Source organism: Nitrososphaerota archaeon, assembly GCA_029785825.1.
Classification (GTDB): domain Archaea; phylum Thermoproteota; class Nitrososphaeria; order Nitrososphaerales; family Gagatemarchaeaceae; genus UBA183.
Window position 1 is genome coordinate 227,246 of sequence record JAFLYY010000001.1, and the last position, 57,545, is coordinate 284,790.

The 57,545-nt window shown below is 61.1% G+C and carries 58 protein-coding genes and 3 tRNA genes (2 of these 61 running past the window's edge); 41 read left to right on the forward strand and 20 right to left on the reverse strand.

What is annotated here, in order from left to right; all coding sequences use genetic code 11:
* Window positions 1-284 carry the end of a hypothetical protein gene (locus tag JRN21_01210; protein MDG6987926.1) on the forward strand. It extends 745 nt beyond the left edge of the window, so only the last 284 of its 1,029 coding nucleotides appear in the window; the start codon falls outside the window, past its left edge; it ends in the stop codon at window positions 282-284.
* A gap of 12 nt (window positions 285-296) precedes the next feature.
* On the opposite strand, the gene metG is transcribed toward JRN21_01210, so the two are convergent.
* From metG to JRN21_01240, 6 genes are all read right to left on the reverse strand, one after another.
* A complete protein-coding gene (metG, locus tag JRN21_01215; GenBank protein ID MDG6987927.1) occupies window positions 297-2,000 on the reverse strand; it encodes a methionine--tRNA ligase in 1,704 nt (567 codons plus the stop codon).
* 40 nt (window positions 2,001-2,040) lie between these two features.
* Window positions 2,041-3,264, reverse strand: a complete 1,224-nt coding sequence (locus JRN21_01220; GenBank protein MDG6987928.1) for an adenosylhomocysteinase — start codon at window positions 3,262-3,264, stop codon at window positions 2,041-2,043.
* Window positions 3,261-4,001: an MTAP family purine nucleoside phosphorylase gene (locus JRN21_01225; GenBank protein MDG6987929.1), complete on the reverse strand. Its 741-nt coding sequence runs from the start codon at window positions 3,999-4,001 to the stop codon at window positions 3,261-3,263. The genes JRN21_01220 and JRN21_01225 overlap by 4 nt, the downstream gene beginning before the upstream one ends.
* Window positions 3,994-4,524, reverse strand: coding sequence for an adenine phosphoribosyltransferase (locus tag JRN21_01230; GenBank protein MDG6987930.1), 531 nt, complete (start codon window positions 4,522-4,524; stop codon window positions 3,994-3,996). Before JRN21_01230 ends, JRN21_01225 begins: the two co-directional genes overlap by 8 nt.
* Window positions 4,524-5,330 (reverse strand): S-methyl-5'-thioadenosine phosphorylase, encoded by an 807-nt coding sequence (locus JRN21_01235; GenBank protein ID MDG6987931.1) that lies wholly within the window; start codon window positions 5,328-5,330, stop codon window positions 4,524-4,526. Before JRN21_01235 ends, JRN21_01230 begins: the two co-directional genes overlap by 1 nt.
* 327 nt (window positions 5,331-5,657) lie before the next feature.
* The gene (locus JRN21_01240) at window positions 5,658-6,143 is read right to left on the reverse strand and encodes a DUF393 domain-containing protein (protein ID MDG6987932.1); all 486 of its coding nucleotides are present in this window, start codon (window positions 6,141-6,143) and stop codon (window positions 5,658-5,660) included.
* A gap of 83 nt (window positions 6,144-6,226) precedes the next feature.
* Here JRN21_01240 and JRN21_01245 point away from each other — a divergent pair, with 83 nt between their 5' ends.
* Together JRN21_01245 and JRN21_01250 are read left to right on the forward strand one after the other, a co-directional pair.
* Window positions 6,227-6,643 (forward strand): translation initiation factor IF-2 subunit beta, encoded by a 417-nt coding sequence (locus tag JRN21_01245; protein ID MDG6987933.1) that lies wholly within the window; start codon window positions 6,227-6,229, stop codon window positions 6,641-6,643.
* Between the two features lie 2 nt (window positions 6,644-6,645).
* A complete protein-coding gene (locus JRN21_01250) occupies window positions 6,646-6,957 on the forward strand; it encodes a DUF424 family protein (protein MDG6987934.1) in 312 nt (103 codons plus the stop codon).
* On the opposite strand, the gene dnaJ is transcribed toward JRN21_01250, so the two are convergent.
* The 3 genes from dnaJ to JRN21_01265 are packed head-to-tail and all read right to left on the reverse strand — an operon-like array spanning window position 6,954 to window position 10,415.
* Window positions 6,954-8,024: a molecular chaperone DnaJ gene (gene dnaJ, locus JRN21_01255; protein MDG6987935.1), complete on the reverse strand. Its 1,071-nt coding sequence runs from the start codon at window positions 8,022-8,024 to the stop codon at window positions 6,954-6,956. The genes JRN21_01250 and dnaJ overlap by 4 nt on opposite strands.
* Window positions 8,025-8,035: 11 nt before the next feature.
* Window positions 8,036-9,883: a molecular chaperone DnaK gene (gene dnaK / locus JRN21_01260; protein MDG6987936.1), complete on the reverse strand. Its 1,848-nt coding sequence runs from the start codon at window positions 9,881-9,883 to the stop codon at window positions 8,036-8,038.
* Window positions 9,876-10,415 (reverse strand): nucleotide exchange factor GrpE, encoded by a 540-nt coding sequence (locus JRN21_01265; protein MDG6987937.1) that lies wholly within the window; start codon window positions 10,413-10,415, stop codon window positions 9,876-9,878. Before JRN21_01265 ends, dnaK begins: the two co-directional genes overlap by 8 nt.
* 75 nt (window positions 10,416-10,490) lie before the next feature.
* On the opposite strand from JRN21_01265, the gene JRN21_01270 reads away from it, so the two are divergent.
* The 6 genes from JRN21_01270 (at window position 10,491) to JRN21_01295 (ending at window position 16,011) form a co-directional block, all read left to right on the forward strand.
* A complete protein-coding gene (locus JRN21_01270; protein ID MDG6987938.1) occupies window positions 10,491-11,264 on the forward strand; it encodes a serine protein kinase RIO in 774 nt (257 codons plus the stop codon).
* Entirely contained in the window at window positions 11,261-11,860 is a 600-nt protein-coding gene (locus tag JRN21_01275; protein MDG6987939.1) for an RNA-binding protein, read from the forward strand. Before JRN21_01270 ends, JRN21_01275 begins: the two co-directional genes overlap by 4 nt.
* A 3-nt stretch (window positions 11,861-11,863) precedes the next feature.
* Window positions 11,864-13,633, forward strand: a complete 1,770-nt coding sequence (locus JRN21_01280) for a DNA topoisomerase VI subunit B (protein MDG6987940.1) — start codon at window positions 11,864-11,866, stop codon at window positions 13,631-13,633.
* A complete protein-coding gene (locus JRN21_01285; GenBank protein ID MDG6987941.1) occupies window positions 13,581-14,693 on the forward strand; it encodes a DNA topoisomerase IV subunit A in 1,113 nt (370 codons plus the stop codon). The genes JRN21_01280 and JRN21_01285 overlap by 53 nt, the downstream gene beginning before the upstream one ends.
* A 62-nt stretch (window positions 14,694-14,755) precedes the next feature.
* Complete coding sequence (locus JRN21_01290) at window positions 14,756-14,965, forward strand: hypothetical protein (GenBank protein MDG6987942.1); 210 nt, start codon at window positions 14,756-14,758, stop codon at window positions 14,963-14,965.
* Window positions 14,966-14,970: 5 nt separating this feature from the next.
* Window positions 14,971-16,011, forward strand: a complete 1,041-nt coding sequence (locus JRN21_01295) for a hypothetical protein (GenBank protein MDG6987943.1) — start codon at window positions 14,971-14,973, stop codon at window positions 16,009-16,011.
* A gap of 8 nt (window positions 16,012-16,019) precedes the next feature.
* On the opposite strand, the gene JRN21_01300 is transcribed toward JRN21_01295, so the two are convergent.
* On the reverse strand, window positions 16,020-17,003 hold the full coding sequence (locus JRN21_01300) for an NAD-binding protein (protein MDG6987944.1): 984 nt from the start codon (window positions 17,001-17,003) through the stop codon (window positions 16,020-16,022).
* A gap of 650 nt (window positions 17,004-17,653) precedes the next feature.
* On the opposite strand from JRN21_01300, the gene JRN21_01305 reads away from it, so the two are divergent.
* Window positions 17,654-19,525 (forward strand): heavy metal translocating P-type ATPase, encoded by a 1,872-nt coding sequence (locus tag JRN21_01305; GenBank protein MDG6987945.1) that lies wholly within the window; start codon window positions 17,654-17,656, stop codon window positions 19,523-19,525.
* A 160-nt stretch (window positions 19,526-19,685) separates the two neighbouring features.
* Here JRN21_01305 and JRN21_01310 read toward each other — a convergent pair.
* Window positions 19,686-19,778, reverse strand: a tRNA-Asn gene (locus tag JRN21_01310).
* A 66-nt stretch (window positions 19,779-19,844) separates the two neighbouring features.
* Here JRN21_01310 and JRN21_01315 point away from each other — a divergent pair.
* On the forward strand, window positions 19,845-20,294 hold the full coding sequence (locus JRN21_01315) for a nuclear transport factor 2 family protein (GenBank protein ID MDG6987946.1): 450 nt from the start codon (window positions 19,845-19,847) through the stop codon (window positions 20,292-20,294).
* Window positions 20,295-20,362: 68 nt separating this feature from the next.
* Here JRN21_01315 and JRN21_01320 read toward each other — a convergent pair.
* Window positions 20,363-20,471, reverse strand: a tRNA-Ile gene (locus JRN21_01320).
* Window positions 20,472-20,632: 161 nt separating this feature from the next.
* Between JRN21_01320 and JRN21_01325 the strand changes: the two genes are divergently transcribed.
* From JRN21_01325 to JRN21_01410, 18 genes are all read left to right on the forward strand, one after another.
* A complete protein-coding gene (locus JRN21_01325; GenBank protein ID MDG6987947.1) occupies window positions 20,633-20,851 on the forward strand; it encodes a stress response translation initiation inhibitor YciH in 219 nt (72 codons plus the stop codon).
* 88 nt (window positions 20,852-20,939) lie between these two features.
* On the forward strand, window positions 20,940-22,109 hold the full coding sequence (locus JRN21_01330) for an NADH-quinone oxidoreductase subunit H (GenBank protein ID MDG6987948.1): 1,170 nt from the start codon (window positions 20,940-20,942) through the stop codon (window positions 22,107-22,109).
* A 1-nt stretch (window position 22,110) separates the two neighbouring features.
* Window positions 22,111-22,626 (forward strand): NADH-quinone oxidoreductase subunit I, encoded by a 516-nt coding sequence (locus tag JRN21_01335; GenBank protein MDG6987949.1) that lies wholly within the window; start codon window positions 22,111-22,113, stop codon window positions 22,624-22,626.
* Window positions 22,627-22,642: 16 nt separating this feature from the next.
* Window positions 22,643-23,122 (forward strand): NADH-quinone oxidoreductase subunit J, encoded by a 480-nt coding sequence (locus tag JRN21_01340; protein ID MDG6987950.1) that lies wholly within the window; start codon window positions 22,643-22,645, stop codon window positions 23,120-23,122.
* A gap of 20 nt (window positions 23,123-23,142) precedes the next feature.
* A complete protein-coding gene (gene nuoK / locus JRN21_01345) occupies window positions 23,143-23,436 on the forward strand; it encodes an NADH-quinone oxidoreductase subunit NuoK (GenBank protein ID MDG6987951.1) in 294 nt (97 codons plus the stop codon).
* An 81-nt stretch (window positions 23,437-23,517) separates the two neighbouring features.
* Window positions 23,518-25,026, forward strand: a complete 1,509-nt coding sequence (locus JRN21_01350) for a hypothetical protein (protein MDG6987952.1) — start codon at window positions 23,518-23,520, stop codon at window positions 25,024-25,026.
* A gap of 3 nt (window positions 25,027-25,029) precedes the next feature.
* Complete coding sequence (locus JRN21_01355; GenBank protein MDG6987953.1) at window positions 25,030-27,171, forward strand: NADH-quinone oxidoreductase subunit L; 2,142 nt, start codon at window positions 25,030-25,032, stop codon at window positions 27,169-27,171.
* Window positions 27,168-28,664, forward strand: coding sequence for an NADH-quinone oxidoreductase subunit M (locus JRN21_01360; protein ID MDG6987954.1), 1,497 nt, complete (start codon window positions 27,168-27,170; stop codon window positions 28,662-28,664). Before JRN21_01355 ends, JRN21_01360 begins: the two co-directional genes overlap by 4 nt.
* A gap of 1 nt (window position 28,665) precedes the next feature.
* Window positions 28,666-30,144: an NADH-quinone oxidoreductase subunit N gene (locus tag JRN21_01365; GenBank protein MDG6987955.1), complete on the forward strand. Its 1,479-nt coding sequence runs from the start codon at window positions 28,666-28,668 to the stop codon at window positions 30,142-30,144.
* Window positions 30,145-30,223: 79 nt separating this feature from the next.
* Entirely contained in the window at window positions 30,224-30,811 is a 588-nt protein-coding gene (locus tag JRN21_01370; GenBank protein MDG6987956.1) for a V-type ATP synthase subunit E, read from the forward strand.
* 14 nt (window positions 30,812-30,825) lie between these two features.
* Window positions 30,826-31,890, forward strand: a complete 1,065-nt coding sequence (locus JRN21_01375; GenBank protein ID MDG6987957.1) for a V-type ATPase subunit — start codon at window positions 30,826-30,828, stop codon at window positions 31,888-31,890.
* 46 nt (window positions 31,891-31,936) lie between these two features.
* Window positions 31,937-32,266 carry a hypothetical protein gene (locus JRN21_01380; GenBank protein ID MDG6987958.1) on the forward strand — a complete coding sequence of 110 codons (330 nt, stop codon included), beginning with the start codon at window positions 31,937-31,939 and terminating at the stop codon, window positions 32,264-32,266.
* A 22-nt stretch (window positions 32,267-32,288) separates the two neighbouring features.
* Entirely contained in the window at window positions 32,289-34,076 is a 1,788-nt protein-coding gene (locus tag JRN21_01385) for a V-type ATP synthase subunit A (GenBank protein MDG6987959.1), read from the forward strand.
* Complete coding sequence (locus tag JRN21_01390; GenBank protein MDG6987960.1) at window positions 34,073-35,467, forward strand: V-type ATP synthase subunit B; 1,395 nt, start codon at window positions 34,073-34,075, stop codon at window positions 35,465-35,467. Before JRN21_01385 ends, JRN21_01390 begins: the two co-directional genes overlap by 4 nt.
* Before the next feature lie 18 nt (window positions 35,468-35,485).
* The gene (locus tag JRN21_01395) at window positions 35,486-36,124 is read left to right on the forward strand and encodes a V-type ATP synthase subunit D (protein MDG6987961.1); all 639 of its coding nucleotides are present in this window, start codon (window positions 35,486-35,488) and stop codon (window positions 36,122-36,124) included.
* A 164-nt stretch (window positions 36,125-36,288) separates the two neighbouring features.
* Complete coding sequence (locus JRN21_01400; GenBank protein ID MDG6987962.1) at window positions 36,289-36,642, forward strand: V-type ATP synthase subunit H; 354 nt, start codon at window positions 36,289-36,291, stop codon at window positions 36,640-36,642.
* Window positions 36,643-36,653: 11 nt separating this feature from the next.
* The gene (locus tag JRN21_01405; protein MDG6987963.1) at window positions 36,654-38,591 is read left to right on the forward strand and encodes a V-type ATP synthase subunit I; all 1,938 of its coding nucleotides are present in this window, start codon (window positions 36,654-36,656) and stop codon (window positions 38,589-38,591) included.
* 92 nt (window positions 38,592-38,683) lie between these two features.
* The gene (locus JRN21_01410; GenBank protein ID MDG6987964.1) at window positions 38,684-38,914 is read left to right on the forward strand and encodes an ATPase; all 231 of its coding nucleotides are present in this window, start codon (window positions 38,684-38,686) and stop codon (window positions 38,912-38,914) included.
* A 45-nt stretch (window positions 38,915-38,959) separates the two neighbouring features.
* Here the strand turns inward: JRN21_01410 and JRN21_01415 are convergent, their stop codons facing one another.
* Window positions 38,960-39,826, reverse strand: coding sequence for a polyprenyl synthetase family protein (locus JRN21_01415; GenBank protein MDG6987965.1), 867 nt, complete (start codon window positions 39,824-39,826; stop codon window positions 38,960-38,962).
* 57 nt (window positions 39,827-39,883) lie between these two features.
* On the opposite strand from JRN21_01415, the gene JRN21_01420 reads away from it, so the two are divergent.
* Together JRN21_01420 and JRN21_01425 are read left to right on the forward strand one after the other, a co-directional pair.
* On the forward strand, window positions 39,884-40,582 hold the full coding sequence (locus tag JRN21_01420) for a hypothetical protein (protein MDG6987966.1): 699 nt from the start codon (window positions 39,884-39,886) through the stop codon (window positions 40,580-40,582).
* Window positions 40,583-40,621: 39 nt separating this feature from the next.
* Window positions 40,622-40,712 (forward strand) — tRNA-Glu (locus tag JRN21_01425).
* A 117-nt stretch (window positions 40,713-40,829) separates the two neighbouring features.
* Here JRN21_01425 and JRN21_01430 read toward each other — a convergent pair.
* From JRN21_01430 to JRN21_01455, 6 genes are all read right to left on the reverse strand, one after another.
* Window positions 40,830-41,240 carry a RidA family protein gene (locus tag JRN21_01430; GenBank protein MDG6987967.1) on the reverse strand — a complete coding sequence of 137 codons (411 nt, stop codon included), beginning with the start codon at window positions 41,238-41,240 and terminating at the stop codon, window positions 40,830-40,832.
* A 122-nt stretch (window positions 41,241-41,362) separates the two neighbouring features.
* Window positions 41,363-42,994, reverse strand: a complete 1,632-nt coding sequence (locus tag JRN21_01435) for a cation:proton antiporter (protein MDG6987968.1) — start codon at window positions 42,992-42,994, stop codon at window positions 41,363-41,365.
* Between the two features lie 132 nt (window positions 42,995-43,126).
* A complete protein-coding gene (locus tag JRN21_01440) occupies window positions 43,127-43,537 on the reverse strand; it encodes a DUF1634 domain-containing protein (GenBank protein ID MDG6987969.1) in 411 nt (136 codons plus the stop codon).
* A 7-nt stretch (window positions 43,538-43,544) separates the two neighbouring features.
* Window positions 43,545-44,336, reverse strand: coding sequence for a sulfite exporter TauE/SafE family protein (locus tag JRN21_01445; GenBank protein MDG6987970.1), 792 nt, complete (start codon window positions 44,334-44,336; stop codon window positions 43,545-43,547).
* Between the two features lie 347 nt (window positions 44,337-44,683).
* Complete coding sequence (locus JRN21_01450; protein ID MDG6987971.1) at window positions 44,684-45,742, reverse strand: hypothetical protein; 1,059 nt, start codon at window positions 45,740-45,742, stop codon at window positions 44,684-44,686.
* Window positions 45,743-45,790: 48 nt separating this feature from the next.
* Window positions 45,791-46,072: a hypothetical protein gene (locus JRN21_01455; protein ID MDG6987972.1), complete on the reverse strand. Its 282-nt coding sequence runs from the start codon at window positions 46,070-46,072 to the stop codon at window positions 45,791-45,793.
* Between the two features lie 63 nt (window positions 46,073-46,135).
* Here JRN21_01455 and JRN21_01460 point away from each other — a divergent pair, with 63 nt between their 5' ends.
* The 3 genes from JRN21_01460 (at window position 46,136) to JRN21_01470 (ending at window position 48,559) form a co-directional block, all read left to right on the forward strand.
* A complete protein-coding gene (locus tag JRN21_01460; protein MDG6987973.1) occupies window positions 46,136-47,320 on the forward strand; it encodes a class I tRNA ligase family protein in 1,185 nt (394 codons plus the stop codon).
* Between the two features lie 202 nt (window positions 47,321-47,522).
* Window positions 47,523-48,047 carry a GNAT family N-acetyltransferase gene (locus JRN21_01465; protein MDG6987974.1) on the forward strand — a complete coding sequence of 175 codons (525 nt, stop codon included), beginning with the start codon at window positions 47,523-47,525 and terminating at the stop codon, window positions 48,045-48,047.
* A complete protein-coding gene (locus JRN21_01470; GenBank protein ID MDG6987975.1) occupies window positions 48,044-48,559 on the forward strand; it encodes a hypothetical protein in 516 nt (171 codons plus the stop codon). The genes JRN21_01465 and JRN21_01470 overlap by 4 nt, the downstream gene beginning before the upstream one ends.
* Here JRN21_01470 and JRN21_01475 read toward each other — a convergent pair.
* Window positions 48,556-48,936 (reverse strand): VOC family protein, encoded by a 381-nt coding sequence (locus JRN21_01475; GenBank protein MDG6987976.1) that lies wholly within the window; start codon window positions 48,934-48,936, stop codon window positions 48,556-48,558. The two genes, JRN21_01470 and JRN21_01475, sit on opposite strands and share 4 nt — an antisense overlap.
* 85 nt (window positions 48,937-49,021) lie before the next feature.
* Between JRN21_01475 and JRN21_01480 the strand changes: the two genes are divergently transcribed.
* The 7 genes from JRN21_01480 to JRN21_01510 all read left to right on the forward strand — a co-directional run.
* Complete coding sequence (locus JRN21_01480) at window positions 49,022-49,567, forward strand: NUDIX hydrolase (protein ID MDG6987977.1); 546 nt, start codon at window positions 49,022-49,024, stop codon at window positions 49,565-49,567.
* 192 nt (window positions 49,568-49,759) lie between these two features.
* The gene (locus JRN21_01485; protein MDG6987978.1) at window positions 49,760-51,253 is read left to right on the forward strand and encodes an MFS transporter; all 1,494 of its coding nucleotides are present in this window, start codon (window positions 49,760-49,762) and stop codon (window positions 51,251-51,253) included.
* Between the two features lie 25 nt (window positions 51,254-51,278).
* Window positions 51,279-52,271, forward strand: coding sequence for a membrane dipeptidase (locus JRN21_01490; protein ID MDG6987979.1), 993 nt, complete (start codon window positions 51,279-51,281; stop codon window positions 52,269-52,271).
* Between the two features lie 47 nt (window positions 52,272-52,318).
* Window positions 52,319-53,710 carry a serine hydrolase gene (locus JRN21_01495; protein MDG6987980.1) on the forward strand — a complete coding sequence of 464 codons (1,392 nt, stop codon included), beginning with the start codon at window positions 52,319-52,321 and terminating at the stop codon, window positions 53,708-53,710.
* Window positions 53,711-53,829: 119 nt separating this feature from the next.
* Window positions 53,830-55,503, forward strand: coding sequence for a B12-binding domain-containing radical SAM protein (locus tag JRN21_01500; GenBank protein MDG6987981.1), 1,674 nt, complete (start codon window positions 53,830-53,832; stop codon window positions 55,501-55,503).
* Window positions 55,504-55,604: 101 nt separating this feature from the next.
* Entirely contained in the window at window positions 55,605-56,792 is a 1,188-nt protein-coding gene (locus JRN21_01505) for a hypothetical protein (protein MDG6987982.1), read from the forward strand.
* A 162-nt stretch (window positions 56,793-56,954) separates the two neighbouring features.
* Window positions 56,955-57,545: the 5' portion of an HAD-IA family hydrolase gene (locus JRN21_01510; protein ID MDG6987983.1), read on the forward strand. 111 nt of this gene lie beyond the right edge of the window; only the first 591 of its 702 coding nucleotides appear in the window; the start codon lies at window positions 56,955-56,957; its stop codon lies off the right edge, out of view.

Genomic DNA, 57,545 nt, shown 5'->3' on the forward strand with positions numbered 1-57,545 from the left:
CGGTCGTGAGCCTGAACTCGGATGACTTGCTTTCGGCCCGCGAGGTCGGCCTCGCCGTCGGGAGGCTCGGGTCCATAATGGACAACGAGGCGCTGGACGTCGAATACGGCGTAGACTACACCGGCTCCGCCCAGCTCCAGGTCAGCGTCCTCGCCTCAGGGTTCAAGTCAACAAAGTACGACGCCTACGATCCTCTGGCTGCGGTGCTCGGCACACGGGCGCTGGATGACGAGATGGACACGGCGCTCTCCGAGGGGCTAGAGTCCATCCAGCCCTGCGACTGAACCAGGACCTTCTTAGGCTGTGAAGTAGTCCTTCATCGGCCTGCTCCGGGTCGCGAGGGCCTTCGCCTTCTGGATCTGGTCCTCCTCCAGCCTCTTGAATGGGACTTGGGGAGCTGCCCCGATCTTGAAAGCCCTGCGCGGCTTCCTGGCCCTCCCCAGGCTCCTGTCGTCGGTGCAGAGCAGGTCTAGGATCTTCTTCGCCGAGCCGGGGAGGAACGGCTGTAGCAGAACCCCGATTTCCTCGGCGACCAGGAGGCACGTGTGTATCACCTCCTCGCACTCGCCCCTGTTCTCCTTGACCAGCTTCCACGGCTGTTTCCGCTGGAAGAACTCGTTACCGAGGTCGGCCACTGCGAGCACCCTGGAAAGGGCGTCCCTGAAGTGGACGCTCTCAAGGAGCCCCTCGGCCTCCCCGGCGAGAGTGGAAGCGCGGTGCAACAGCTCCCGCTCTTCCGCGGTCCACCCCCTCCTGGTGACCTCTCCTCCGAAGTTGTTCCAGGCGAAGGTGGTCGTCCGATGGATGAAGTTCCCTATGTTGGCCACGAGCTCGTTGTTGACCCTGCTCTTGAACTCCTCCCACTTGAAGTCGGTGTCTCGAGTCTCCGGTATGATGTGGACCAAGTAGTACCGCCATATGTCCGGGTCCAGCCCTGCCTCGGGGACGCTCTCGCAGAACACCCCGCGGTTCCTGCTCTTCGAGATCTTGTCCCCCTCATAGTTGCAGAACTGCAACCCGACGACGTCGTAGGGGAGGTTGAACCCGCCGTGGGCGAACAGCATCCCGGGCCAGAAGATGGTGTGGAACGGTATGTTGTCCTTCCCGAGGAAGTTGTAGACCTTTGTCCCCTTGTCCAGCCAGAATCCCTTCCATGCATCCTCCTTGCCGGACGCCGCAGCCCACTCCTTTGTCGCCGAGATGTATCCGATGGGGGCGTCGAACCAGACGTAGAACACTTTCCCTTCGAATCCTTTCAGGGGGACGGGGACCCCCCATCGCAGGTCTCGCGTGATGGACCTCTTCTTCAGCCCTTCCTTGAGCCACCCTTCGGCGAGCGCCACGACCTGGCTCCGCCAGGCCTTCCTTGTGGAAATCCACCCTTCGAGCCTCTTCTGGACCTTCCCCAGCTCCAGGAAGAGCTGGCCGCTGTCCTTGAAGACGGGGGTGCTCCCGTCGACCTTGCACCTGGGGTTGACCAGCTGTATGGGGTCTAGGAGGGTCGAGCAGTTTTCGCACTGGTCGCCTCTGGCGAACTGGTAGCCGCATACAGGGCAGGTCCCCTCCACGTATCTGTCAGGGAGGAAGATCTTGTCCTTCTCGCAGTAAGGGAGCCGCTGGACCCCCTCGCTGACGTACCCTTTCCTATAGATGACCCGGAAGAAGTCCTGCGTCGAACTGTGGTGGGTCGGGTTCGAAGTCCTGGAGAAGTTGTCATAGGAGATTCCGAACCACTCATAGATGGACTTGTGGACCTCGTAGAGCTCGTCCGTCAGCTCCTTCGGGGTTATCTTCAGCTCCAGGGCCGAGACTTCTGTGGGGGTTCCGTTCTCGTCCGTCCCCCCGATGAACGCCGTCTCCATCCCCTTCAGCCTGCAGTACCTGGCGAAGATGTCTGCCGGGAGGTGCGAGCCGACGAGGTTCCCGATGTGGGGGACCCCATTCGTGTACGGCAGGGCGCACAGAACAAGCACCCGCCCCTTCTTCGCTCTCCTGACCACGGCTCGTTTCGTCTCCCCGTGTTTCAGTATAAAGATTGGTCTAGATGTTCCAGCTCTTCGCGTATTCCTTCTGCTCGGTCGTCTGCTTCCCGATCGATATCCCCATCGATTTCAGGGCGGCCCTGGCGACCTCGTCCTCGAGCTCAGACGGGACCCCGTACACCTTCCGCTCCATCTTCCCGTGGTCCGAGTGAATCCTGATGGCTGCCATCATCTGGTTCGCGAACGACATCTGCATCACCTCGGGGGGGTGCCCTTCGGCGGCGACCAGGTTCGCAATCCTCCCCTTGGCGACGAGGTAGACCTTCTTCCCCGACGGTAGGGTGACCTCGTCCACGTTCGGTCTCACTGCCTTGACTCCCTTCGCCTTCTCCATCAGGGTCTTGACGTCTATCTCGACGTCGAAGTGCCCTGCGTTGGCCAGGACGGCTCCCTCTTTCATCTCTGCGATTGCGCTGTAGGGAATCACGTGCTTCATCCCGGTCGTGGTGACATACAGCTCTCCCTCCTTCGCAGCCTCCTCTATGCTCGTCACTTCAAAGCCGTCCAGATGGGCCTCCAGGGCCCTGATGGGGTCGACCTCCACCACCGTGACCCTCCCTCCCATGCCATGTGCCCGCATGGCGACCCCTCTTCCGACCCACCCGTACCCGACCACGACCACCTTCTTTCCTGCCAGCAGCAGCGCGGTGGCCCTCATTATCCCATCGATGGTGCTCTGGCCCGTCCCGTATCTGTTATCGAACATGTGTTTCGTCTTCGCGTCGTTCACCGCTATGACGGGATATGACAGCTTCCCCTCGGCTTCGAGGGCCTTCAGCCTTACGACCCCCGTGGTCGTCTCTTCTGAGCCTCCCACGATCCCCTTGGCCTTGGCCACATGGGCTGCCACATGGAGGTCGGCCCCGTCGTCGATTATCTGCTCCGGGCGGGTCCCCAGCACCTCTCTGATGCACCATTCATACTCCTCTGCCGACTCTCCCCTCCAGGCCCACACGTCCGTCCTGGTGGCGAGGTAGGCTGCGATGTCGTCCTGAGTGGACAGTGGGTTGGCCGCGGCCAGCTTCACCTCCGCCCCGCCGTTGAGGAGCGCATCAATCAGCACGGATGTCTCCTTTGTGATGTGGAGGCAGACCCCGATCTTTATCCCCTCGAGCGGCTTCGCCTTCGCATATTTCTCAGCGAGCGCGGCGACGGTCCCCATGTGGGCCTTCGCCCACAGGAAGTTCCTCTCCCCGTCCTTGGCCAGCTTTCCATCGGCTATTTTGGTCGTCTTTGTTCTCCCCTCATCCCCAAAATCGCCTCCTCTATCAACTGTTTGACCCTCTTCCCCGACCGTCTCATCACCTCAAGGACCTCCTCGTGACTCACCTTGGGCTGGATCCCGGCAGCCCAGTTGGTGGCGACCACCACAGACGCGTACTCCATCCCCATCTCGTTGGCCAGGACGACCTCGGGTACCCCTGTCATCCCGACCACGTCCCCGCCGAGCATCCTGTACATCCTGATCTCCGCGGCCGTCTCGAACCTGGGACCTTCAGCGCAGACGTAGACCAGCCCGGGCTTCAGCCCGACCCCGAGCTCCCTTGACGCCGCCAGGAGCTCGCCGTTGAGGCGCTCGCTGTAGGGGTTTGTCATGTCTGTGTGCACGACCCGGCGCTCGTAGAACGTCGTCTGCCTCCTCTTGGTGAAGTCGAGGAACTGTCCGACCAGCCCGAGGCCCCCCACCTTCAGCTGCGGGTCCATGGACCCGACGGCACTGCTTGTTATCACCGACCTCACCCCCAGCTGATTGAGGGCAGCGATGTTGGCCCTGTAATTGATGCCATGGGGAGGATTCTTGTGGGCCGCCCCGTGCCTGGGGATCACGACATAGCCGCCAGGCTCGTACACCATAGCACGCCCGTAATGCGTGTCGACTGCCCGGGCGTTCCGGAGGTCAAAGTGCTGGGTGACCCCCGTCCCTGTGATCACCCCAATCCGCGCCCTTTCCCTAGTCATACTTCGAAATCGAGTGGACCTGGTATCCTGTCAGCTTCTCCCTGCCGTTCAGGAACCCGAGCTCTGTGACGAAGGAGAACCCCACCACCTTCCCTCCGAGCTTCTCTACTAGGGTCCCTGCCGCCTTGGAGGTCCCCCCAGTGGCCAGAAGGTCGTCTACCACCAGCACCCGGTCCCCCTTTTTTATCGAATCCGTATGTATCTCCAACCCCTGCCTGCCGTACTCCAGCTCGTAGCTCACGCTCACTTTCTTGGCTGGGAGCTTGCCCACCTTCCTCGCGGGCACGAATCCGATCCCGAGCCTGTCCGCAAGGGGAGCTCCGACGATGAACCCCCTCGCTTCTATCCCGACTATCTTGTCCAGCTTCTCGCCCTTCCACCGCCGCTCCAGGGCGTCGGCGACCCTTTTCGAGAGCTTCCCGTCCCCCCAGAGGGTGGTCAGGTCCTTGAACCCAATCCCTTTCTTGGGGTAGTCGGGGATGTTCCTGATCGCTTTCTTCACGTCGTCTTCCAGCTTGGCCATCAGGCGCTCAGCCTCGCATGCTCCAGAGCGGACCCACAGTCGCAGCTGCGCTCCTCGGGGACGTGCCTGACTATCTCGACGATCAGTCTCCTGAGGTTCTCGAGGTTCCTGTTGAAGACCTGGATGACCTCGCCGTGGGACACCGGCTTCACGGTCGGGTCACCCTCCAGGCCGGCGTCGTAATCTGTCACCAGCGATATGTTCAGGAAGCACATCTCCTGCTCCCGGGCGAGCACCGCTTCGGGGTACTGGGTCATGTTGATGACGTCCCACCCCTGGCGCGAGAAAAACCTGCTCTCGGACTTCGTCGAGAACCTCGGCCCTTGGATGACTACCACCGTCCCCGTGGGGTGGTACTTGAGCCCCAGCGTTTCAGCAGCCTCCGCCGCGACCTTCCTCATCTCGGGGCAGTAGGGCGACGCGGTACTGACGTGGGTGGTCTCGGGGCCGTCGTAGTAGGTGTCCTTCCTCCCTGTGGTGAAGTTGACGAACTGGTCGCAGAAGACGAGGTCACCGGGGCACACTTCCGCCTTCAGGCTCCCCACCGCGTTCGGCGCGATGACCCTGGTCACGCCCAGCTTCTTGAAGGCGAACACGTTTGCCCTGTAAGGGACCATGTGAGGCGGGAACTCGTGATGCAGCCCGTGTCTCGGGATGAATGCCACCTTCTTCCCCTCTATCTCGGAGAGGGTGACGCCGGCGCTCGGCTTCCCGTATGGGGTCCTGACGGCGACCCCCCTTGACCTCTTCGCGAACCGATAAAACCCCGAACCGCCAAAGACCCCGAACTCAGCCTTCGGCTTCACGGTCGGCCCTCCCCTGTTTCTGATTTAATCTTTTGAACCTGCCAGCTGGCGCAGAGGTCATGCCTGCTTCGACCTGACGCTCGAGAGTCCCCTCCCCTCGGGCCCCTTTTCTGAGGTGGCTTGGGGCCTGCCATGGCCATACGCCTTACCCACGAGGCCGTCCCGGGAGCGTTCCTCCTCCCCGCCAGGGGCTTCTGACCGGCTGGGCTTCGCTTGATCCTCTGGTCGCTTGTCGCCGGTGCCCTGCCTCTTCAGACCCTGGCTCGGACTCATCGCGGAGAGGAGGTTCTCGGAGATGTGGACAGCTGCTGGCGGGCCGGTCGGACTTCACGCTCGCCCCATCACTCTAGTCATAGCCACGGTTCCCCGTCTGGAAAGACGGCGTCGTGCCAACCGGGCACATTTCCGTGGCGGGGGTAACGCCAGGGCCCAGCCGGAACTCCCTGGGCTCGCGCACATCCTCCCCGAGTCGTGCGCCCTGGAGAACACCCCGTATACGAACCTCGCTGCCCGGGTCCCTCCAGGGACCGTAACCATCGCCCATGACGTGAGCCTCCCTGCCGGTAGGACTCGTGTTAAGGCGGGGATTGCTTCCGCGCCGCTCTGGATTTCGCCGCCGGGGGATACCAGGTGGAACGATTGATGGCGCAGCCGGGCCGGGACGCCCTCCAGAACCCCCGTGCGGTCTGCAACGGCCAACGAAACGAAAGAGAGGTTCCTCCCAGCATCGAGGAACCCGACCACGCGCCGGAACCGGGTGCAGGGCCCACAGTCGGCGTCGTAGGCCAATGTGTATCCCCTCATCGGGGGCAAGGAACGCCTCCGGGTAAAAAGGACATCTCGGGACCCTTCGAGGGCCAGAAGACTTGAAATACTGTCCGCAGGCGATTGGCCAGATGCCGGGAACCTACGAGGACCTGCTTTCGAGGGCCAGGGCCGGGCTCGACAAGGACGCCAAGAAATCCGGAGCCCTGAGGCTCGAACTTCCGGAGCCCGACGTCATCTGGGTCGGCAACAAGACAATTTTCCGCAACTACGCGGAGTTCCCGAAGATGCTGAGGCGCGACTCGGGGAGGGTCCTGATGTACCTCGCCAAGGAGCTCGCCACCGCCGCCTCACTGGACGGCGACAGGGCGATATTCATAGGGCGCAAGGACCGCGACTCCTTCTCACAGCTGCTACAGCGCTACGTGAAGGACGCCGTCATCTGCCCAGTCTGCGGGAGCCCAGACACCCACCTGGATAAGGAGAAACGGATGTGGTTCATGGTCTGCGAAGCCTGCGGCGCGCGTTCGGTGGCGAAGGTAGCCTAAGCTTGGGGGAGAAGGGGTTCTCCGTCAGGACGGCGGAGTATAAGGGGACCATCCTAGTCAACATCTGCGACGAGGAGCTGGTCGGGCGGACGGTCAGCGAAGGGAATCTGAAGGTTCACCTGTCCAAAGAGTTCTACTCAGGGGAGGTCGTGAGCGGCGGAGAAGCGCTCAGGCTCATCCGCACCTGTTCCATCGTCAACCTCGCAGGGACCAGGTCGGTCTCCCTCGCCGTGAACAACAGTGTGGGGACCGCCGAGGCCATCAGGGAGATAGAGGAGATACCGTTCCTGATGATCTACAAATTTTCGGGCTAGCCGGATTCCCTGAATTTCTTCAGAAGGTCCTTCTGCCGGTCCGACAGCTTCTTCGGCACTTCCACGGTCACTGTGACGTACTCGTTCCCGATGCCCCTCCCCCAGGCGCCGAACTTCGGGAGCCCCTTCCCCTTGATCTGGAACCGCTCCCCGGGCTGCGTACCGTGGGGGATCTCCAGCGTCACGTCCCCGTAGAGGGTGGGGATGGCAATCTCGGTCCCAAGCGTCGCTTCAACTATCCCTATGCTCTTCTCGACGTATATGTCGCTGTCTTGCCTAACGAAGGTCTCGTGGGGGACAACGTTGATCACCACGTACAGGTCCCCCGGGGGGAGCCCGCTCTCTCCGACGTTCCCTTCCCCCCTAAGCCTGAGAGTGTAGCCGTCTTCGATTCCTCCTGGGACCATCACTCTGATCTTCCTCCTCCTCTCGACCGTCCCCCTTCCCCGGCAGTCCCTGCAGGGGCTGTCAATCAGGTGCCCCCTCCCCCCGCATTTACCGCACGCCATGACGCGCACGAGGCGGGCGAACCCGGCGGACTGGACCTTCTGGACCTGGCCGGTTCCCCCGCAGGTGCCGCACTGGCGCGGCGACGTGCCAGGCTTGGCTCCGCTCCCGTTGCAGGTGGGGCAGACCTCGTCCCTTGGGACCTCCAGCTCCTTCTCCGAGTCGTGCACGATGTCTTCCAGGTTGAGCTGCAGGTGATACGTCAGGTCCTCCCCGCGGGTCGGCCGCCTAGGCCCACCTCCGAAGAACTGCGAGAATATGTCGTCGAACCCGCCGAACCCCCGGAAGAATTCGCCGAAGTTGGCCCCTCGGAAGATGTCTTCCTGGCTGTACCTCTGGTAGACCCCCTCCCTCCCGAACGAGTCATACTGCCTCCGCTTCTCGTCGTCCGAAAGGACGGCGTATGCCTCGGATATCTCCTTGAAGCGCGCCTCGGCTTCGTGGGACTTGTTCCTGTCAGGGTGGAACTGCAGCGCCAGCTTCCTGTATGCGTCCTTAATCTGGTCCTTGGATGCCCCTTTCTGCACCCCGAGTACTTCGTAGTAATCCTTGGCGGCCAAAGAGAGACCCGCTACTTTCCTTCGTCCACTACCTTGTAGTCAGCATCGCCGACCTTGGCACCGTCCCCGGGCGCGCCTGGGGCCGCCTGCTGCTTCTGGGCCTGCTGCTGGTACAGCGCTGCGCCGACCTCCTGGAGGACCTTCTTCAGGGCTTCATTCTTCTCCCTGATCTGGCCCGAGTCCTGCCCCGAGACCGCCTTCCTGAGCTCCGCCACGGCGGCGTCCAGCCTGTCGATGTTCGCCTTGTCGACCTTCCCCTCCAGATCCCTCTTCGTCCTCTCTGCCGTATAGAGGACTGAGTCGGCTTCGTTCCTCAGCTCTGCATCCTCCCTCTTCTTCTTGTCCTGGTCGGCGAACGATTCGGCCTCCTTGATCAGCCTCTCCTTCTCGTCTTTGGAGAGCTTGGTGGACGCAGTGATTGCTATCTTGTTCTCCTTCCCGGTCCCCAGATCCTTCGCCCCCACGGTGAGGATGCCGTTGGCGTCGATGTCGAACGTCACCTCGATTTGGGGGACCCCCCGCGGCGCCGGCGGGATGCCAGCCAGGTTGAACATTCCCAGAGACACGTTGTCTGCGGCCATGCTCCTCTCCCCCTGGACGACATGAATCGTGACGGCGGTCTGGAAGTCTGCAGCCGTCGTGAACGTCTTGCTCCGCTTCGTGGGAATCGTCGCGTTCTTCTCTATCAGGTGTTCGGTGACCCCTCCGAGCATCTCGACCCCGAGCGAGAGCGGGGTCACGTCGAGGAGTAGTATGTCTTTGATCTCCCCCGCCAGCACCGCTCCCTGTATGGCGGCCCCTATGGCAACGGCCTCCATCGGGTCCACCCCCCTCTCGGCTGGCTTCCCGGCAACCCCCTCTACGAAATTCCTTACGAGGGGCATACGGGTCATCCCGCCTATGAGGATCACTTTGTCCACCTGGTCGGGAGTGAGCTTCGCGTCGTCGATCACCCTCCTGATGGTCTGTTCTGTTTTCGCGACTATGGGTCTGGACACCTCTTCCAGCTTCGTCCTGGTGAGGGTGTAGTGGAGATTCTTCGGCCCTGAAGCGTCACTGGCGATGAACGGGAGGTCGATGTCTGTCGCCGTCAGGTTGGAGAGCTGTATCTTCGCCTGCTCCGCCGCCTCCTTCAGCCTCGCCATCGCCGTCTTGTCTGATGTGAGGTCCACCCCTGTCTTCGAACGGAAGTCGTCGAGGAGGACCTGGATTATCGCCTTGTCCACGTCCGTACCGCCTGTCTGGGTGTCTCCTGAAGTGGCTAGGACCTGGAACACCCCCTTCCCGAACTCCATTATCGTGGCGTCATGGGTCCCTCCCCCGAAGCTGAACACGAGGATCTTCATCTCCTTCTCGGCCTTGTCCAGCCCGTAGGCCAGAGATGCCGCCGTCGGCTCGTTGATTATCCTCACGACTTCGAGCCCCGCTATCTCCCCTGCGTCTTTGGTCGACTGACGCTGGTTGTCGTTGAAGTGGGCGGGGACCGTGACCACCACTTTCTTAACCGGATATCCGAGGAACACCTCGGCGTCCTTCTTGATCTTCTGAAGTATGTAGGAGCTGAGCTGCTCAGGGGTGTAGTCCTTCCCGGACAGAGTGACCTTGTAGTCAGTCCCCATCTTCCTCTTGACCTCGAAGACCGTGCCGTCTGGGTTCGTCACGACCTGCCGCCTTGCAGGTTCGCCCACGAGCAGCTGCCCGTCCTTGGTTATCGCCACCACCGAGGGGAACATCTTGCCGGCCGGGGTCGCACCCTCGGCGCTCGGTATCACCACCGGCCTCCCGGCTTCGACAACAGCCGCTGCCGAGTTGGTCGTTCCCAAGTCTATCCCGAGTATCTTCTCTCTGGCGCTACTCACTTGCCTTCGCCTCCTCGGCCGCCGCGGACGCCAATTCAACCTTTACCATGCTCGGCCTCAGCAGCTGCCCCCTGAACGTATAGCCGGGCCTTACCACTTCGACCACCAGGTCCGGCCCGTCCCCCTTCCCTTGGACTCTTTCTACCGCTTCGTGGACCGCAGGGTCGAAGGGCATTCCGACGGCCTCAATGGGTTCCACCCCCACCGACTCCAGCGCGGAGCGCAGGTTCCCTCTCACCATCCTTATCCCCTCTGTCAGCTCATCGTTCTCCGACCCTTCTGCGTGCTTCAGGGCGAGGTCGAGCTCGTCCAGGACGACAATCAGCTTCGACGCCAGCCCTCTGGTCAGCCCCTCACCCGCCTCTCTGACCTCCCTGTCGGCCCTCTTCCGATAGTTCTCCAGGTCCGCCTGGGCGTACTTCAGGCGCGTAAGGAGCTCCTCGCTGCGCTTCCGCTCCTCCGCGAGCAGGGTTTCCAAGGGTTCGGCGTCCCTGGTGGCCCCACGGCTGTTCTGATTGTCACTGGATCCCAACTAAAGCTGACCCTCCGAAGGATTTTTTCGTGCTTCCTCTCATACGTATAAATTTTCCATGGCCAGGGGTCCACCGTGGCCCAGCCGGACGAGTCCAGCAAGATGAGGGAGCGGCTCCTCCGCTTCGAGCGGGAGAGCAGGTACCTGAGGAAGGATTCCGACCAACGAAAGGTAGTCGAGGAGGTCTTCGACAGGTCGACCCTCCTCGCGGTGGAGGATCTGATATCCAGGAAGGACCTGAGGGAGCTCCACGGGGTGGTCCGCGCCGGGAAGGAGGCGAGGGTGTACTTCGGCGAGGACCCTGCCGGTGCCCCGGTCGCCGTCAAGATCTATCTCGTCTCCGCTTCCGACTTTCGGAAGCGACTGGGATACATAGCTGGAGACAGGAGGTTCGGGAAGCTGCCGTCGGGGTCGAGGGAGACCGTCTACCTGTGGACCCGGAAGGAGTTCAAGAACCTGCAGCTCGCCGCGGCCTCTGGGGTGAGGGTCCCACGGCCGGTCGCCTTCCTGAAGAACATCCTCCTGATGGAGTACATAGGGGAGCCTCCGGAACCGGCCCCAACGTTCGCGGAAACCGAGGTCGGGGAGTCTGATTACGAGTGGACCTTCGGGGTGATTGGTACCCTCTGGAAGAAGGCGAAGATGGTACACGCCGACTTCTCGGAGTTCAACGTCTTCAAAACGGCTGACGGGCCCATCCTCTTCGACATGGGCTCGGCGGTCCTCTCGACGCATCCCCAGTCGGGAGAGTTTCTGAGGAGGGATGTGTCGAACATGGTCAGATTCTTTAGGAAGCGCGGGATTGAAGGGAGGAACTCCGATGAGTGGATGGACAAGATCCTGACATGAGCTTCGAGCAGGTGGTGCGGATTCCGGTTGAAAGGGTGGGGGCTGTGATCGGCAAGGAGGGGGCGACCAAAAGGTTCCTCGAAGGGGAGATGAGGGTGGAGCTCGAGGTTGACAGCCGCGAGGGCCTGGTCACGCTGAGGTCCGACTCGGCCCTCGGGACCGACCCGATCTCTGCGACCAGGGTGATAGAGGCGATCGGTAGGGGATTCTCTCCCCAGAAGGCGAGGCGGCTCTTAGATGAGGACATCGCATTGGAGGTCGTCGACCTCAGGGACTACTCTGGGGGGAGCCCCAAGTCGCTGGAGAGGATACGGGGGAGGGTGATAGGGCTCAAGGGGAAGTCGAGAAGGGTCATCGAGGAGCTGACAGGCTGCCAGCTTTCGGTCTACGGCCGGACGGTCGCCATCATCGGAGAGGCTTCACAGGTCCGGCTCGCTTCCCAAGCCGTCGGGTCGTTGGCTACCGGGAGCCAGCACAAGACGGTGTACAACTCCCTCCAGAAAGCACGGACCAAGCGTAAGATGGAGCGGATGTTCCTCTGGGAAGGGACGTCCCCGGAAAACATCGAGGAGAAGTTGGAGAAACTTGGCCATTAGCATATATCCGGTTCTCGTAGATACCAGCGGGGGCGGGCACCGGGCGTCGCTAGAAGTGAAGGAAAAACAATTGTCGATTTTAGCAGAGCCGGTAAGGACGACGGCGGGCAGCCGGAGCACCCCGGCTGTCGAGCATGGAGGCGACGAGAACTGAGCAGCAGAGCTACCTTCGCGGAGATCTCTCCCTCAGAGTTCTTCTACCGTAACCGAGACCTGGCGGGATTCACCAACCCGGCCCGGGCGCTGTACATGGCGATCAGGGAGCTGGTCGAGAACTCGCTCGACTCGGCCGAGATGGCAGGCACCCCACCTGATATCTACGTCAAGATAGTGCCAGAAAACCCCAATCCGGAGCTGCAGGACCCCAAGGCCTACAAGCTGACGGTCATAGACAACGGCACCGGGGTGGCCCCGCAGCACGTACCCAGCGCCTTTGGGAAGGTGTTCTACGGCTCGAAGTACGTCCTCAGGCAGTCTAGGGGGATGTTCGGCCTCGGAGGGACGATGGCCATACTCTACGGCCAGATCACGACCAACCGCCCTGTGACCATAACGACTTCCCCCGACGGGAAGAGGAAGTACGGCTTCCAGATGATGATTGACATCGGTGAGAACAGGCCCACGGTCCTCAAGCGGTTCAACAGCGACGCGAACGGTACGACGGGGACCAGGGTCGACATAGTCCTCGAGGGTGACTACCTCAGGGCCTCCCAGAAGATAGGTGATTACTTCAAGCAGACAGCCCTGGTCGCGAGCTATGCCAACCTCACCTTCGTAGACCCCACGGGCCAGATTACCTTCTACGAAAGGGCCACCACGTCCTTGCCAGTCCCGCCAAAGGAGACTCTCCCTCATCCTTACGGGGTCGACGTCGAGGCGTTCAAGCGCATAGTCAAGATTTCAGAGGAGCACGACATGAAGTCCTTCATGGTCACCCACTTCCACAGGGTGGGAGACAAGATAGCGACGAAGTTCCTCGAGTTCGCCGGGGTCAGCCCCAAGCTCCCGCCCAAGAGGTTGAACACCAACCAGATCGTCGCAGTGGTGGACGCTCTGCAGCGGTTCCCCGACTTCCTACAGCCGGACGCCGCCGTCCTCTCCCCCATCGGAGAGGAGATACTCCTCGCCGGGATCAACAAGGAGCTAGCCCCTGAGTTCTCCACAGTGGTCGCCAGGCCGCCGTCGTCCTACTCGGGTTTTCCCTTCTTGGTAGAGGTGGGGGTAGCCTACGGCGGGAAAGTCCTCCAGCCTGGGGTGAAGCTCTTCAGGTTCGCCAACCGGATACCCCTGCTCTATGACGAGAGCTCGGACGTCAGCTTCGAAGTCCTCAACGAGGAGGTAGACTGGAGGAGATACCACGTCCCGTCAGAGGCGCCGGTGGGGGTGATTACCCACATTGCGAGCACGAGGATCCCCTACAAGACGGTAGGCAAGGAGTACATCGCCGATCGCCCGGAGATACAGAGAGAGATCAGAAACGCCGTGAGAGAGGCGCTGCGCCGCCTGGGGATATTCCTCTCCCGCAAAGGGACGATGGAGGCGGTCCAGAAGAAGATGAACATCTACGGCAAGTACTTGCCGCTCATCGCCCAGTTCTCCACGGAGCTCGCGGGGAAGAGTGACCTTCCCGACTACAAGAAGCTCATCGGAGAGGGAGGGGCAGCCGAAGGGGCCGCTGAAGGAGACGAAGGGGCTGAAGAAACCATGAACGGTGGAGAAGATGTCAACAAAGAAGAGAGCCAAGAGACAATCGACAGGTACGGCGGAAGCTAGGCAGTCCACCGCCCAGGGGCTCCTCCGGGGCCTCGGAGGGAGCGTGTACAACGACCTCTACGACGGGCGCTTTCCGAGCCTCACCCTCGCAAGCAGATCGGTCCGCAACATCGTCTACGACAAGAAACTGCAGCAGTTCGTCCTCGGGGCCACTACGGTGAAGAAGTCGTCCGGGAACATCAAACACATCCGCCCGTTCACCCAGCTGGTCTGGCTTGCCTATTTCGCCAAGAAGCTGGTGGACGAGAAGCGTACCTCCACCCTCAGGGACGTGTTCTACTCGGCCCAGGCGTTCAACGTGGAGTTCCAGGACCAAGCCGAGTCGGACGAGCTGATCACCGACCTCGAAGTGCTCATGGGGATGGCCCGGGAGGGGATGAACATCTATCCGGAGGAGAGGAGCGCTATCTTCGGGAACATGACGATAGAGTACACGGTGCCGGGTTACGAAGGGAAGCGGGCTGACCTCTCGGCAAACCCAGACGGCGTCATGATCGGACCTGCGCTGACGACCGCGGAGTTCAGAGACACGGACGCCGAGGTGGTCCTCGCCATAGAGAAGGGCGGCCTGTTCACCAGGTTCATCGAAGAGCGGGTCCACCAAAGATACAAGGCCATCCTGATCAACACCGCCGGCCAGCCTCCTAGATCCACCCGCTATCTCATACGGAGGCTGAACCAAGAGCTGGGCCTCCCCATCGGGATACTCTGCGACGCGGACCCCTGGGGGGCTCATATCGCGATGGTGATAAAGTCCGGGAGCGCGAACGCCGCGCATCTGCGCGAACTTACCACCCCCAACTCGGTCTGGCTGGGGGTCTACGCCAGCGACATCCAGAAGTACAAGCTCCCCTCAGACAAGCTCACCGAGGTCGACGTAAAGAGGCTCTACGAGCTCAAGGCGGACCCTAGGTACACCGAAAAGATGTGGCACGACGAGCTCGAGACGTTCCTGAAGTACAGGCGGAAGAGCGAGCAGGAGGCCTTCGCCAGGTACGGGCTGAGCTACATAGTCGACACATACCTTCCCGAGAAGCTCGAAATGATGAAGAGCGCCTGAGTGCGGTTCCAATCCCAAACAACTTCTAAATACCCTGAGGGACCGCCCGGCCGAGAAGCAATTTGACCATCGAGGCCCAGCAGTCCAGGGTCGACGCCATGGTGAGGCTTCTGGGGGTAGTGATACTCCTCTTCGGGATCCTGATGATCTACTACACCTATGCCAACTCTGGGGTCGCCAGCATAGCGCCGGAGATAATCACGATCAACTACTCTCTGGGAATCCTGATGACCATAGTCGGAGCCTTCGCCACTCTGGCGAAGTTCAAGTGAGAGGCGTGCCGATAAAAATAGCAGTAGCCGGGGTGGGGAACTGCACCTCCGTCCTAGTTCAGGGGCTGAGGTTCTACTCGGGAACCGACCACAAAGGTCTCTGGCATCCGAACGTGGCAGGGTTCAGGCCCAAGGACATACAGCTGACTGCTGCGTTCGATATCGACTCCAGGAAGGCCGGACTCGAACTCTCCAAAGCCATCTTCGCGCCCCCGAACGTCGCCCGGCGGTACCTCTCGATTCCGAAGGGCAAGGTCATCGTCCACCCCGGCATCTCAAGGGGGGACGTAGCCCCTCACCTTTCCGGGGTAAAGCTCGAGCGGTCCACCTCCGAAGAGGTGTCCAGGCACCTCGAGGAAGCAGGCGCGGACCTCCTGGTCAACGTGGTGTCATCCGGCTCCGACGGCTCTTCGGAGGAGTACGCCCGCGCAGCCCTGCGGGCCGGGTGCGGGTTCATCAACTGCACCCCCAGTCCGGTCCTGAAGAACAACAAGCTTGTCGCCGACTTCCAGAAGGCCAAACTCCCTCTGATAGGAGACGACCTGATGAGCCAGTTCGGGGGGACCGTATTCCACAAGGGGCTCCTCGGGCTGATGGTGAAACGGGGCGTCAAGGTCTCGAAGAGCTACCAGCTGGACGTGGGAGGGGGCTCAGAGACCCTCAACACCATCGACGAAGGGATCAAGTTGGCGAAGAGGGAGGTGAAGACAGCCTCTGTAGCCTCCGAGGTCCCGTACAAGTTCGAGACAATCGCCGGCACCACCGACTTCGTCGATTACATGGGGAACGAAAGGACGAGCTACTTCTGGTTCGAGGGGAGCACCTTCATGGGTTCCGGGACCTCGGTGGACGTCTACCTTCGCTCGTCTGACGGCGCCAACGCGGGTAACGTGCTCTTCGACGTAGTCAGGGCAGCCTACCGCTGCATGAAGATAGGGAGGCTCGGCACAGTGGGGGAGATCTGCGCGTATGGCTTCAAGTCTCCGCCGAAGCCAGCCCATTTCGAAGAAGCTTACACGAAGTTCGCTGCCCTCTATGTAAGGTAGGGACCGGGCTACAGCGCTTCAGCTTCTTCTTCCAGTTCGTGGAGTCCCGCAGGGTCCCCGAACACCAGCAGAGTGTCGTCCACCTGGATGGTGAGGTTCGGGTCGAAGACGTTCTGGATCAGTTCCCCTTTCCTGACCACGCCTATGACATGTGCGAACTTCGTCAGGTCGGGGAGCTTCTTCCCTAGCAGTTTGGAGGATTTGAAGACCGAGAACTGGGCTATCTCCTTGGTCCCGACCCTCTCTGAAAACACTATCCCCACCAGGTCTCTGGTGACGGCAGACAGCGCCAGGAGGTGCCCGACGGAGACTGACGACGGGACCACCACGTCTGCGCCTGCGTCCTTCGCGGTGCCCGTCAGTTGTTCGTCGTGGACGACGGAGATAATCCGGATGTCGGGCCTGAGGCGCCTTGCGCTGAGAGTCGTCAGCATGTTCTCCGGGTCCTTGTCGTGGGCGGCGATGAGAGTCGAGGCGTTCCCGATTCCCGCTTCCTGCAGTGCGGCTATGGGCCTGTTCTCCATCTGCAGCACCGCCATCACCTTCTTCTTGGTCAGCGACTCGTAAATGGCCCGGTCGTGGGAGACCACGACATAGTCGACCCCTATCTCCCCCAGCTTGTCCGCCACGTACCTGCCGAGGTGGGCGTACCCGAACACTATCACATGGCCCTTCATTCTCTTTAGCATGCTCTTTTCGGCCTCCCCTCTGGCGAGGTCACCATTGACCACGGCGTTTACGGTCGCCTGCAAGAGAGAGGCTGCCGCGCCGACGGAGACGACGATCGTCACTATAAGGAGGATGATTTCGTTTGCAGGCATCGAAGGGATGTTCCCGCCATGGGGGACGTAGAGCCCGATGGTGGTGATGGTCGAGACCGATGCGAAGAGGGCGTCGAGGATTGAGAGCCCGGGCTCGTAGTAGTAGAAGACAGCGGTCCCCAGGGCGAACATCCCGACCAATATGACGAGCTGCCTGTACAGCGCCTTCAAGAGATAGGTCGGAGCGTACATCGACTGATAGAACAGGAAGCCGACGGTCCTGGTGTGCCTCTTGCTCTTTCGAACAATGGGGCCGGCTGGTGGGGGTGTCTGCGTAGGTCCGCGGGCGGCGACGCCGTTTTTGAGGTTTCGGGGCCCCTCCGGTTCGACGACTTTGGACAGAGCTTATCCTTGCCTTGGATTCCTTCCCTTCGGCCACCGGTTCTCCGTACGTGATGGTCCTTGAGTAGAGCCCGGGTTGTTCCCTCATGAGCGCATACAGGGAGGGCTGGGGCCAGTCCCTCGACAAGCTGCAGGGAGCGCTTCGCTAGTTCGTCCCTGTTCAGGAGTCGTAGCCTGGCTCACCTACGAAGCTTCGCGGAACCCCCGTTCTTCACTACGATCACGCCGTCGAATGTCTCTGCCCTCCGCAGGCTGCGCCGGTGTTGAGCCCGGAATCGGAGCCTTTTGGGCAAACAAGACTCGTTCCGGGTTAATTCGACGGCGACGGTCGGACCCGAACGGCATACCATGCCAAGGCTCACCCGGATTCTCCATTACGCACGCGCTGTCTTGACGATGGTTGGTGACCCGCTCGGGATTCCAGTTTCGAGAAGCGTCCTACTCCCTTAATTCTGAGACAACTCGGCTGAAGAAGCAGCATGCCAACTGCCCCAGGTTCCTGGACGCGGCCTAGGCTCGCTTGGACGCTCAGGTCCTATCCGCTTCCTGTCATCGCCTTTGCAGGATTGCTCGCAGGAAGCGTGTCTGGCCTGGTGTTGGGTCGATACGATATCGCGAGGTGGATCTGGTACGGGACCTTGATGGTCGGGGGCGTTCCAGTTGTTGCAAAGACGACCCTCGGCATGGCGAAAGGAAAGTTCGCTGCAGACATTGTTGCCATGCTGGCCATCGTGACGGCCATCCTCACCGACGAGGCATTTGCGGGCGTGATCATCGTGCTTATGCAGACGGGGGGCGAGGCAATAGACGACTACGGATTCCGGAGGGCATCTTCCTCCCTGGAGTCTTTGATTGCGAGGGCGCCCAGGCTGGCCAGACGCAAGAGAAACGACACGGTGGAGGAGATCAAGGCGGAGGACGTGAGGATCGGCGATATCCTAGTGGTCCGGCCGGGGGACCTGATTCCCGTTGATGGCTCCGTCCAATCGGCGGCGGCCGAAGTGGACGAGTCCGCTCTGACGGGCGAGCCTCTTCCAAGGGATAAGGGGCCGGGGGATGAGCTTCTCAGTGGGTGCGTGAACGTCGGACCCCCCTTCGAGATGATGGCGAGCAAGGTCAGCGGGGAGAGCCAATACTCGAGGATTGTCGAACTCGTCAGAAGAGCCCAGGGTGAACGACCGCCGATTCAGAGACTCGCAGACAGGTACGCAGTCTGGTTTACTCCCATAACCGCGGCGATAGCGATCTTCAGCCTCCTCCTGACGCGGAGTCTCGACGCCTTCCTCGCCGTACTGGTAGTCGCGACGCCTTGTCCGCTGATACTTGCGACTCCCCTCGCCGTGATTAGCGGAGTCAACAAGGCCGCGAAGGAGGGAATCATCGTGAAGAGTGGTGCGGCCATCGAGCAGATAGGGAGGGGACGCGTGGTAATCTTCGACAAGACTGGCACCCTCACCTACGGGACCCCGGTTATCGACCACATGGTTTCATTCGGCGGAGATGAGGGGGCAATGCTGAAGTTGGCTGCGAGCGTAGAACAATTCTCGAGCCACCCTGTCGCCGTTTCGATGGCGCGGGCGGGAACGGAGAGGTTTGGCGAGCTCCTTGCAGCGAGCAGATTCAGGGAGCACCCGGGACAGGGCGTGGAGGCGGTGGTTGGAGGGAAGGAGGTTGTCGTAGGATCGCAGACGTTCGTCGAGAAGTCCATTGGCAAGACCTTCGATTCTAAGACGAAGAACGTTCTCTTGGAGGCACAACGGAAGGGGAGCCTGGTGACGTTCATGGCCGTCGATGGGCAGCCCGCCGGGATTGTGGTCTTCAGCGACCAACTCAGGCCGGGCGTCCCCGTACTTATCCAGAGGCTCAGAGACTTGGGCGTAGATCAGACGGTGATGTTGACCGGCGACAACGCCGTGAACGCGGGAACGATAGCTAGGGAGGCCGGAATAGAGAAGGTTGCTGCAGATCTGCTTCCCGAACAGAAGGCGAGGGAGGTCAAGAAGCTTACAGAACAGTTCGAGTCTTCCATCATGGTCGGAGACGGAATAAACGACGCCCCAGCTTTGGCCACAGCCACCGTCGGGGTGGCCATGGGGGCCCATGGGACGGGGATCTCTGCCGAGGCGGCCGATGTCGTTCTCCTGGTCGACGACGTGACAAAGGTAGGCGATGGCATCAAGATTGGGCAGAGAATGCTTCAGATCGCAAAGCAGAGCATCTTCTTCGGAATGGGCGGGAGCTTCGTCCTAATGGGAATAGCCAGTTTTGGATACATCCAGCCGGCATACGGTGCCATCTTGCAGGAGTTCCTCGACATAACGGTGATCCTCAACGCCTTGAGGGCGAGGTAGGTCGCGCCGACGTGGCGATATCGCCCAGAAGTCTGCCTGTTGAGCAATTCGATTTGCGGGCACCAATCATGTAGCCCATTTCCGGCGTCGCTTACCGCCCGCGATCAGCTAGAATCGAGCTCTTTCTGGCATACAAAGTACATTCCGAGCTAATCGCGAGCGGCGACGGTCGGACTCGAACCGACGACCAATTGGTTAACAGCCAATTGCTCTACCACGCTGCCCAGCCTCTGGACTTCTGAGCTACGTCGCCGCGTCTCGACGGGCGCGGAAGAGGGCTGAAAAACATTGTTTACCCCGCTGCAAACGGCCAGGCAACATGGAGCGTCGCGCATCCGACGCCGACAAGAAGGACGTGGAGAGCTTCATCCGCTCCTTCTACGAAGCGGGTAAGGACAAGGACCTGACCGCTCTTTCCGGCTTCCATTCTGGGAGGGACTCGTTCACCAAGTTCGACGAGAATCCCCCCTACACCAGGCAGAACTCTGACGAAGCCTTCGTCTACGAGCAGGCCGCCTTTGCCAACATGACGGACTTCCGCTACTCCATGGACGACTTCAGGATAGACCTGTTCGGAGACGCAGCTGTTGCGACGTTCTATCTCACTTACGGGGGGATGTTCGTTAACGACTATTCCTTCGAGGGGTCCCCGGTCAGCGGCCGGGCGAGGGTGACGATGGTACTCATCAGGACCCCGAAGGGATGGAGGATCGCCCACGAGCACCTGAGCAGGTACCCAGACTGGGTCGCGAAGTCGGGTGACAGATAGCCCCCCTAGGTACCGAGATTCGGGCTCCGACGCGAGGGCTCCATGACAGAAGACGGGCTAATCTGATGTGGGCCCGGCCGGATTTGAACTGGCGACCGACCGGTCTCTCAGGTCAAACCGTATGAGCCGGTCGCTCTGACCGAACTTCTCGTTCAGGGAACTCTGAGCTACGGGCCCACTTTCGCGGCTCCCCAACCTGCTGCCTTTAAGCGGCTCGGCTAAGCGTAAATAGCCCTGAAAACAGTCAGGAACCAGTCACAGTGAGTAAGGACCAAGACGAAGGCTTCGAGGACATCCTGGCTGAACTCGACCGCGAAGAGGCTCGCGTGAAGATACGAATGGAGATGAGGCGATTCGGAAAGCCCACCACTGTCATCGAGGGTATCAAGATGAGCGACAGGGACCTTCACGAGCTCAACTCGAAGATGAAGCGGGCCTTGGCCACGGGTGGAACGGTAAAGGACGGCATAATGATACTGCAGGGAGACCATAGGGAGAACGCCGCCAAGATGCTCAAGGAGAACGGGTTCTCCGAGAGCACTATAGAGATAATCTAGACGACCGTCGCTATCCGCGTCTCATATCGGCGAGGCGTCTCAAGCTTTTAAAGGGTAACTCGGGGCGCAGCAAACGGGTGAGGTCACTTTGTCGAAGCCAATTACGAACTTCGAAGACTTCATCAGGCGCATACTGACAATAGTCTTCTGGATCGCCCTCTTCTCCGTTGTGGTCATCCTCCCGATCTACTATCTCCTCGACTCCATCTTCCACTTCCCCGTGGATTTCATCGGCCTGGCCATCGACCCCAGCCTAGCCATACCCTTTACGCTGAACCTCCTCTCCACCGAGCCGTTCCACACCCTGTTCACCCTCGCCGTTTTCCCGGGTTTCAGCTTCGTGGCCGTGTATGGGACTATATTCATGGGGTGGGTCGAAAGGAAGATGACGGCCAAGATCCAGCTCAGGACAGGGCCGATGTACGCGGGGAGGCTCGAAGGGATACTCCAGAACGTGGCAGACTTCTTCAAGCTCGCCTTCAAGGAGATGGTCATCCCGAGCGGCGTCGACAGGGCGGTCTTCGTCGCCGTCCCCTTCGCCCTGATGGCAGTCGCGGGAGCCCTGGTGTCTCTGGTCCCGCTCTCTCCCACCGTCTTCATCGCGGACCCCGCTGTGGGGGCTGTCCTCGTCTTCGCGATCCTGGGCTTCACGCCGCTCATAACCCTCCTGGCCGGATGGGCGAGCAACAGCAAGTACCCGTTCCTGGGAGGGCTTCGGGCGCTCCACCAGCTGGTCGCGTACGAGATCCCTATGATTCTCTCCCTCGTCGGGGCAGTCATCCTGGCAGGTTCCTTGAACCTCATGGACATTGTCAACGCCCAGGCGGGGCTCTGGTACATCGCCCCCGAAATTCTCGCGGCCATAGTGTTCTACGTGGGAGCCCTGGCCGAGCTGGAGAGGATCCCGTTCGACATCCCCGAGGCCGACTCCGAGCTCGTCGCCGGGTGGCAGACGGAGTACACGAGCATGCTCTTTGGGAGCTTCCAGTTGGCTAACTTCACCAGGATGTATGTGATGGCGGGGCTGTTCACGACCTTCTTCCTAGGAGGGTGGCTCGGGCCGGCCCCTGTCCCCCCGCTGGTCTGGTTCATGGTCAAGGTGACCATCGTGGAACTCTTCCTGATGCTCCCGCGCAGCATAATGCCGAGGCTGAGGATCGACATGCTCATCAGGGCAGGATGGGTGAAGCTCCTCGCCCTCTCCTTCGCCAACCTTTTCATCACCATGCTGATCGTGTCTCTGGGAGTGCTTCACTAGGATGGGCACCTGGAGCTACATCAAGGGGGTCGGGCTGGCAACCTGGACCGGCCTGAGGCATCTCTTCCACCCTAGGATGACGCTGAGGTACCCAGAGCAGAAGCTCGACCTCGAGGGGCCAGGGTACCACTACGACGCTAAGCAGGGGGTGGGCCTGGCGGGGTTCAAGGGGAGGCACATCCTAAAGTTCGAGAAGTGCACGGGCTGCCAGCTCTGCGCCATCGCCTGCGATGGGGTAGCGGTGGCTATCGAGATGCAGAAGCTGGAGAAGGGGAAGCCCCAGAACAAGAAGCAGATCTGGCCGGCCGTGGACTACGGCAGGTGCGTCTTCTGCGGCCTGTGCGTAGACGCCTGCCCCTTCGACGCCCTGGACATGACCAACGAATTTGAGCTCGCGGCCTACGACAAGATGGGGCTGAAGTACACCCCGGACATGCTCTCCGTCCCCCCCAAGCTCGAAGGAAGGAGATACAAGGTGAAGTTCGACACGGAGAAAGGAGTGGTAACCTACGGCTGATGCCATCTTCCTGGCCATGGCCGCGGTGACTTTGGCGAGCGCCATCTTCTCCCTCGAGGCGAAGGAGATAGTCTACGGAGCTATCGGGCTGGCCGGGTCACTCTTCGGGGTCGCCGCGCTCTTCTTCCTCCTCGACGCCCCATATGTGGCCGTCTTCCAGATAGCAGTGTACATAGGGGCCGTGGCCGTCCTGATACTCTTCACCGTGATGCTGGTCAGACAGGAGAGGTGGGCGAATGAGGTCAAGGCGACCTCCGGCACAACCGTCGCCGGTGCGATCACAGGAGTCGCCGTGGTCGTCGCGCTCGCCTTCGCCGTGGTGGACGCGAACCTCTCAAGGTTCAACAGCGTCTCCAACACGGCGACTTTCGTCGACATCGGGAAGCTCATCTCTACGGGGTACGCCCCCGTCCTCGAAGTGTTGGCCTTGGTCCTGGCGGCTTCCATAGTCGGAGCCCTCGCCCTATCCAGGGTCGACAGGGAGGGCTCCAGTTGAACACCCTCGCCGACTTCGTCATACTTTCCGCGATGCTCTTCGGCATCGGGGTATACGGCCTCGTGACGAAGAGGAACGCGCTCAGGCTCCTCTTCGCCGTGGAGCTGATGATAAACGCGGCGAACCTGAACTTCGTCGCCTTCAACCAGTATCTCCCCTACGCGCAGCAGGCTAACGCCTTCGGCCAGACGTTCGTCCTCTTCTCCATAGCCCTGGCCGCGGCAGAGGCTGCCGTGTTGCTTTCCATAGTCATAGTGGCCTACAGGCTGCACAACGACATCGACGTCAGCGAGATGAGGACCCTGGAGGGATAGCTGATAGATATGCCCCCTCTCCTTCCGCCTCTCGTACGTAGGACTGGAATGCGTCTGTCGCAGGGCCCGGCAAAGTAGGTATTGGGCATGGAGTATATCCTCCTTCAGACAGTGGCAGTTCCCCTAATCGTTGCCCCATTGGCTTTGCTCCTCGGGAGGAAGCTCGGCAGGAACGTGGGCTGGATAGCCTTCGCCTCGCTGCTGTACACGACGGCGCTTCTGGCTTCTCTCGCATATTCTCTCTTCAACGGCGGCGCGGCCGTGCAGGAGAGCTACACCTGGGCGCCGGTCTCCGGGCTGGTCTTCGGGTTCCTCGGGGACAACCTGAGCGTACCCGTCGCCCTGACCATGAACATCGTGGTAACGGCTACATCGGTCTACTCGATGGGGTACATGAAGCACAGGCTGGAGGCCATGTACGGCGAGGAACGGAAGGGGCAGTACTCTCTCTACTTCCTCAACTTCATGCTCTTGGACGCCGGGCTGATCGGGATCTCCCTGTCCACCAACCTCCTGGAGCTGTACATGTTCCTCGAGCTGATGCTGATCCCTTCCGCCTTCATGATGGCGCTCTTCGGTTATGTCGACAAGGAGCGGGTCGCGATAATGTACTTCATCTGGAACCACCTCGGGGCGTTCATCTTCCTCGCCGGCATAGTCGTGGTCTACACTGCGACGGGGAGCTTCCAGATCTCGGCTCTCTCCTCGATTCCGCTGGGGACTATCGCGTATTGGGCGGTCGGCCTGATCCTCGTCGGCTGGCTCATCAAGATGGCAGTCTTCGGGGTACACATGTGGCTCCCCTACGCCCACGCTGAGCACCCCACGTCTTTCGCTCCGATAATGGCCACCATCGTGGCCGTCGGCAACTACGTCGTGGTCAGGCTGCTTGTCGAGGGGATGCCTGCGGCGTTCCTCCCGTTCTCCTTCCCGCTGATGGTGATCGCGCTGATCACGATGGTCTTCGGAGGGGCTATGACCCTGGTCCAGAACGACGTGAAGTACGTCTATGCCTGGTCCACCATAAGCCAGAACGCCTACTCTCTCCTCGGGATCGGGAGCATCACCCTCCTGGGGGTGTCCGGGGGCGTCTTCTACTTCCTCAACCACATAATCGGCAAGACCATCCTCTTCTGCGTCGCCGGGATCCTGGTGTCTCAGGTGGGGACGAGAGACATCCGGAAGATGGGAGGGCTGGCGTCGAAGATGCCCTTGACCGCGGCGCTAGTCCTGATCGGAACGATGGTGATATCGGCGGTCCCGCCCACTGGAGGGTTCCAGGCCGAGTGGATCCTCTTCGAAGGGGTCTTCGCCAGGGGGACGACTGGAGCCCTCGGATGGAACCTGTTCGTCGCCATCGGCGGGCTGGCCGCCACGATCTTCACCGTGGCTTACACGTTCTGGCCGGTGAGGAAGATATTCTTCGGGCCGCTACCCGCCGAGCTGAATGATGTCAAGGAGGCCCCGCTGATCATGACTCTCCCGATTCTCTTCCTTGCGATACTGGCAATCGTCATAGGCATCTATCCCGACCTCTTCTTCAGGTCGCTCTACCACTTCGCGAGCAGCATCGGACTGGGGGCCCGCTGAGCCATGACCGCCGTACCCGTCCCGTCGTACTTCGTTTGGCTCATCTTCATCCTCCCATACGTGGGGACGTTGGCCGCCCCTCTGACCGGGAAGGGGAAAGTCAGGGACATCGCGGCGGTGTTTTTCCCGTTCCTGTCCGCGATATTCGCTCTCTATCTGCTCATCCCCGTGCTGCAAGGTGACACCATCTCGCTGTTCAACTCGATAATCCCTACGTCCGTTCCATGGATACCTGAACTGGGGATCAACTTCGGGGTCCTCTCTGACCCATTCACCGTCATCATAGCGAACCTGGTCGCATGGATCAGCCTCCTCGTGATGGTCTACAGCGTGGACTACATGAAGGGAGACAGCGGCCTCACCAGGTATTGGTTCTTCATGAGCTTCTTCATCGGCAGCATGCAGCTCATAGTGCTGTCGGACAACCTGCTCGGGCTCTTCATCGGGTGGGAGGGGGTCGGCCTGTGCAGCTACGCCCTCATCGGGTACTATTATCACGACGAGAAAGAGAACTGGGTAGGGACCCCGGGATCGAAGGCCCTCGGGGAGGAGCAGGCCTATCCTCCGTCACATGCGGGGATGAAGGCGTTCTTCATGACCAGGGTGGGAGATCTGGCGATGCTCGCCGGAATACTCATCCTGTTCGTCTTTTCGGGGACCTTCAGCTATCACGCCCTGGCCACCTCCACAGGGTGGGCGGCGTCCCTGGCGGCCGCAGGGCTCCTCGTGCCGGTCGCGCTTCTCATCTTCGGCGGCGCCATAGGGAAGTCTGCCCAGTTCCCGCTCCAGGAGTGGCTTCCGGACGCGATGGCCGGCCCGGCGCCTGTCTCGGCCCTGATACACGCCGCGACCATGGTCAACGCGGGGGTCGTCCTTGTGGCCCGGATAGGCCCGATCTTCTACTTCGCGATGGCCGCCAACCCCGCCCTGATCCAGCCATTCTTCATGGTGGTGGCGTGGATAGGGGCGTTCACAGCGTTCCTGGCTGCCACCCAGGCCATGGTGGGGTTCGAGCTCAAGAAACTCTTGGCGTACTCCACGGTCTCCCAGATAGGATACATGATGCTGGCACTAGGACTTGCCGGCCTCTCCACGAACTTCGCGGAGGGGCTGTCGGCCGGCCTCTTCCAGCTCATGAGTCACGCCGTTTTCAAGGCCGCGCTCTTCCTGATGGCCGGAGTCCTCATACACCTGACGGGGACGAAGTACATCAACGAGATGGGCGGGCTCAAGGATAAGCTGAAGACGACATTCGCCGTCTTCCTGATTGCGGCTGCGGCGCTGTCGGGCATCCCTCCGCTCAGCGGGTTCTGGTCCAAGGACGCCATCCTCGCCACGGCATGGGGGTCGGGGCAGTACGGTCTCTTCCTGGTGGGGGCGGCGACCGCCGGGCTCACCGCCTTCTACGCCTTCAGGATGTTCGGCCTGGTGTTCTATGGGCTCAGGGGGAAGCCAGGACATGAAGCGCCTGGGCACGAGCTCAAGGAGCCGTCCCCGCTGAGCTGGGTCCCCTACTCCGCCCTCGGCGTCGGTACCGTCATCATAGGCATCCTGGGGTTCTTCAACCTGGGCGGCTTCCTGCAGGCTTCCTCGATCACGTACATCTACAGCCTATTCACCGGGGCGCTGTTCGGCGGGCTGAGTCCCGTGTCCCAGTTCAACTTCGTTTCATCCCTGATCACGCTCGGCTTTGTAGTCATAGGCCTGTTCGTCTCGACTCAGCTGTACGTAAGGAGGAAGATAGCGCCGTCGAGCATAGTGAAGGACTCCGGTTTGGCGCACGACGTCCACACCTTCCTCGAGAACAGGTGGTACATCAACGCCGTCTACTACAAGGTCTTCGTAAACGCCCCGCTCAGGGCGTCATACTGGGCCTTCGACAACTTCGAGATAGGCGTGCTCGAAAGGGTCAACAACGGAGCCAGAGCCCTCGCACTCTGGTTCTCGGCCGGAGGGAACTGGTTCGACAGGAACGTGGTTGAAGCGGCCGCAGACGGCTTCGCCAGGGTCGGGCAGGTCCTCTCGCGCACCTTCCGCAGGCTCCAGACCGGGATCCTCGAACAGTACGCGCTGGTCCTCGCGGTCGGTCTCATCATCCTGCTGCTGCTTTTCCTGCTGCTCTCGGGGGTGTACATCGCGATATGATCCCTATCCTCTCCATCGTGTTGTTCCTCCCCATAGTCGCATCGGTCCCGGCCTACCTCCTGCTAAAGAGGAGCAGAGCCTCAGGAATGTGGTTCACTCTGGGGGTGACGGTCGTCGAGCTACTGCTCGCCCTCTACGTCTTCTACTTCGTCTACGCCAACTTCGGGGGCCTTGCGGGGTCCGGGACGGGCCAGTACGCCCTGACCGAGGAGTACAGCTGGGTCAGCGTCGCCTCCTTCGGGGTCAACTACCTGGTCGGGGCCGACGGGCTCAGCTCTCCCCTGGTCTTGGCCACGGCCCTCCTGACCGTGTTCGCCGTCATCGGGTCCAGGAGGCTGATAGACAAGGACGAACCGGTCTACTATGCGCTGATACTCCTGTTCGAGGGGGCGATAGTCGGGGTCTTCCTCTCCCTCAACCTCGTGCTGTTCTACTTCTTCTGGGATCTCGTCATGGTGCCCATGTTCTTCCTCGTAGGGATCTGGGGGGGAGACAGGAAGACATACGCGGCCATGAAGTTCATGATATTCATCTTCACGGGCAGCATGATCCTGCTGCTCGCCCTGATGGCCGCCTACATGGGGGTCTCCCCCACGACCTTCGACATCCCCTCGCTCGCCGGTAAGATTCCCGCCGCCATCCAGTATCTCCCCCTCCTGGCTTCGTTCATCGGTTTCGGGATCAAGCTCCCCGTCTTCCCACTGCACAGCTGGCTCCCGGACGCCTACACCCAGGCGCCCGCGCCTGTAGCCGTCCTTCTCGCGGGGGTCCAGTCGGCCATGGGCGGATACGGGCTCATCAGGATAAGCATCGGTCTCTTTCCAGAGGCTGCCCACCAGTGGGCTTGGGCGTTCATGGCGGTCGGGGCGGTGACGATGTTCTACGGTGCCGGGGTCGCTATCCTGTCAAAGAACCTGAAGTCGATGTTCGCATACACGAGCCTAGCCGGCATGGGGTTCGTCGTGTTCGGCTCCTTCTCGACCATGGCGTCCGGGAGCATCATAGGGATGCAGGGGGCTATCCTCGAGATGTTCGTCCATGCGTTCACGGCCGGGTCCCTCTTCATGCTGGCGGGCTACATCCAGAAGGGGCTCGGGACCACAGACATCTCTCTGATGAACGGACTGCAGCGCCTGATTCCGAGGGGAGGGCTGCTCTTGGTCTTCTCGTGCGTCGGGGCCATGGCGCTTCCTCCGTTCGGGAGCTTCGTCGCCGAGGTCCTGGTGATCGTGGGCGGGATACACGCCACCCCCTACGCCGCGGTCACGATACTCGTCCCTGTGATGATTGGAGGATACATGCTCTGGATGATCAAAAGGGTGGTCCTGTCCCCGCCGCCCACCGGAGCCTCGGGGGTTGACATCCAGGCCCTGGACGCCGGTGTCCTGGCGCTCTATCTTGTCCCTCTCATCGTCATGATGTTCTTCTCGGTCCTGGTCCTCGGGCCGGCCGCCCCGGTCGTGCAACACATCCTCCAGCTGGTGAGCCACTAGAATGGACTACATCCTCGCTGCGGTGGTGGTGCTGGGAGCGGCCGCACTGGGCACGCCGGTACTCCAGACCGTGGAAAGCCGGTTCAGAGCAGGAGCTTACGCCTCGATGGCCGCCCTGGCCCTGGCCATCGTCATGGTGGCGGCGAACACCGTCAACGGGGGGACAGGCATGGTCCCCTACTTTGGGAACCTGCTGGTGTCCGACCTCCTGGGGGACATATTCGCCCTGGTGGTGCTCTCGGTGACCCTGGCGGTGGCGGTGGCATCGCTCTACTCGTCACCGAACGGGCCGAACATCCCATCCTACTACTCTCTTCTGGTCTTCTCCGCTCTGGGGATGGTCCTCCTTTCGTACTCAGCGGACCTCCTCATGCTGTTCGTCGCATGGGAGTTGATGAGCCTTCCGACCTACGTGCTGGCGGGGTTCGACAAGAAGAGGGTCCAGTCGAACGAGGCCGCCGCGAAGTACGCCATACTCGGGGCGCTTTCGTCGGCGATCATACTCTACGCCATCAGCTTGACCTACGGGGTGGCGGGAACCACTCAGATGTCCGGAGTCGTGGCGAGGCTTGCCCTCGAGCCGTTCAATCCCCTCGTTAGCGTCGCTATCCTGCTCTTCGTCGTGGGCTTCGGGTTCAAGATGTCCATAGTCCCGTTCCACATGTGGGTCCCCGACGCCTACGAGGGTTCTCCACCAGCCATTGCCACCCTCTTCGCGACGGCTACCAAGAAAGCAGGTTTCGTGGCCGCCATCAGGGTCGTCCTGGTCATCGCCACCGTCTACGCCCTCGCCCCGAACTCCGTGTTTACCCTGGCGAATGTCCTTGCGGTCCTGGCTGTCATCACGATGACTCTTGGGAACGTCGCTGCACTCACGCAGAAGAGCATGACCCGGCTGCTGGCCTACTCCAGCATCGCCCAGGCCGGGTACATCCTGGTCGGCTTCGCCATCTTCGCCTACAGCCAGCAGACAGGTGCCTTCGCCTACAACGGCCTGCTCGGGCTGACGGGGTCGATCTTCCACATCGTCAACCATGCGATAATGAAGGGGGCCGCTTTCCTTGTGGCGATGGTCGTGCTCATGCAGCTCAAGAGAGGAGACCTCGGCGCGTACAACGGCCTGGCCAAGAGGATGCCTATCGCTGCGTTCACCCTGGCAGTCTCCTTCCTCGCGCTGGCGGGAGTCCCTCCTCTCAACGGCTTCTGGAGCAAGCTCCTGCTCTTCGTCTCGGTCATCAACACCCCCCTGGCCTGGGTGGCGGTCGCGGCGATACTGAACAGCGCCTTCAGCCTCGGATACTACTTCTGGGTCATCAAGCGCATGTATCTGGACCCGGGAGAGAGCACGGAGAGGGTCAAGGAACCTCTCTGGTCCGTGGCTCTGTTCGCGGTCCTGGTCGGCCTGATGATCGGGATAGGCCTATTCCCCCAGCAGTTCATCAGTCTCGCGTCAAGCGCGGCGTCGAGCGTCATCCCGTAGCCAAGGATGCCCCTTTTTCCGTCAGACGCGTTTCATTTGATGAACTCCTAAATAGGTAACCCGAAGCCCTCGTCTGTCCTTGGGCCTCGAAGAAATCGTAGCCAAGATCAGCCAGGACGCGGACGAGCAGGCGGCTAGACTAACGTCGGATGCCAGAGACGAGGCCAAAAAGGCAACAGATTCCGCAAGGGCCCAGGCAGACTCGATTATTTCTGACGCGAAGGCTGAGGCAGAGAGAGAGGCGCGCGCCGAAAGGCTCAGGTCCGTGGCCGCGGCGCGGCTCGCCGCGAAGAGAGAGCTGCTCCAGGCACGGGAGGAAGTCCTCAGTCGCTACGAGGACGTCCTGCGCAAGTCAGTAGACGACTTCATGGAGTCGGATGAGTACCTCGACTTCCTCGCGGGCGTCATAAAGGACGGGGTCTCGAAGATCGGAGAGGGGGCGATAGTCCACGTGACACCAGAAGACAGGAGTCGTCTGAAAGGCAAGAAGCTGCCAGGCGAGATGTCGAAGGACCAGGTCGACTTCAGAGGCGGGGCGCTCGTCATTTCAGTCGACGGCAAGCGGCGAGTAGACAACTCCATCGACTCCCTGCTCCGAGAGAGGAGCGACGCCATCAGGCTGAGGCTGGTCGAGAAGGTCTTTGGGGACGGGAAGAGCACCGCTTAGCAGGTGGGCCGACCGTGGTTGACGCGATGTACGCCTACGCGAACGCGAGAGTGAAGGCAATGCAGTCGGACCTATTCTCCCAGCAGAAGTTCGAGTCGCTGGTCTCGACCAAGGACTTCGGGGAGCTCACTCACGAGCTGAACCTGACCGTCTACAAGGACGACCTGGCGACCCTCGCCGTAAAGTACTCTGGGGCGGACCTCCTCGAGGCAGCCGTCCACAGGCACCTCGTCAGGATTTCGAAGAGCGTTCTGCTTCTCACGCCGGACGACTCGAAGGACGTCGTGTCCCTCATCCTCGGGAGGTGGGACATACGCAACGTCAGCCTGATCATAACCTCGAAGGCGATGGGTTATCCCCTCGGACAGATGACTGACGTCTTCCTCGTCTCCAGCACCGACTTCCCGCTCGGCCCCATGGCCGGGGTCCTTTCGTACTACGAGCTCAAGGAGCTCGCCGAAATGAAGGACGTGGCCGGTGTGGTGACCTGGGCGAGCAAGAGGTACGGAGGGGACTTCGAGGTCTATCTTGAGAAATACAGGACGGACGGGGACATCGGCCCGCTCCTCCTCCAACTCGAGCTCACCTACCTCAGGCGGCTCATCCTTTCCGTCCAGGGGAGGTCCGGGGCGGACGCCAGGGTCGCGGTGGCGCTGAAGTCCTCGATCGACGAGAAGAACATCATTGCAGTGCTGAAGGGGAAGGCGCGCGGCGTGGGAGCCCAAGACATCGTACGATATCTCGTGGAGGGGGGAAATCTCTCTGTGGCGTCCCTGGCAGAGCTGTACAGGGGGGCGAACGTGGAAGAACTGGTCGAGGGGCTCAGGCAGCAGTATGACCTTTCAGAGGCGCTCCCGGCATACAGAGAGAGCGGCTTGGTCGCGCTCGAAAACCTCCTCAGCAGGAGGATAGCCCAGAAGTCGATAGCATCCCTGAGGGTCGCCCCTCCGTCCCTGTCGTCAATCGTAGCGTACATAATGCTCAAGGATCTGGAAATCGACAACCTCGTGAAGGTCATCCGGGGGAAGGAGTACAAGGTCCCTGACAAGGAGATCAGGAGCTCCCTTGTCTATGCATAGGGCGCGCAGCGCGGACTGGCGTGACCCAGCCGGGAGGGAGCCCTAGATGGCTGAGAGGACAGACAAAACGATCGTCGTGGGGGATGACAAGGTCACCTTGGGGTTCAGACTCGCTGGGGTCTCCGAGTGGTACACTGTCGAAGGGGCCGAAGGGGCGAAGAAATTGTCCGAGCTGCTCGGTCGGGACGACGTCGGGATCATCATCGCCAGCAACTCTCTCAGGAAAGCCATGGACTGGAAGCTCCAGAACAGGGTGGAGTCCTCATCCAAGCCGATAGTCGTCTTCGTCCCCAGCAGGGCCGGGGACGAGGAGGGGGCAGAAGAGACCTCGCTCCAGGACCTCATCAGAAGGTCGATAGGGATAAATCTGGAATGAGAAGGGGAGGGAAAACCATCTCTTGGGCATCATAGTAAAGATCTCGGGGCCGGTGGTCGAAGCGGAGCAGATGAGGGACGCCAAGATGTATGACGTCGTCAGGGTCGGCGAGGAAGGGCTCATCGGGGAAGTCATCAGACTCTCCGGACCCAGGGTGGCCATCCAGGTCTACGAAGACACGGCCGGCATCAAGCCGGGAGAAAAGGTCGAGAACACAGGCGCCCCGCTGTCGGCTGAGCTCGGGCCGGGGCTCGCGACGTCAATCTTCGACGGCATCCAGAGGCCTCTCCCGGTCATAAAGGAAAGGGTCGGGGACATCATCAAAAGAGGAGTCTCGGCCGAGGCCCTCGACAAGAAGAAGAAGTGGAAGTTCGTCCCTGTGGCGAAGCGCGGAGACAGGGTCACCGTTGGGGACGTGGTGGGGACGGTCCAGGAGACGGCCTCTACCCTCCACAAGGTGCTTGTCCCCCAGGGGGTGGCCGGGGAGATAGCGGAGATCTCCGACGGGTCGTTTACGGTCGAAGAGCCGGTCTACGCGGTCAAGGGGGCGGACGGGACGAAGCGCCTGCCCATGATGCAGAGGTGGGAGGTCAGGAGACCGAGGCCCTACGCCCAGAAGCTCCAGCCCGAGAAGCCTCTGATCACCGGACAGAGGGTCATCGACGCCTTCTTCCCCATCGCCAGAGGAGGCTCGGCCTGCATACCCGGGCCTTTCGGCAGCGGCAAGACGGTCACCCAGCAGAGCCTGGCGAAATGGTCCGACGCAGACGTAGTCGTTTATGTCGGGTGCGGGGAAAGGGGGAATGAAATGACGGAGGTCCTCACCACGTTCCCCGAACTGGAAGACCCGAGGAACAAGAGGCCCCTGATGGAGAGGACGGTGCTGATAGCGAACACCTCCAACATGCCCGTGGCTGCCAGAGAGGCGAGCATATACACGGGGATAACGATAGCCGAATACTACAGGGACATGGGGTACGCGGTGGCGCTGATGGCCGACAGCACTTCGAGGTGGGCAGAAGCACTCAGGGAGATCAGCGGGAGACTGGAGGAGATGCCCGGCGAGGAAGGATACCCCGCTTATCTCGGGAGGAGGTTGGCCGAGTTCTATGAGAGGGCCGGAAGCGTCATCACTCTCGGCAGAGAGAAGAAGGAAGGGTCCGTAAGCGTGATTGGAGCCGTTTCCCCGCCGGGCGGGGACATATCGGAGCCCGTCTCCCAGAACACCCTCAGGGTCACCCGGGCGTTCTGGGGGCTTGACGCGAGCCTCGCCTCCAGACGGCACTTCCCGTCCATCAACTGGCTGACGAGTTATTCGCTCTACAAGGACGTGCTCGCAGGCTGGTATGCAGCCAATGTCTCCACAGACTTCCTCGAGATGCAGTCGAAGGCGATGCTCATCCTCCAGCAGGAAGCCGAACTCCAGGAGATTGTGCAACTCGTGGGGCCAGACGCCCTTCCAGAAAGGGAACGGGCGGTCCTCGACGCGGCGAGGATGATCAGGGAGGACTTCCTGCAGCAGAGCGCCTTCAGCGAGGTGGACGCGTTCACTTCGATGAAGAAGGAGAGGCTGATGCTCAGGGTCATACTTTCATTCCACGACATGGAGCTGAAGGCAGTGGAGTCCGGGATCCCCCTCGCCAGGGTCCTCTCTCTTGAGGTCAGGGGGAGGATCGGGAGGATGAAAGAAATCCCCGAGGACAGGGCGGAAAGCGAGATATCCAGCCTCCTGGGGGACACGGAGGCCTCCTTCAGGTCGCTTGCACCGGAAGCGCAATCAGATGCGGCGGCAGGGAAGGGAAGTCCATGAGCCAGATAGAGTACACTTCGGTCACGAGGGTCGCCGGGCCGCTCCTCTTTCTAGAGGGGGTCAAGGACGCCGGCTACAACGACCTGGTGGAGATCACGCTCCCTAACGGCGACACGAAGAACGGCCAGGTCCTTGACACGAGCGCCGGACTGGCAGTCGTCCAGATTTTCGGGACAACCACAGGGCTGGACCTTCCGAACACCAGGGTGAAGTTCAAGGGCGAGACGGTCAAGCTCCCTGTCTCCGATGCGATGCTGGGGAGGATCTTCAACGGGCTGGGAGTCCCCAGGGACGGCGGTCCGCGGATTGTCTCCAGCGAACGACCAGACATCTCAGGGGGAGCGATCAACCCTTACTCCAGGGCCGAGCCGTCGGAGTTCATCCAGTCCGGGATATCCTCCATCGACCTCATGAACACGCTTGTGAGAGGACAAAAGCTCCCGATCTTCTCTGGGGCAGGGCTGCCGCACAACGACCTAGTGGCCCAGATCGCCCGCCAGGCGAAGGTCCTCGGCAAAGAGGAGAGCTTCGCAGTGGTCTTCGGGGCCATGGGGATGACGAGCGAAGAGGCAAACTTCTTCATCCGCGACTTCGAGAACACCGGAGCCCTCGAGCGGGCCGTGCTGTTCCTCAACCTGGCGGACGAGCCTTCCATGGAGCGCATCATCACCCCCAGGATGGCCCTCACGACCGCCGAGTATCTCGCCTTCTCTCAGGACATGCACGTCCTGGTGATACTCAGTGACATGACCAACTACTGCGAATCGCTCCGCGAGGTCTCTTCAGCCAGGGAAGAGGTGCCGGGACGAAGGGGGTATCCTGGGTACATGTACACGGACCTCTCATCCATCTACGAGAGGGCGGGGAGGATCAAGGGGAAGAAGGGGTCGATCACCCAGATCCCGATACTCTCCATGCCTGGGGACGACATCACCCACCCGATTGCAGACCTCACAGGGTACATCACTGAAGGGCAGGTGGTCATGAGCCGCGACCTGCACCGCAGAGGGGTGTACCCGCCCATCGACGTCCTCCCGTCACTGTCAAGGCTGATGAACCAGGGGATTGGGAAGGGGAGGACCCGCGAAGACCACAGAGGAGTCGCGGACCAGCTCTATGCCGCCTACGCCCAGGGGAAGGACCTCAGGAGCCTCAGCGCCATAGTCGGAGAGGCCGCCCTCACAGAGACCGACAGGGTCTATCTGAGGCTGGCTGACAAGTTCGAAAAGGAGTTCGTCACTCAGGGGAAGTATGAGGACAGGACCATCGAGGACGACCTCAGGATAGGCTGGGGGATTCTCAGCGCTCTCCCTGAGGGGGACCTGAAGAGGGTCAAGAAGGAGTTCATCGACAGGTACTACAAGGCGCCCGCTGCCGCCAAGACGCCCTGAAAGAGGGAGTAGACAGTCATGTCCGCCCGCGAGTCGGTCAAGCCGACCAGGATGGAGCTCCTCAGACTGAAGTCGAGGATACGCCTGGCCAACAAGGGGCTCAGCCTCCTAAAGCGGAAACGGGCCGCGCTGATCGTCGAATTCTTCAAGATAAACAGGAAAGCGCTAGACCTGAGGAAGAAGCTCAAGCAGACCATGGACAGGAGCTACACCTCGCTCAAGGTGGCCGAGATGTATCACGGGAGGATAACGCTGGAGAGCGTTGCCTACAGGGCAACGAGGATGAAGGGCCTCTCCATAACCACCAGGAACGTCATGGGGGTCAAGATCCCTGAGATCGCAGGGAGGGACGCGCAGTACAAGGTGATGAACGAGCAGTACGCCCTGGTGGGGCTGTCGGTCAAGACGGAGGACGCTATGGCGGGGTTCGCCGAGGCGCTACGGATCAGCCTCGACATCGCGGAGGTCGAGAACACCCTGAGAAAGATACTGGCAGAGGTGGAGAAGACCAAGAGGAGGGTAAACTCCATAGAGAACGTCCTGATACCCCGCCTCCAGGGCCAGGCGAAGTACATCTCCATGAGGTTCGATGAGATGGAGAGGGAGAACTTCGTCACCCTGAAAACGGTGAAGGCGAAGCTGTCCGCGGAAAAATGAAGAGCAGCGGGTCTGACACCCGTCGCGGCTGGCTCGTCAGGAACTTCTGGCTGCTGACGATGCTCGTCAATCTGGTTATCCTCTTCGTCTTTCTCGTCGTCCTGATTATCGTGCTGTCCTGAAGGCCACAACCTATTAATGCCGTCGATGGCGGGCCGGAAAAGATGGCCGGAGCCGCCAAAGACCAGACTCAGCAGGCCGTTCAGCCTGAGCAGGCAGCAGTCCTTGAGCGCGTGAAGAGGGCAGAGGTGGAGGCGAGAGCAAAGCTCGAAGCGGCGGCGTCTCAGTCGGAGAAGATCAAAGCGGAGGCGAAGGAAGAGGCGGACGGGATCGTCGCCGAAGCAACGAAAAAGGCGTCCGCTCTACGCTCTGAACTTCTACGGGCAGGAAGAGCAGAAACTGAAAGGGAGCTGGATTCCATAAGGCACGAGGCTTCCGAAGCGGCCGAAGGGGTCAGGCGCCAGAAGGAGAGAAAGATCCCCACTAAGGAGATACTCGACTCCGTCCTCACCCTGTAGGTAGAAGCGCTTTGCTAACCCCGGTCCCCATGGAGAGGGTAAGGGTCGTCGCCCTCAGAGAAGATCTCTCAGGGATCCTCTCTTCCCTCCATGAGGCGAAGGCGATGCAGCTAGAGCAGGTCGAAAGGAGCCCCGCGGACGGTTTCGGGGAACCGGCCCCTCCGGAGCTCCAACGGAAGGTGGCAGACGAGAGCTTCAGGTTCGAAGGGCTGGTGGCGGCGCTCCCGCCGGTGCCGTTCGAGGGCCAGGTGCAGTTCGACGGAATCGATGACGTCCTGAAGAAAGCGGACGAGCTCAAGATAGACGAAGACGTCAGAAAGTTCAAGACCGAGATTGAGGGCATCGACGTCAGGCTGGCAAGGAACAAGGCATACCTGCAGAGCCTCGAGAGGGTCGCGTCTTTCCGGAGTGACCTGTCCGTCCTCACAGCTTCGGCCCTGATATCCGGGTTCTATGCGGTCCCTCGGGATTCGTACGACGCGTTCCGGGCCGAGCTTACGGCCGCTGCCAAAGACGGCGTTGTGGAGAGCTACTCCATGTCCGACGGAGACGCGATGGCCCTGGTGGCGGTCCCGAGGAAGGCTGAAGAGCAGGTGAAGCCCGTGTTCGAGAAGTACAAGGCGCTCAAGGTGGACCTCCCCTACGACCTCGGGAGCCCGGAGCAGGCCAGGAAGAAGCTCGAGGAGGAGTCCGCCGCCCTCGGCGCGTCCAGGTCCAAGGCCGAAGCGGGCTTGAAGGAGATTTCCAAGAAGCGTTACGGGGATGTCCTTGCAATCCGCGAGGCGCTTGCCATCGAAACCCAGAGGCATGAGGCCATCGGCAAGCTGGCCCAGAGCGACAGGACGGTCCTCTTGGAGGGGTGGGTCCCGAAGCCCCGGCTGGGGCCGCTGGAGGAGAGCCTCCGCGCGTCGGCGTCGGGAAGGGTGGTGTTCCTGAAGGTGCGGGGGCGAGAGGAGGACGCTCCCACCCTAATGGAGAACAGCGGGAGAGTCAAGCCATTCGAGTTCCTGGTCAGGTTCTTCTCCCTCCCTAAGAGCGGCGAGATCGACCCTACGCTGACCTTCTCCATCGTCTTTCCGATCTTCTTCGGCCTGATGGTGGGAGACGTGGGGTACGGGGCCGTGATCTTCATGACAGGGCTCTACTTCATGAGGATAGGGACCGGAAAGAGCAGCGCCAAAGCCATCCCCAAGGCCATCCGCTCTTTCGGGAGGGGGATGATGGGGAAGAGGACCTTGGGGACTGTCGGGAAGATCCTGATGACCGGCGGGGTCTCCGCCATGTTGTTCGGCGTCCTCTTCAACGAATACTTCGGAGCCGCCCTACCCTGGTACGCAGCATTCCTCAACGTCGTCGTCCAGCTCCCCCTGCTCATGGTGATCACCATATTCATCGGGATCGGGCACATCACCCTCGGCTACCTTTTCGGGATCTACCTCGGGTTCAAGACCGGCCACAGGAAGCATGCCATCGGGAAGATAGGATGGCTCGGGTTCATGTGGAGCGGAACGGTGGGGTTCGCCGACTTCTTTGACCGGTCGCTGTTCCCGTCTCCGCTCACTGCGGCCTACGTGTGCATCGCCTCACTTGTCGCCTTCGGGGTCGTAGTGGGGGTGAGCGAGGGGCCGAGGTTCGTGATGGAGATTCCTACCCTGGGGAGCCACGTGATGTCCTACGCGAGGATCCTCGGGGTCTTGCTCGCGTCCGTCCTGCTCGCTTCTATCGTCGACACGAGCCTCGCTTCCAGCGTGGGGAGGGCCCCGATCACGGCTGTGGTCCTGGTCGCCGTCATCACCCTGATGGTCCACCTGCTCAACATAGTCCTCGGCATATTCGAGCCGTCCATCCAAGGGGTGAGGCTCCACTACGTCGAGTTCTACACCAAGTTCTTCGAAGGGAACGGCAAGCAGTTCGCTCCGTTCGCTGTAAGGAAGAGATACACGAAGTAGCGCTGGCGGCCCGCAAATCTGTTCCGTCCAGCGAGTAACAGTTAAAAGTCCCTCACAGCGGAGCGGGAAAAGAATCGGGAATGGCGTTCGTAATGGACCTGCCGACGGCCCTGACGTTCATCGCAGCAGCCATCGCCATGGCGGGTGGCCTCATCGCTACAGGAATCGCGCAGTCCGGCATCGGCGCGGCAGGGATGGGAGTGGTTGCTGAGAAACCCGAAAGGACGGGGACGGTCCTCTTCTTCCTGGTCATCCCTGAGACCCTCTTCATATTCGGGTTCGTCGTCGCCCTGATAATGATGCTGCAGATACTGCACCCGTAGCGAAACTGCTGTCCGGATACCGGTTCGGGGCGCGCTCTTCGCTGTTCAGTACTGCCTGAGAATCGAGAAGTCTGAGAGGTCCTCGAGGAGGACCGTCGCTTCGTTCCTGGGAAGGTGCATCAGCATCCGCTTCGCCTCTTCGGCAAAGGACTGCGCCTGTGCAGTCATTTTCCCGACCACCTCGCTCTCGCTGTGGGTCTTCAAGAGGCCCAGAGAGACCTTGTCCTTAGACCTCCAGTCGAGAAGGTCGTCCTTGAGCTGGTAAGCGACTCCGATGCACCTGCCGTACTCTGCCAGTGCCTGCACCTCCTTCTCTCCTCCTCCGGCGATCAAAGCACCCAGCTTCGAGGAGGTCTCGAAGAGGGCTGCAGTCTTCTCCGTTACTATCCTGATGTACTCGTCCCAGGTCAGCTTGTAGATCTGGGGGTCGATGGTCAGCTCCGAGTACTCTCCCTCTGACATCTGGAGCGCGGCATAGCTCAACTCCTCCGCGACCCTGCTGTCTTCGTACCGGGCGGCTATCGCTAGGATCATGGCGAAGACGAAATCAGCGCTGAGAAGGGAGGCGCTGTACCCGTACTTCAGGTGGAACGGCATCTTGGCCCTCCTGACCTTCTCCTCGTCAATGACGTCGTCATGGATTATCGATTCCGTGTGCAGCAGCTCGACCGCCGTGGCGGCCCCTAGTACCGAGTCGTCTTTACAGCCGAGGGCTTCGGCGGAAAGCATGAGCATGACGGGCCTGACGCGCTTCCCCCCTTCGATCGAGTAGACGAGGGGATCGTGGAACCTCGAGTGGGCGTAGAGCTTGAGCTCTCGCTCAAGGGCCGAGTCCACACGCTTGGCATATGACCGCATACGGGCTTCCAGCGCTTCGAGTGTGACCGCCCCGTCGTCTCCCCCTCTCCCCATGCCGACGTCGAAGGGGTTAGGCTCATTATATAATCGGTTCCCCTAAGCGTTCGAGGGTTGTTTCCATTCAGGGTCCATCAATTGAAGATAGGAATGCTGCACTTCATCCTCCTCCCCAAGCTGAACCGGGCCCAGTCTAACTTTCTAGTGTCCGCATTCGAAAGGAGAGGGTACGCCGTAGAGGGGCGCGGGCGCATCTGTGCGAGGCGACGCAGGGAGAGGGTGCACGTGGAACCAGCCGGCTACTGCTGGTCTGCCACAGACCCGGCCGACCTTATCCTTCCTCTTGTCCAGGACCTCATCTCATTCCCCAAAGAGAGGGTGTCTCCGAAGGAGCTGGAAGGCATGTACCTCCTGGCCGACGGGTCATCTGGACGGGGAGCCGTCAGGTTGTCTCCCAGGCTCGAGACGTACAGCAGGTGGGCGCGGCTTCGCAGGGAAGGCGGGTGCGGGCTGTCACCCGACGAGGGGTTGGTTGCGTCGTCGCTGATGGGCAGTTCCGAGGGTCCCTGTTCCATGGTGACCGACTACTACAGCGACGGAGCGGTCCCGGTCATATGGGGAAGAAGGCGGTACTTCGAGGCTTCTTTGCCTCCGGAGGAGGCGTCAAGAACTCTGCGAAGCGTGGGGGTGAAAGGGGTAAGGAACTCCTACCTGCCGATGGGGGGCTCTCCCTTGCCCAGAAGCATGGAGGTGGCCAGGGGATGGGCCTCGGATATCGCACTGGGCGACTGGTGCTTCTTCACCTCCTCGTAGCGGGAAAGCTCTAATTGGCGAGCCGGCTGGGGCGTCCCAGCCCCGGTAGTATAGTCCGGTCAAAGCTAGGCTGCCGAAAGTATGCTGGCCTTTCGAGTCGGCGACCCGGGTTCGAATCCCGGCCGGGGCATGATTTTTCGGGTTTGGTCTGACGCTTTCGGGGTCAGGATGGCTCGCTGAACAACAACCCTGCCCTCGTATCTCCTTGGGGGCCAGATGAAGTGAAATCTGCAACGGGAAGGCTTCGTCAGGGGAGGACGGCGGTTACGTCCAACTCGATTAGCATGTCTGGTCGTGCTAACCCGTCGACCAAGACCAGAGTGCTCGCGTAGTCAGGTGGAGAAGTCAAGGAATTCGCTTTCACCCAGGACTCTCTGGCCGCCCTGTATCCGTCTAGGTTCTTCCTACCCACTACGTAGGCCACAAGCTTGACGATATGGTTGACGTCGGTCCCTGCTTCCCCGAGCCGGGTGCTGACTTTTTGGAGCGCGACTGTCGTCTGCGTCTCAACATCCTGCCCACACTCACCTGTAGAAGGATCTATGCCTTCAACTCCTGACAGATAGACACTCTTGTTCGCGACGATTCCTTTGGTCCACATCATCTTCTTTCCGCCGTAGGTTATCCCTCCGATGGGCTTCGTCGACGAGCTTTCCAAATGGAGTGTTATCAGGGTGCCGTTACTTGATGTTATTGCCGCGAGTAGGGTTCATCGTGCATGCACCTAGACAAAGTCGCCTCGGTCCAACGCCAAAGCCCGGAGCCGGCGCGGCGGCACCGCTAATGCGCTCCCCCGCTCTCCTGTTCGTCCAAGGACTCGACCAGCCTCCTCAGTATCTCCCTCTCCAGTATCGTCCCCAGCAGTCTCCCGGAGCCGTCGACCACCGCGACGATAGGGACGTTGGTCTCCCTGAAAAGCACCGTAAGGTTGAGGCCGGGTTCGCTTTCTTCCACCTCGACCAGCTCCGCCAGCGGGGCTTCCGACACCTTGCCCGCCATCTCCCGTCTTGAAAGACCGGTGACGTCGCGCATCAGAAGGGTAGCCACAGGCTTCCCTGCCTTGAGGACCACGGCTGCGCGCGCGTCGAAATCAAGGAGCGTCTTGAACGCATGTCTGACCGGCTCGTCGTCACTGACCGCCACCGTCGGCAGGGTCTTGCAGATGTCACCCGCCGTCATCGATTGGAGGTGTAGCTTGACCACCTTCTTCTGAGTGCTCCCCTCGTGGTCAATCGAGACTAGTTCGGCACGGCGCCTGAAGAGGAGAGGCGAGGTCAGGGAGAGGAATACGATCCCTATGGCCGTAGCAGAGTAGAGGAAGCTCCCTATAAGCGCGGTTCCCGCGGTGAAAGCAGAAACGAGCAGCGCCGCGTCCACCCCTCCTTTCACACTCGTCCCGAACGCGTTACGCCATCGGTCCATGTGGAAGAAGCCGGCCGAGGCTGCTCCCACAGCAGCGTCTGAAGCAAGGGCGACTCCGAAAATGCCCAAGCCGACGGCGATAAGAGCTGGCGTGACGTGGATGAAGTAGAGGCCGAGGCCGGCGAAGAACATAGGCTCGAAGAAACCATAGGTGAACGCACGCAGCTTCTCCATCAGGACCGGCCTGGCGGCGAGGAACTTCTGCATCAGCAACCCCAGGAAGAGGGCTACGATCGCCGCGTTGAAGCCTGTGACCTGGCCGACGAACCCCGCAATCAGGAGAATGGAGATGATTATCGCAAAGACGGCTTCGCGGCTCTTCAGGTGGACTTCGACCCACTCCAGAAGCGGGACCATCACATACCTGCCGAATACCACGATTCCGAGAATCGCGGCCACGAGCTCCCCTGCGGTGACGGCCACGGACAGGAAGGTGATGGCTCTGCCGGCGAGGTCGAAGATGAACGAGTATAGGATTACGGCGGCGACCTCTATGACGAGGACCTGGGAGAAGATGGTCGTGCCTTCGTCAGTCCTGGCGAGCCCGGTGTCGGTAAGTAACCTGGACAGCGGTCCCGCGCTGCTCATACCAGCAACGACGCCTACGACCAAGGCCTCGGTCAGCTGCCTGAACAGGAAATAGGATATCACGGTGATTGCCAGGAACCGAACAACGAACTGTGCCAGGGAGACCACGAGCGAAGACTTCTTGGCAAACGCCCCCCTGAGCCTTGCAGCCTCGAACTCCTCGGCCCCGCTCACGAAAAGAAGGAAGTCTATTCCGATTGAAACGAACAGTGCGATGGTCGGGAGCACTTCTACCGCATTGAGGACGCCGGGGCCGAGCAGCATGCCGACCAGGATGGCGCCGACGAAGGGGATGAGACCCGCCCTGCGGAACGCCTCTTCACCGAGCTTTGCGGCGATGAGCAGGATTCCGAGATATGCGAGCGAAGATACGGCCAGTGGAAAACTCGCTAGGATCGCCAATCGAACAGTTCTACTCTGCCCTCACAGCTGCGTTACGGGGTTTTTAACAGGATGTCCTCGTCCCGTGTCAATAGGCACACAGAGGTCAGCCGTTGTCGCAGCCGCGCGCTGACCACCCTGTGCTGGCTTCACTCACGCGTTGAAGATCGGGATGAATGGTGTCACCAGCATGCTGAAGAGGAGGAGGGCGAGCACGACTAGCGTGATCTTGACATATGTCATGTCCTTCTCTGCGGCGAACAGGAGAATGGAGAAGAAAACCCTCGACACCGGGGTCGCGATGAGAACGATCACCCCGAGCTCGATGATGGAGAAGGGATCTAGCCTGGCCACCCCAAGGGCCAGAGAGGAGAAGGACGGGCTGAAATTACTCTGAGTCACTTGGCCTGGGACGTACCTCAGGAAGACCGAAGAATCGCTGAAGCTGTAGCTCGCAATCAGCAGCACGGTCCCGACGACGAGGATTGCGGCTGAGATCAAGACCCCGTATCTCAGGACGCGACTTATCACGTCGTTCATCGCTTCTCGGTCGCTGAGGTTCATCTCCGAATCATACTCCGAGGGCCCTGATTATCATCTCGACCGCAGAGATTGCCAGCACTATTGCGAAAATCTTCCTGACTGTCGGGTTCCTCGCTCTCAACAGGAATCTGGTCCCAATGAAGGCGCCGATGAGGATCCCAATGGCGACGGGTGCGACGATGAAGGGGTTGACGTCACCCCTCGCAAAGTAGATGCCTGCACTCGCCGCCGCGGTGACGCCAATCATGAAGTTGGAGGTGGTCGTCGAGACCTTCATGGGGAGCTTCATCGCCAGGTCCATGGATAGGACCTTGAACGTCCCGCTCCCGATTCCCAGCAGCCCCGAGATGAGCCCGGCCGCGAACATGCCGACGAGGCCGCGCTCGGGTCTGGTGGCATTGTAGTTTATCGTCGACCCGTCTACCTCGGTGTAGGATCCCTGAAGCGATAGGCGCTTGGCGAGACCCACCAGTTCGGGGTTGGTGGGGATGTCCTCGCCAATCTGTCTGATTAGGGGGACTAGCGACACCAGCAGAATGCCCCCGAAAATGAGCTCAAGGAGGAAGGCATTGGTGTATGCCGCGATGGCCGCCCCGATGATCGCCCCCGCTGTCGTCGCCAGCTCTAGGAACATGCCGATACGCAGGTTAGTCATCTTGTCCTTGACATAGGTCGCGGCCGCTCCGCTGGACGTCGCTATGACCGAGACGATGCTGGCCCCAATGGCAAAGTGGATGTCCACCCCAAGTAGTATCGTAAGTATGGGGATGATTATCACGCCACCCCCGAGGCCCACGATCGACCCCAGCGCCCCCGCCATGATTGAGGCGAAGAAGACGATGATGAGAAATTCGAATCCTATCAACGAAAGTGCGTCCGTCTCGGGTGTAAAAACGAGTGGATTTACGCATTCCAAACCCAGGCAGACTCCAAGGGGTATCAGAGTCCGGTCGCCTTCCGGAGATGACAAACTCCCCCCGGCGGCCGCCTGCCGGCCGAAAGCGACCTCGAGCTTCACTCGGTCGTCTGCGGCCATGCGGCAGTCATCAAAGCATGTTCGGCGCTCCTCTGCGCGGGGTGGCAGACAGCCCCGAGCTGCAGAAGCGCGTCGATTTTAGCTGCCGCGCCTGCTGTGTTGGGCTTCCACATGAGGAAGCGCGGGCCGCTCTAGCCTACGAGCCTGCCCCCGGACACGACGGCCTTCCCGTCGACGGCGAGGGTTCCCTTCTTCACCTGGCCCCTGAAGCCGAAGCCGCTCAAGGAGAGCGACCCGGCCACGAACCTGTCCTGCCCCCACCCATATCCTAGCTTCGGGTTGAGCCCGAGGCTGAAGAAGTTGACCTTCCTCCGCCCGGGAGCCGACGACTCGACCAGCTTCTTCACCTTGGCACTCTCGGGCGACTCCCAGGATGCCAGCCTCCCTTTCTCGAACTGGAGCTTGATCTTGGATATCACCCCCAGCTCGGTCAGGGTGTCGGTGAACACGACTGTCCCCTCAGCGCTTTCAGGGTCCACTTCCTTTCCAACGAACCCGGGAGGGACATAAGCCATGTTGGCCCCTGCCTTTCTGTCCTCGTCGTCAACGCTTCCGTCCTCCGTCTGGAGTTCTCCTTTCAGCGAGAAGGTCATCCGCCCTCCCGCCGTGAGCAACTCTGCCTGGGCCCCGTCAGCGAGGGCAGGTGTAATCTTCCCGGCCGACGCCGACAGGCTGCCAAAATCAACTAGCGCCGCCTCGAGTTGGGCACGAACCAGGTCCTCCGCCCTCTTACCGAGGACCCGGGCAAGGTCCTTTCCCACATAGCCAAAAGAAAGCCTGGCTCCCCTGAGCCCCGCCTTCTCGGCGGCCTGGTACCATGAGGAGTTGTAGCGGGTGGACTTCACCCGCTCGCCAGGTTTCAGAGTCTTGGAATATGGCCCCAGCGCCTGACCAGGGATGAAGACATAGGCGTCGGTCGTTGAGAGAAGGCCGTGTTCGTTCCGCCCCATTGCGCCGACCGAGTCGTCCGGGGCCCTCCTGACGCCTTCTACGTAGGCCCTCTCGTCCTCGTAGACCAGAATCGCCGGGCACCCAAGGGCCCGGGCCTCCGCGAGCACCCGTCTGGCGAAGGGGATCCCGTTGTCCCACGACTCGACCGTGACGGAGTCCCCTTTCCTTACATGGAGGGTCTCCTTCAGGACCTTCTGTGCGACCTTCGTGTAGAGAGTCTCGAGTTTGTCTCCAGCCATGCCCTACCGGTCTGAACTCCACTATATACGGCGCGTTCTCGCCCTAGGTCAGTAGATCCAGGCCTGCAGGGGCCTTCTGAGGAGTTCCTTCAACGCCCCCTCCGCCGCCTCCACTCCGTTGACTTCCATTGTCCCTAACTTCCTCCCCGGGAACCCTCCTATTCCCACGGAGTAGGTCATGATGGTATATCTCAGGCCGAACCTGGTCACGAACACCAGGGCCCTCTTCCCCCCGTACCTCCCCACCAGCCTGACCCCGGAGTCCTGATCCAGGACCGTCAGTCTCTTCTTCAGCCCTGCGACTGAGGTCACCCTGTCCTCGTAGAACACGGGATGACGCTCCCCCTCCCTCATTCAAAAACAAATACCCGGGTCTTTGCGGTGGCTGGAGCGTTGAAGGGCACCCCTATGCTCTATGACACCCTGACCGGGCGGAAGAAGCCCCTCCGCCCCCTCGTCCCGCCCAAGGTGCGCATGTTCGTCTGTGGTCCGACGGTCCAGTCGGCGATTCACATGGGGCACGCCAGGACGTTCATCTATTTCGACGCCCTCGCGAAGTATCTGGGTCACCTCGGGTATGATGTCGAATTTCTCATGAACATAACAGACGTCGACGAGAGGGTAACCCGGGCCGCAGCCACGACCAGGGAGGACCCCTTGGCCTACTCGGAGAGGATGATCCGCTCCATGCTCGAAGACGTCAGGAACCTGAACATTACCTCGGTTTCCCGCTTCGAGCCGGTCTCTCGTCACTTCGACGAGGCGATCAGGCAGGTCGGGGTGCTGCTCGAAAAAGGGTTCGCCTACGAAGCAGACGGATGGGTCTACTTCGACACCACCAAGTTCACCCCATGGGGGCGCCTGTCCCACCAGTCCAAGCGCGACCTTTCCCTTCGGCCCCTTGAGCTCTCCCCCAGGAAGAGGAACCTGAACGACTTCGCGCTTTGGCGTCCTGAAGTCCTCGTCGAGGGGCGTTGGAAGAGCCCCTGGGGCCTGGGCTCCCCCGGCTGGCACATACAGGACACCGCCGTGACCGTCCCCATCCTGGGCGACCAGTACGACATCCACGGGGGGGCATACGAGCTGGTCTACCCCCACCACGAAGCAGAGATTGCCCAGGCCGAGTCTCTCACGGGCGCCAAGCCACTGGTCAAGCACTGGATGCACACCAACCTCCTCAAGGCCGACGGGCTGAAAATGTCGAAGTCCCTCGGCAACGCCGTCACTGTAAATGACGCCCTCGGGTCCACTACGGCGGACGAGATGAGGCTCACGTTCCTATCCATCCACTACCGGAGAGAGGCGGACTTCTCGGGGTTGGGCGCTGCTAGGGCGAGGCTCCGGACCATGAAGGCGGCAGCACGGGAGCTCGGCATGGGTGGAGAGGAGGGTGGGGACATGGTCCCCTTCGAGAACGCACTGAACGACGACTTCGACACTCCGCGTGCGGTCGACTGGGCAGAGCGGACGCTCAGGGCTGCCTCCAAGCGCTCCAACACGAAGGACGCGAGAGCAATGGCTGCGCCTGCCATAGAGGGGCTGAGGATCCTGGGGGTGGACCTCCTCGCGAGTCCCTGACCAGGCCGACGCCGAGCTGAACGAGCTCGGCTGGTGGTCGAAGTGGGCGAAGCTCAGGCGGCATGGGGACGGCTACCTGCTGCTTTCCAACGTCCTCAAGGAGCGGTTCTTCAACCGGGCAGGCTCGCTGTCCTGTCAGGGGGTAACGTCCACCACCGCCTGGGCCGAGCCTCTCTTCGCGCGAGTCCGTGCGCCCCCGACCATGCTCGTCTATGACTCGTGTGAGGCCGTCGAGCCCCTCCTCGCTTCGGGGTACAGGCAGTCTGATACCATGACTACGCTTTTTTCGAGGGGGCCGATAGGGCGGAGCGGCGATGGAACTCCCGTCGTCTCAACCGACCCCGGCAGGTGGGTGGCGGGGTACCTCAGTTCCTTCTACGGTACCACGGAACTGGCCGAGGCGCTTTCTCGAATCGTCTCCTCTCTTCTGGACGTGAAGTCTGTGACGCTAATGGAGTCGAGGGTCGGGGGACACACAGCCGGGGTCCTGGCTCTGTTCAGGACGCCAGGGGTGGTCGGCGCCTACTGCGTCGGCACGGTGCCCGAGCAAAGGGGACGGGGAGTCGCGACGGGACTCCTGGAGAAGGCGAAGGAGGTTGCCGACTCCGAAGGGAGGGCGCTCATCTTGCAGACGCTCGCTTCGGACGGCGTGCTAGGGTTCTACGTCGACAGAGGGTTCGAGATTATGTACGCGAAGAGGATGCTGGAGAAAAAAAGGCTCAAATGACCAACGAGCAGCAGGACAATGTCGTGGACCTGGGTGTAGCGATAGAGAGGAGTTCGGCGATAGGCCACCACCCGTTCACGAGCGTCTTCGTGGGGTTCGAAAAGGTGCGCGCGGTCAAGGCTATCTTCGGGAAAGAAACTTCTGAAGTCCTCCGAGCGTTGTCTGTTGAGGTAGCCGAGGGGAGAGGGTACATGAAAATCAACGACCACGCTGGGTCCATAGTTGTGAGTGCGAAATACCTCAGGGAGGGCAAGGAAGTCGACGTCTACCTTGACGTGATACACGAGCTGGTCCACATCCGCCAGCACAGGGAGGGCAAGGAACTCTGGGACAAGAAATTCGAATATGTTGACAGGCCCACCGAGATAGAGGCCTACAAGGCAGCGGTCAAGGAGGCCCGCAGGCTTGGGTTGGACGAGAAACAGGTCGCAGACTATCTCTTGGTAGAGTGGATTCCCCAGGAGGTCTTCGAACGCTTCCTGAAGAACGTCGGAGTGAAGCCTCGGGCCTAGGGTCCGAGAAGCTCGATCCAGACTCCGTCGGGGTCCTTCACATACACTTCTGTCCCCTTCGACTCCCCTGGGGTCACAGCCGGCGTCGCGCCCTTGCTGAGGAGCAGGTCGTACGCCTTCTTCACGTCTTTCACCCTGAACGCCAGGTGGTCCAGCTCTTCTCCGACTGCGTATTCCGTGTAGAACCGGGACCCTTCGGGGTACCAGTTCAGCTCGAGGGTCTGGTCCGAGCCCTTCCCCCTGAGTTGCACCCACTTTCCCCCGTGGGGCATGGTGCCACTACCAGTGACCTTCATCCCGATTGCTTTCATGTAAAACTCCTGCGATCTCCTGAGGTCTCTGACCCTGATTCCGCTATAGTAGAATCTGAAGTCCACCCCAGGCGCAGGGTAAGCGCCTGATAAAAGGTCGAACTCCAAGCCCGGCAAAAAACAAAAAGGAGACGGTCGGGCAGGCTCCCGTATGGCTACCGAGCAACGACGGTTCTGCCGCTTCGCGCGGAGCGTCCCCGAGGCGGGACTCGAACCCATCTATACGACGGAGATTCCCGAGGGCGGGTTCTGCCTTTCCACTTTCCTTGCTATCACCGACGGGGAGGGTCGGGTCTTGATGGGGCTCCTGAACCCGGAGGCAGACTGGGCCCGCATCGGCGCCCTGGACGCCGACCGCGCGAAGATCCACGGCAAAAGGTGGATGCTCCCGTCGTCCCATCTCATGTTGTACGAGTCCCCTCAGGAATCCGCCCAAAGGATCCTGAAGGAGCAGCTCGGGATGGAGCTAGAGCTGTCGGGGCCGACCGCGCTGGCAGAGGTATGGTCCCCCGGGAGGTTCCCTGGCCAAAGGCACTGGGACCTCGAGTTCATTTTCAAGGGAAAAGTCCCGAATGGTACCTCTCCGAGCCACGAGGCCTGGAGGGAGCTGAGGTTCATAGACACGGGGAAGACCCCGAGGGCCGAGATCGCCCGTTCTCACGACGACGTGTTAGTGAACGCCGGCTTCAAGTTCTGAGCCGAGACCCCAGGCGGCCGGCCAGTATTCACCACGCCGATGCACCTCGGATCTCTTTGAGAGGCGCTGGATGTTCCGGCCGCCGGCGCTTGCGCGCCCTTGGCGAGCGCATGCCTGACCTTCGCCCGGGACAGTTTCAAATACAGGGTCGGGAGCGAGGGGCGAAATCTCCCCAGAGGACCTTGTGGTAGCATGGAGTACAAGTGGAAAGCGCTTTCGGTCACGTCGCTGGGCGCCCTAATGGCTGCCGTGGACAGCACCGTCGTGCTCCTTGCCCTCTTCCCGATGGCAGCAGACCTGAAGTCTGACTTCGTGACTATGATTTGGGTGATCGTAGCCTACCTTGTCGTCAACACCGCCCTCGTCCTCAGTCTCGGGAGGCTCGCCGACATGTACGGTAGAAAGCGCCTTTACAACGTGGGGTTCGTGATATTCACTGCCGGGTCTGCCCTCTGCGGCCTGGCCCCGACTGGGCTGACGCTTGTCGCCTTCCGGGTGGTCCAGGGGACCGGGGCCGCCCTCATAACTTCGAACGCCTTCGCCATCCTGTCTGAGGCCTTCCCGCGCAACGAGACTGGTCGGGCGTTCGGCCTGCAGGCGGTCGTCTGGGGCCTGGGGAACGTCCTCGGGATCATCCTCGGAGGCGTCATAATCACTTTCACCTCCTGGAGGTGGATTTTCCTGATCAACGTCCCCATAGGGATCTTCGCCACGGTGTGGGCCTACAGAACCCTCAGGACGGTCAAGCCGCTGGGGCAGCGGGGCTCCTTCGACGTCCCCGCCGCCGCGACCTTCACCGCCGGGCTCCTCTCCCTGCTTGTCGGGATAAGCTGGGGGCTGCTCTACGCCTGGCATGACGCCATAACGATAGGCGCCCTCGTGCTCTCGCCCGCCTTCTTCGCCGCTTTCGTCGCCTGGGAGGTCAAGTACAGCAAAGACCCCATACTGGATCTCGCTTTCTTCAGGAACAGGACCTTCGCGTTTTCGATCTTTGCGGCCTTGTTCCAGTCCCTGGCGTTCTTCAGCGTCAACTTCCTCCTCCTGTTCTATCTCGAAGGGATAGCCGGCCTTCCGGTGCTCACTGCGTCTTATCTAATCATACCATTCGCAGTCGCGGGGGCGATAATCGGTCCCCTGGGAGGAGCGCTCTCAGACAGGTTCGGTTTCCGGCGGATCTCTGCCGTGGGTCTCCTCATCACTGCGGCTTCCCTTTTTCTTTTCAGCCGGCTTGTGGTGAACACCACGCTCCTCCAGATAGGGGTCTTGGAAGCGTTTTCGGGGGTGGGGCTCGCGTTCTTCTGGCCTTCGAACACGTCTGCGATCATGTCTTCGACCCCACCTGACAAGTACGGCGTTGGGTCCGGGGCAATGAACACCTTCAGGAACACGGGGATGATCTTGAGCTTCGCCCTCTCTCTGACGGCTGCGACCGCGGTCATTCCGGCCCGGATAGTCTATCAGCTCTTCATAGGGAACCTCTCGGGGAAGCTTTCCCCCGCCTACGCCAGCTCGTACCTCTCCGGCCAGAGCTTCGCCTTCGAGATATCGGCGTTTCTGGTCCTTGTCGCCCTGGCGTTCGTCCTCCTGAGCGGCGAACGTAGGGGGTGGTCGCACGGGGACGCCGGAAGTAAAGAGTCTGTCCGGACGCCGGCCGACGCGCCCCTCGAAGCCCCTGAGAGCGGTTAAATCCGTTCTCGGGGACGAGACTGGTATGGTCGTAGACCTCCACGAAGACATAGGCTACTATTATCTGATGGGTGGCTCCACGCCGTTCGACCAGAACCTCAGGGGCCGCCAGGCCGACATCCCGAAATACAAGGCAGCCGGGATGAAGGTCGTCCTGGGTTCCATCTTCCCTATGGTCGGGAGCCTGAACAGAAGGAAGATCGACGCCATGCAGAAGATGTATGGATACTGGTCTTCGTCGTCGGCGCTTGTAGCCCCCCGTGACGTAGCCATCGAACTGATCAAGATCTACTACTCGCTTGAAGAGCTCTATCCTGACCACCTCAAGATAGTGAGGACGAAGGAGGATTTGGAGTCCCTGGGGAAGAGGGTGGGGATCGTTCTGCACATCGAAGGATGCGAAGCTCTGGGCGAGCCTGAAGACCTCAGGGTGTTCTTCAACCTGGGAGTCCGTTCCATAGGACTGACCTGGAACTACGACAACAAATTCGCAGCCTCTTGCCTCTCCACCAAGGACTACGGGCTCACCGGCGAAGGCGAAGCTCTCGTCGCGCTGGCAGACAAGCTCGGCGTCATGGTCGACCTTTCGCATGCCTCGCCGAAGACGTCGTCCGACGCGCTGAACGTCGCCGTCCTCTCACCCTTCTTCAGCCACTCCGACTCAGCAGGAGTACAGTCCAACCGGAGAAACATCTCGGACGACCTGGTACGCGAGACTGGAAGGAGGGGCGGAATAGTCGGGCTCACCTTCATCCGGAGCTGCATCGGTCGTCCGTTCACCGCCGCTAGGCTCGCGGATCACGCCAAGCGCTTCGTCAAGGTCGGCGGCCCGGCCGCACCCGCCCTGGGGACCGACTTTCTGGGTATGTCGAGAGCCCCTGAGGGGATGGGCGACATATCAAGGGTGGGGAAGTTCCGGAGAGCCCTGGTCGAAGCGGGGATCCCTACAGGCCAAGCGGAAGCGATCATGCACGCCAATGCCTACAGGTTCATCATAGAACACTCGTCGCACTGGTGAGCTGCGACCGCGGCACATCTTTTAAGCTGAAACCTGCAACTCCTCCCATGGTAGCTTTCGACGCCCAGAGGTTCGACGACCTGGTCTTCGCGAAGATGAGCGAGACCAAGATTCCCAGCGTGTCTGCAGCGGTCATTAATGACGGGGAGCTGGTGCACGCGAGGGGTTTCGGATGGAAGGACGCCACAGGCGCCAGCCCAGCGACCCCGCGGACACTCTACGGCATAGGCTCCGTCACAAAGTCATTCGTCGCCCTCGCTGTCGGCAAGCTCGTCGAATCAGGCAATATGGACTTCCACGACCCGATAACCAAGTTCGTCCCGCTCAAGCAAAGGGCTTGGGAAGGGGTCGAGATCCACCATCTGCTCTCCCACACGAGCGGGATTCCGGGGTTGGGGTCTCTCGAGGTCATCCTATTCAGCGCGTTCAGGGAGTACCACCACTGGCTCCCCATAGCCAGCTTCGACGACATGGCCTCCTTCTTGGACGGCGTTGACGACTGGGCCGTGTCCAGGCCGGGAGTGAAGATGCACTACCTCAACGAGGGGTTCGTCCTCCTGGGCGAGGCGATATCGAGGGCGAGCGGCCGCCGCTGGTTCGACTACCTCCGGTCTGAAATCCTGGCGCCGCTGGAAATGAAGAGGACCTTCCTCGACAAGCTGGACATCTCGGCTGACATCGACGTCGCTACCCCCTACGCCATAAGAGGCGCGAAGTTGACGCCCACCCCAGTCCCCTATGGCAGCGACGCGGCAGGGGGGATCATGAGCTGCGCCGCCGACCTTTCGAACTATGTGACCATGTTAATCAACGGCGGGGAGTTCAAAGGGAAGAGAGTGATCTCCATGGATACCCTCTCAAAGATGGAAGCGCCCTACGCGAAGTGGCCCATCGAAAACTACGGGGGCGACTCCTATGGCTACGGGCTCCTGACGATCCCGGACTTCCACGGACACAAGATCGTCCGTCATGGGGGCTCGGTGGACGTCTACACCTCAGACATGGAGTACGTCCGGGACACAGGGTCAGGAGTCGTGCTGCTGTCGAACGGCACCGGATACAGCATGGGTCTTCTTGGAATGTCCGCGGTATCCCTCCTACTGGGAGTCAACCCAGGCGAGCTGAGGGCAGTCAAGCTGGAAAGACTACTCAAGAAACTGGAGGGCCAATACATGACCTACAAGGGCACGCTCGTCGCCGAAGTGAAGAGGGTCGGGAGCTTTCTCATGCTCTCCGGGGAGGATATAGGCAACAACGTCGTACTCGTCCCTGACGGCGAGGAGGGGGACGAGGCGCGGTTCTTCACCCTCGAAGGGGCCGCGAGGATGGAGGTCGTCTTCAAATTCGACCAGCACGGGGTTGAGCTGTTCTTCGAGAGGTACAGGTACCGGAGGTCGGGTCCCATGCCGCCTCGCGTTGAGACCACGTGGCCGAGCTGATGCCATGGCAAAGGCCGTGGTCAACGGGGGAGCGGCAAAGCAGGCGGGACTTCTCGGGCTTCGCACGGCTGTACTGTAGGGCTTTTTAGTCACCCCGACACTCGAGAGGCCGTGACGGAATGGCCCGGTTCGTTCTCGTCTCTGACGTCACTCTCTCCCGAAGCTACAGGAATGTCCCTCTGCTCGATTTCCTAGCGAGCGCGCCTTCCGACACCATCCCCTGTTCTCTGTACTCATTCCTTAGGGGCCCGCCCCCGCCCGCGGTAGGAGGGAGAGCGGCGGTCGCCCCCTACGCGGTCAGGAAGCTGGAGGCTGCCCTCCTGAACGACCACACAGAGGCCGAAGTGGTCGTGGCCCAGGAGGAGCACCTGGCGGATTTCGTAGGAGACGACACCGAGGTCATCGGGGTGTCCACCATGGACCCCCTCGGCCTGGGGCCCCTCACCATGTCCTACGCCGTCTTCTTCGAGACCGCGGCCCCAGCCTACGTGCAGAAAGATTTCGAGGGACTTGTGTCCCGGATCAACGCGGCGAGGAAGGGGAAGAAGGCGAAGCTGCTCGTGGGCGGCCCCGGCGTCTGGGAGCTCACGGTCAGGCCCGAAGAGCTGGAGCGGAACCACATCGACTACGCGTTTCAGGGGGAGGCGGACGACATCGCCTCAGACCTCTTCAGGTACGTGACGGAAGGCGGCGGGGAGAACACCGAATTCTTCAGAGGCTACCAGACCTTCAACGAGGCGTTCCGGAGAGAGTGGGAGCCCAGCTCGAGGTTCGTCAGCAGGTACCCGTTCTCCAAGCAGTTCCCTTCCATTGAAGAGATACCTGAAATCGTCAACCCCACGGTGAAGGGGATGGTAGAGGTCATGCGCGGGTGCGGGGTCGGGTGCGACTTCTGCGAGGTAACCCTGAGACCCCTGAGGTACTATCCTCCCGAGAAGGTGCGGAAGGAGATAAGCGTGAACGCGAGGGCGGGGATGGGGAACGCATGGCTGCACAGCGACGAGATATTCGCTTACCAGCACGGGCGGAACTACGTCCCCAACGAAGACGCCCTTATGGACCTCCTCACGACCGTGATGACGACTCGGGGGATGGGTCACACCAACCCTACCCACGGCCGGATCTCGATTCCGGCCGCTTACCCTGACCTTATGAGGAAGGTGTCAGGGGCGATCCGTTCGGGGCCCGACAACTGGATAGGCGTTCAGGTCGGGATAGAGACAGGGAGCGACAGGCTCGCCGCCAAACATATGCCCAACAAGACCTTGCCGCTGAAGGTCGGCCCCGATGGCTCGTGGTCCGACATCGTCTGGAGAGGGACCTATATCATGAACAAGTACTACTGGAGGCCCGCATTCACCGTCCAGGTGGGACAGGCTGGGGAGACCTCGGAGGATAACTGGGAGACTGTAGCTCTGATCAACAGGATGAGCAGCTCGACACTCGAAAATGGGGTGCCATTCGAGTTCACCGTCACCCCAATGCAGAATGTCCCCCTGGGGCTCCTGAAAAGCAGAGACTTCGGCTCGGTGAAACTGGACCCGTCGCAGCTGGCAGTCTATTACGCGGCCTACAGGCACCTGGCGAAGATGGCCGCGAGGAACGCTTCGCACGCTTCCAGCGAAACTGGACTTGCCTCGAGGTATGTCGCCGGCGCCCTCATCGGGGTCGGCGGGCGGGTGATGTTCGGGCTGGTACGTTCGGTGTGTAAGAAGGGCGGGCTGGACATAGAGAAGGCAGCCGCCTACGGCCTATCCGGAGGGCCGCACCAGCCTCTGGTCGTGGCGAAGTAACCCTCGCCGGCGCCGCCCGGGGAGATACCTTCGACGTTCGGAGAAGTGTGATGGCAACCCGTCAACGGTTTTAAGGACTTGGGGCCGGCCGGCCCTAACGCATGAGGGCCATGGCGTTCAACAACTATGACACGCAGTCCCGAGCGAGGGTGAAGGGGGACAAGAACACCTCGGCGTCGGACTTTCGCAGGCTGCTGGGGAAGACCGGGGGTTCCCTTGCTGGAGCCAGATCCCTGAAGGCTAATCTGAACGGCGTGGTGATCGAGCTCGTCACCAACAGCCCTCACCAGGCGGAGTTCTGGCAGAACAATTGGTGGGCGGCTGATGGCGGCCACGTTCAGGCCAGGATCTATTCGGCGGTCGGTGTCGAGGGGATGGAGCCCTCGGCGTATTACTCCCCGGAGCTCCGCTCCGCGCTCTTCGTGAACACCGAATATTATGGGCAGTGCAAGTCCTGGGCGCTGGGGATCGTGGCCGCCATCCTCGAAAGGGAGTCCAACACGCTCTCGATACATGGGGCGACCGCCCTTCACAGGGGGCGGGGGGTCGTCATCATCGCACCCACGGGGACCGGCAAGACGACCCAGTCCTTCCTCATCTTCATGAACGGCGAAGGAAAGATATGCGGTGACGACTGGGCCTACGTCCGGTTCCCCGACCCTCTACCGGACGACCCGACGGATGACCTGGTGGCCAGACAGCCCGAGAGGTCGTTGTACATGAGGACGGAATCCCAGAAGGAGCAGGGCTGGCTGAGGGGCGTCTTCGACAGGTCCACCAACGAAAACGTCACGACGAGGAAGGAAGATTGCGACTACGTGGAGGGGGCTGAACTATGCTCCACCACGCGCCAAAGGTGCGTCTTCAACGAGGGGATGGGGTGGTGCTACTACGCCTTCGGCAATTCAAGGGTCTTGGTCAGGAGAGAGGACATACTGGGCGCGAGCAAGGTGGTGAACGAGGTGCCGATCAACCTCGTCGTGCTTTTGAGGAGGGACGACCACAGCCCGGCCGAAGCCAGGCTTTCGCCCGGAGATGCGATAGGCGTCCTGAGAAGGGGAGAGTACATGGTGCTGCCGGGGGCGGGGCCGAAGGAGAAGTGGGGGACGACGTCGTATGAACCCTGGTACAATCCGTACCTCCTGGAGAGGGATGACGACAGGCAGGCCGCATTCTTCCGACTGATGTTCGAGAAGTGGAAGGTCCCATGTGTCATACTGAACACCGGCGTGGAGGGGCCCCAGCAGAGCCACGAAAGGATAGTCGCCGCCCTCGAGACCTCCCGGTAGGTCTGCGTCGACACACCGACTGCGCCGAGAGGAGGAACTGCCTCTATGTCCAGGCCCGATTCTGTAGTCCAGGCGATTATCCTGCGCGGCACGCTCCGCCCCCGCGCCCCGAGGTCGAGGTCCTCCGCTCTGCATATCTAGCCCCCGGAGCAGGAGAGCGCCTTGCCAAAGACGGCTGTCTTCTTCGACCTCGGCGGGACCCTCATGGTGATGAGGAGGGACGTGATAATCAGCTCCATCCTCTCAGGCTGCGGCTACCCCGCAACTCCGGAGCAGGTCCATGCCGCCTACTTCAGGGTCGAGCCCGGATGGCTCTCCGCTTATGGCAGTAGGGACGCGACTCGGGACCAAGTAGAAGAGTCGTACCGGGTCTTGGATTCCATGGTATTCGACCACCTTTTTCCCGGGCGCCCCAGAGGAGAGAGCACCCACGCCACATCGCTGATGAGGACCATGTGGGACGAGACGCAGCGGTCGGTGCCCCTGAAGCTGTACCCGGACGCAGAGCCTACGCTGCGCCGCCTGAAAGATGAAGGATACAAGTTGGCACTCGTATCCAATGCCCCGTCAGACACGTCGAAGACCGTCGAGTCGCTGGGGCTCTCGCGTTACATCTCGGTGACGGTGTTCTCCGGAGCGGTGGGGGTGTCGAAGCCGAATCCGGAGATATTCAGGATCGCGCTGCGAAAGGCAGCGGTCGAACCTTCGGAGGCGCTCCACGTCGGAGACCTCTACGAAGCGGACGTGGCGGGA

Bases quoted from the DNA above. Each gene is read 5' to 3' on its own strand.
- JRN21_01225 (MDG6987929.1), bottom strand. From the start codon at position 4,001: ATGACTAGGGAAAGGGCGCGGATTGGGGTGATCACAGGGACGGGGGTC.
- JRN21_01230 (MDG6987930.1), bottom strand. From the start codon at position 4,524: ATGGCCAAGCTGGAAGACGACGTGAAGAAAGCGATCAGGAACATCCCC.
- JRN21_01245 (MDG6987933.1), top strand. From the start codon at position 6,227: ATGCCGGGAACCTACGAGGACCTGCTTTCGAGGGCCAGGGCCGGGCTC.
- JRN21_01275 (MDG6987939.1), top strand. From the start codon at position 11,261: ATGAGCTTCGAGCAGGTGGTGCGGATTCCGGTTGAAAGGGTGGGGGCT.
- JRN21_01285 (MDG6987941.1), top strand. From the start codon at position 13,581: ATGTCAACAAAGAAGAGAGCCAAGAGACAATCGACAGGTACGGCGGAA.
- JRN21_01305 (MDG6987945.1), top strand. From the start codon at position 17,654: ATGCCAACTGCCCCAGGTTCCTGGACGCGGCCTAGGCTCGCTTGGACG.
- JRN21_01315 (MDG6987946.1), top strand. From the start codon at position 19,845: ATGGAGCGTCGCGCATCCGACGCCGACAAGAAGGACGTGGAGAGCTTC.
- JRN21_01325 (MDG6987947.1), top strand. From the start codon at position 20,633: ATGGAGATGAGGCGATTCGGAAAGCCCACCACTGTCATCGAGGGTATC.
- JRN21_01335 (MDG6987949.1), top strand. From the start codon at position 22,111: ATGGGCACCTGGAGCTACATCAAGGGGGTCGGGCTGGCAACCTGGACC.
- JRN21_01340 (MDG6987950.1), top strand. From the start codon at position 22,643: ATGGCCGCGGTGACTTTGGCGAGCGCCATCTTCTCCCTCGAGGCGAAG.
- JRN21_01355 (MDG6987953.1), top strand. From the start codon at position 25,030: ATGACCGCCGTACCCGTCCCGTCGTACTTCGTTTGGCTCATCTTCATC.
- JRN21_01360 (MDG6987954.1), top strand. From the start codon at position 27,168: ATGATCCCTATCCTCTCCATCGTGTTGTTCCTCCCCATAGTCGCATCG.
- JRN21_01365 (MDG6987955.1), top strand. From the start codon at position 28,666: ATGGACTACATCCTCGCTGCGGTGGTGGTGCTGGGAGCGGCCGCACTG.
- JRN21_01380 (MDG6987958.1), top strand. From the start codon at position 31,937: ATGGCTGAGAGGACAGACAAAACGATCGTCGTGGGGGATGACAAGGTC.
- JRN21_01390 (MDG6987960.1), top strand. From the start codon at position 34,073: ATGAGCCAGATAGAGTACACTTCGGTCACGAGGGTCGCCGGGCCGCTC.
- JRN21_01395 (MDG6987961.1), top strand. From the start codon at position 35,486: ATGTCCGCCCGCGAGTCGGTCAAGCCGACCAGGATGGAGCTCCTCAGA.
- JRN21_01400 (MDG6987962.1), top strand. From the start codon at position 36,289: ATGGCCGGAGCCGCCAAAGACCAGACTCAGCAGGCCGTTCAGCCTGAG.
- JRN21_01410 (MDG6987964.1), top strand. From the start codon at position 38,684: ATGGACCTGCCGACGGCCCTGACGTTCATCGCAGCAGCCATCGCCATG.
- JRN21_01415 (MDG6987965.1), bottom strand. From the start codon at position 39,826: ATGGGGAGAGGGGGAGACGACGGGGCGGTCACACTCGAAGCGCTGGAA.
- JRN21_01440 (MDG6987969.1), bottom strand. From the start codon at position 43,537: ATGAACCTCAGCGACCGAGAAGCGATGAACGACGTGATAAGTCGCGTC.
- JRN21_01445 (MDG6987970.1), bottom strand. From the start codon at position 44,336: ATGGCGGGGGCGCTGGGGTCGATCGTGGGCCTCGGGGGTGGCGTGATA.
- JRN21_01450 (MDG6987971.1), bottom strand. From the start codon at position 45,742: ATGGCTGGAGACAAACTCGAGACTCTCTACACGAAGGTCGCACAGAAG.
- JRN21_01465 (MDG6987974.1), top strand. From the start codon at position 47,523: ATGCTCGTCTATGACTCGTGTGAGGCCGTCGAGCCCCTCCTCGCTTCG.
- JRN21_01470 (MDG6987975.1), top strand. From the start codon at position 48,044: ATGACCAACGAGCAGCAGGACAATGTCGTGGACCTGGGTGTAGCGATA.
- JRN21_01480 (MDG6987977.1), top strand. From the start codon at position 49,022: ATGGCTACCGAGCAACGACGGTTCTGCCGCTTCGCGCGGAGCGTCCCC.
- JRN21_01485 (MDG6987978.1), top strand. From the start codon at position 49,760: ATGGAGTACAAGTGGAAAGCGCTTTCGGTCACGTCGCTGGGCGCCCTA.
- JRN21_01490 (MDG6987979.1), top strand. From the start codon at position 51,279: ATGGTCGTAGACCTCCACGAAGACATAGGCTACTATTATCTGATGGGT.
- JRN21_01495 (MDG6987980.1), top strand. From the start codon at position 52,319: ATGGTAGCTTTCGACGCCCAGAGGTTCGACGACCTGGTCTTCGCGAAG.
- JRN21_01500 (MDG6987981.1), top strand. From the start codon at position 53,830: ATGGCCCGGTTCGTTCTCGTCTCTGACGTCACTCTCTCCCGAAGCTAC.
- JRN21_01505 (MDG6987982.1), top strand. From the start codon at position 55,605: ATGAGGGCCATGGCGTTCAACAACTATGACACGCAGTCCCGAGCGAGG.